The following is a 57450-nucleotide window of genomic DNA, read 5'->3' on the forward strand; positions in this document are numbered from 1 at the left end:
TGCCAATTAACAAGCTGTATCAATTAACGGATAGCAACAGAAGACATACCGACAGATGCTAAGGGGGATCTATCATGAGCACCATCGTGCAAGGAAGCGACTACCGGTTCACGCTGCTGACGGAGCGGCTGATTCGCTTGGAGTACTCGTCGTCGGGCGAGTTCGAGGATCGCAATACGCAGCTGGTTGCCAATCGTGACTTCGGGCCGGTCACGTATTCCGTGCTGAAAGACCATAACGGCCACGCGGTGGAGATCGAGACCGAATTCTTCCATCTGTATTACGACGGCGGCCCGTTCGCCGCAAGCAATCTGCACGTCGACGCCAAATACCAGTACACGCTGCACGATTCCTGCTGGTACTACGGCGAGAAGACCAGCGGGAATCTCGGCGGCACCAATCCGACGCTGGACTTGGTAGACGGTTCGACGCCGATCGACGACGGCATCATGAGCCGCGACGGCTATGCCTATCTGGATGACACGGACTCCTTCGCCATCGAGGACGGCCATTTCGTGGCTCGTGCAGCCGAGGAATCCGACGGCTACTTCTTCGCCTACGGCCGCAACTATCGCGAGGAGCTCAGCGACTTCTATCGACTCAGCGGCACGACCCCGCTCATTCCGCGCTATGCGCTGGGCAACTGGTGGAGCCGCTACTACCGCTACACGCAGCAGGAATATCTCGATTTGATGGACCAGTTCGAGAGCGAGCAGGTGCCTATCAGCGTCTCCATCATTGATATGGACTGGCATCGCACCGACGACGTGCCGGCGCGCTTCGGCAGCACCTGGACCGGGTATTCGTGGAATCGCACGCTCTTCCCCGACCCACAGCGATTCTTGAAAGAGCTCAAGAAGCGCCATAAGCATATTTCGCTGAACACACATCCGGCCGGTGGCATCCGGGCCTTCGAGGACGCCTATCCGGCGGTCGCCAAGCATCTGGGGCTGGACATCGAGAAGGAGGAGCCGGCGATCTTCGACCTGGACGACCCGAAATTCCGCGAGTCCTATTTCGACGACGTGCATCACCCGATGGAGGACGAGGGTGTCGATTTCTGGTGGCTGGACTGGCAGCAGGGAACGAGCCGGAGCAAGGACAAGGTCGAGCCGCTGTGGAATCTCAACCACTACCATTTCCTCGACAGCATGCGGCGCAACGACGGCGAAGGGCTGATTCTCTCCCGCTTCGCCGGTCCCGGCTCGCACCGCTACCCCATCGGGTTCTCAGGCGATACCGTTATCACCTGGGCCTCGCTGAATTTCCAGCCGTACTTCACCGCGACCGCCACGAATATCGGCTACACCTGGTGGAGCCACGACATCGGCGGGCATATCTGGGGCAGCTTCGACCCGGCGCTCTCGCTGCGCTGGCTGCAACTGGGCGTGTTCAGCCCAATCAACCGCCTGCACAGCTCCGAGAATCCCTTCTCGGGCAAGGAGCCATGGAAGTACCGTCGTGATGTGCGCGAATACATGGATGTCTACCTGCGCTTGCGCAATCGGCTGGTGCCCTACCTCGACAGCGCCAATATCGGGACGCATGACGAGAACGTGGCGCTTATCGAACCGCTGTACTATCGCTACCCAGATAACGAGGAAAGCTATCTGGTCAAGAACCAGTACTTCTTCGGCAGCGAGCTTATGGTCGCGCCGATCACCACGCCGCAGGACCCGACGCTCAACGTCGGCTTCGTGGATGCGTGGCTTCCCGAAGGCCAGTGGATGGACATTTTCACCGATCTGGTCTACCAGGGCGACCAGGAAGACATCGAGCGCCCGATGGTGTCGAGCTGCAGCCTGGACGGCCAGTTCAAGACCGGCGAGACGACCATTCGGCTCGGCCGCACCTTGGAGAACATCCCGGTGCTGGCCAAGCTCGGTGCGATCGTGCCGATGGCCACGGATGCGATGCAGCGGGCGGATGTGCTGCCCGAGGAGCTTGACGTGCAGGTGTACGGCAACAAGGACAACGAGTACGTGATGCGCGAGCACTTGAATCGCAGCATCGCTGCCACGACGATAACCGTGCGCGGCGGTGTGGTCAGCGTCGCAGTTGACGATCCGAACGGCATTATTCCTGAAGGCCGGCAGCTGCACTTCACGCTGCATGCGTTCACGCTGGACGGCAACTCGGAGTTCACGCTGACGGCCGGCCAGAGCTTCGCAGGCACGCCGCAGAGTGACGGCCAGCAGAATGCCCGCGCTCGAGAGCAGCTGCTTCAGCAGTTGCAGGGTGCCGAGATTCCGTACGAGGACAAGCGCGCAGTGCTCAAGAAGATCGATGATGCCCTGACCTCGCCAATCAATCTGGCGACTTACGCCCAGACCATCGAGAATGCGAATCTGCGCTCGATGGTTGTGGAGTACACATCGTTGATCGCTATGCAGCGCTGAAACGGTCGAGGCGCGTGAATGTTCGCTTAGTTCGCCTCGCTGCCCTGCGAGGCGACGTAGCGATTCAGACAGCGGTCGAGGATGGGGATGTGGAGCATGATGAGCGTGCCGTATCCGAATACCAGCAGCAGAAACAGTCCTTGGGGCATGTAGAACCAGGAAGCCACGAGCAAAGCGAGGAATACTGCATCAATCGCAATCACCGTTGCAGTCAGCACGATATGCGATATGCCGAGAATGAAAGCGTTTGCAAGAGTTCGGCCAAATGAGTTATCGAAACGGGCTTGCAGCGCCCATACCCATTCGAAGCCGATGATCCACAGAATGCTCAGCGCGAATTTGGGTATCAGCAACGGCGTGATCTGCAGCACCACCCAAGCGTATGCAAGCAATGCCAGCGTTGGGCCGAACACTAGCCAGAGTAGGGTCGAGCGCATAAAGTTCGAGCGGAAGGCCGCGAAATAATTCGCGGTTGCGTGGCCTTCGCCCTCTATGGTGCGTCGAGCGGCGGAATTCCCGGCGACAAGCGCCGCTCCGATGGTGATGATCGGGATGCTGGTGAGCAGCATCAGGATGTTGATCCACACGGCGTCGGCGGCGTCGGACACCCCCTGCATGAATCGTGAATCTGGTGATAGGAACTTCATGACACTCCTCAGGGGCTCGGCGACCATTCTATTCTAGACAATCCTCAGCAATTTCGGACACCGCTGGCGTGGGGGCGAACTAGGTTCTCCTAAACACTCCGCGTGGCATCGATTGCGTCGTGTTATCGTTGTCATTACGTGGTCTTGAGACCGCGAACTAGCAACGATGCGAGGCCATTGCGTCATATCGATGAATGACCATACGACATGACACGGCATCCGGCGGCGAAGAAGCCCCGGCAATAAGCGAAAGGAACGAACACAATGCGAAGCGGTACGAAAAAGTTCATTGCAGCGGCGCTCAGCCTAGGCATGGGCATCACGCTGGCGGCCTGCGGCGGGAGCAGCGCCGATCCCAGCAAAGGACATGTCTACCTAGTGAATGGCAAGCAGGAGATTGGCGACCAGCTGCAGAAACTGGCCGATGATTACACCAAGCAGACCGGCGTCGAGGTGCAGGTGAACACTGCTGCGGCCGGCAGCTACGATTCCACGCTTACCTCTGAACTCTCGAAGAGCGAAGCGCCCACGATGTTCACCATTGGCGGCTATGACCAGTTCGCGAAGTACAAGAAGTACCTCACGAATCTCAAGGACACTGATGTCTACAAGCTGCTCAACAAGGAGGGCCAAGCCAACTCGCATAAGGATGCCGACGGCGCATACACCTTGCCGTACGCCGGCGAGTGGTACGGCATCATCTACAACAAGAAGATCGTGAACGAGTACGCCAAGAAGCCGTACGCGGTCATCAAGAGCGACAAGGACATCAAGGACTACGACACGCTGAAGTCCGTGGCCCAGGACATGCAGAAGCACAAGGACGATCTTGGCATTAAAGCTGCTTTTGCCACACCTGCGCTCGACTCGTCGGCGTCTTACCGCTACACAACTCATATGGGGCGTATTCCGCTGTTTTACGAATATCGCGACGCCAACGTGACCTTCGCTCCCGAGCTCAAAGGCACATATCTCAAAAACTACAAGGATATGTTCGATCTGCAGCTCAAGAACAACCCGACGCCAAGCACGATGCTCACTTCGAAGAGCTATGACGACGTGACTTCGGAATTCGCGCTGGGGGATGTGGCGTTCTATCCCAACGGAGTCTGGGCCTATGGTCAGATCAAAGACAACAATGTGAGCGACAGTGATTTGGGTATGCTGCCGTACTGGCTCGGCATCCCTGGCGAAGACAAGTACGGACCGTTCTCAATCTACGACGCCTCATGGGCGGTGAACCAGAAGGCCTCCAAGCAGGATCAGAAGGCCACGCTTGACTTCATCAAATGGCTGGTGACGAGCGATGAAGGCAAGGAGGCCCTGTCCAAGGAGATGGGCTTCTCCGTGCCGTTCACCACCTTCGACAACAACAAGTACCAGCCCGCCAACCCGTTGACAACGGCTGCTCGCGCCTACGCCAAAGAGGGCAAGCCTTCGGCTCAGAGCTTTACTGTGCCTAGTCAGCAGTGGCAGGATAATCTGGCCAATGCCTTGACGGAATATGCTCAGGGGACTGGCACATGGTCGAAGTTTGAATCGGCCTATGTCGACGGCTGGCAGAAGGAATGGCAGAACAACCAGAAGGTGCTTGGCATGCTGCCGCAGGTCGAGCCATTCTCCAAATAGTGCTGCGCAGGTAAGTGCTGCGCAGACACATCTCTTCGATACCATAAACAGGCATATACGCAATGCCGGGAAGGAATCATGACACTGAACAACGAACGCGACGACTGGTGGAAGCAGGCGGTCGTCTACCAGATCTACCCACGCAGCTTCAAAGACGCTGACGGTGACGGCTTGGGGGATATCCCCGGCGTCACGTCGAAAATCGACTATCTCAAAGACCTCGGAGTCGACGCGCTCTGGCTTTCGCCCTTCTACCCTTCCGACTTGGCGGATGGCGGCTACGACGTCATCGACTACCGCGACGTTGATCCGCGCCTAGGCACCATGGATGACTTCGACGCGATGGCTGCGGCCGCGCACGAGGCCGGCATGAAGATCATGGTCGACATCGTGCCGAATCATACCGCCGACAAGCATGTACTCTTCCAGGAGGCACTGCAGGCTGGGCGTGGCTCCGCTGCGCGCGACCGGTATATCTTCCGCGAAGGCCGGGGCGAGCACGGTGAGCTGCCGCCGAATGATTGGGTGTCGCTCTTCGGCGGGTCGGCCTGGGAGCAGGTCGAGGACGGTCAGTGGTATCTGCACATCTTCGCCAAGGAGCAGCCGGACCTCAACTGGCAGCATCCGGATGTGCACGAGGAGTTCAAGAAGACGTTGCGATTCTGGAGCGACCACGGCACTGATGGCTTCCGTGTCGACGTGGCCCACGGCCTGGCCAAAGATCTGGAAAGCGCTCCGCTGGAGGAGCTCGGCAAGCGCTATCCGGTGCACGCGACGTTCAACCATGACGGCAAGCATCCGCTATGGGATCGCACGGAGGTGCACGAGATCTATCACGAGTGGCGCGAGGTGTTCAACGAGTACGATCCGCCGCGTTTTGCCGTTGGCGAGGCGTGGGTCGTGCCCGAGCACCAGCATCTGTATGCGTCGCCTGATGAGCTGGGGCAGGTGTTCAATTTTGAGTTCGCCAAGGCGAACTGGACGGTTGCTCAATTCCGCGAGGCCATCCTCGACGGGCTGAATTCCGCCGAGCAGACAAAAGGCTCGACCACGACGTGGGTGATGAACAACCACGACGTGCCGCGCGGTGCCTCGCGGTACGGCCTGCCGCAGGTTGACGCGACCGCTTACCACCAGTTCGTGCACGACTGGATCCTGCGCGACGGCAAAAGCTACTTCGAAGACCGTGAGCTGGGTACGCGCCGTGCCCGGGCGGCGATCCTCATGGAAGCTGGCTTGCCTGGGTCGCTCTACGTGTACCAAGGCGAGGAGCTGGGCCTGTTCGAGGTGGCAGACATCCCTTGGGACAAGCTTGAGGATCCTACGCCCTTCTTCACGCGCCGAAACTTCACTGAAAAAGGTCGTGACGGCTGCCGCGTGCCGCTGCCATGGGATTCCGCCGACGCGCCCGAACCAGCCGGATGGGACGCGAACTTCGGCGAGAAGCGCTCCTTTGGGTTCTCGCCAGCGACGCTGGACGACGGCAAGGCCCCGGCCGAACCGCATCTGCCGCAGCCCTTGTGGTTCAAGGACTACGCGGTCGACGTCGAATCCGGCAACCCCGATTCGATGCTCACGCTGTATCGCGAGGCACTCAAAGAACGCGCATCGCTGCTGACCGCAACGGCCGATACCTCATGCCAGATGCTGGACTCCGGCGACGATGTCATCGCCTACTCGCGGCCGAGCGTCGACGGACGGCGCTTCGTGAGCCTGACGAACTTCGGCACTGAGGAAGTCGACATCCCGCGTGGCGACATCGTACTGGCCTCCGCTCCTGTTCCTACGGGCAAACTGCCGCAGGACACGAGCGTGTGGGTGCTGCTCGACGTGTGAGGTTCACAGCCGCCGTAGCTACTACGCTACGGCGGCTGTGGTCTCCCGCAGAATCAGCTTGGCCTGCTGGATTTCGAACTGCGGCTCGGGGGCGCGTCCTGCTATGGCGTCCAGCGTCTGCATCGCGGCCTTTCTGCCGAGCTCGAAGGGATCCTGGCGTAGCGTGGTCAGGCCGATGGGCTGCGCAAAGGGGATGTCGTCGAATCCGATGATCGAGATGTCCTGTGGCACCCGGTGACCATACTGCCGCAATCTGAACAGCGTCGGCAGCGCGATGTCGTCGCTCTGGAAGCATATGGCCGTCGGTGTGATTGGCATTGTGATGATGCGGTTCAGCACCGTGTTCGTCGCGTCGCCGTCTTCCGAGATGGCTATGGTCTCGGGTGTGACTCCGGGGTGCGATTGGCACGCCGACAGAAATCCGCTGAGACGCGAGTCGGCGCTGAATCGTAGTCGCGAGCTACTGTTGGGCATCTTATAAACGTAGGCGATATGTTGGTGGCCCAGTGAAATAAGATGTTCGACGGCCACGCTCATTGCCCGTTGGTCGTCGATGCTTACTGCGGCATCAAAGCCACTGGTCGAGGGGATGTTGATGCCGATGATTGGAACGTTCATCGTCCTTAGCTGACGTGTCTCCTCCGGTTCGATGTTGAAGGAGTTGACGACGACCGCATCCGCATTGCGCCGCACGGGCAAATCGGCGAAGAACTCGTGCCGTTTGTTGGCATCGACCATCTGGAAGATCGAGATGTCGTACCCGTTGGGGTGGAATATGGAGTCAAGCCCGGCGAAAGATGTCGCATTGAACCAAGTAGCGACGTTCAGTGAGGAGAGCAGGGCGATGCGGAAGGACTGCCCCGATTTAAGCGCGGCGGCCGAACGCGAAGCATGGTATTCCAGTTTTCGCGCGGCCTCAAGCACCTTGTCGCGTGTGCTGGGCAGCACCAGATCAGGCTTGGAAAGCGTGCGGGAGACCGTGGAAACCGAGACCCCGGCCTCGGAAGCCACATCTTGGATGCTCGCCTTCACGGGTGCCTCCTCTCTATCCCTGAAAACCCTATGTCCCATGTATGTCCCATTAGCCTGCGGGCGGCATGCCGCCAGTGGCGCCACCTTCATCGACTGCTAGGGCAACGTTACCATGATTCGCGAGCGGGATGGGCGAGCGAGGGCAAGACTTGGGCGTGCGCGGAAGCTGGAGCTGGAGCGCGGGGCGGTCCGGGGCGGCCTTAGGCGGCGCTTGTTGCGGGTCCGGTGGACAGCCGGAACATCATGCGGATTTGAGTGGATTCGTGAATAGGGGGGCGTTCTGACGCCGGTCTTGCTGGCGGTTTCATCGGTGGCCTCGGTGGTCTCGTTGATCTTGCTGGCGCGCTCGGCGCTGGACTCGAAGTCATTATCAGCTTTGGCGATGAGGTCAAGCGCGTGGCGGGCGGCCTGCGCGCCCATATCATGCGGATCCTGCCGAATGGTGGTCAGACCGACCTCTCTCGCATAGGTGCTGTCGTCGAAACCTGTAATCGAGAGAGCGTCGGGAATCGCATACCCGAGGCGCTGCAGCCGGCTGAGCAGAGGCACCGCAATCCGGTCCTGCTCGCAGCAGATTGCCGTGGGCATGTGATTGAGCGCGAACAGCTGCGTGAGCGCATGGTCGACGCGCTGACCGGTGTTGGACACATGCAGCATCGCCGGTTCAATATGCGCTTCGGCGCACTCCGCAAGGAAGCCATTGGATCTGCGATTCGCGCTGTAATGCAGTGCTCCGTCCGCATTCTCGGGTGGGTCGAGGTCGATGTAGGCGATATCTTTGTGCCCTAGTGTGAGCAGATGACGGGTGACCAGACGCATCGCATAGTCGTCGTCGGTCGCAATCGAATAGTCGAATACATCTTCAGGCAGGGCGTTGATGCCGATGATTGGAACGTTCATACTGTGCAGCCGCGCGATCTCCTTGGAGTCGACGTCGAACGAGGCGATTATGACCGCGTCCGCGTTGCGGCGTATCGGGAGGTCTTCGAAGAAAGCGTGCCGGTCCCCGCTAGTGCCGATTGGGTAGATGGCGATATCGTAGCCAGCCGGGTGAAATACCGAATCGAGGCCTTCGTAGATATGTGCGTTGAACCAGGTTGAGGAGGGGTCGTTGAGCAGCAGCGCGATGCGGAAGGTCTGGCCGGTTTGAAAGACCGAGGCCGATCGAGATACTGCGAAGTCAAGCTCATCCGCCGCCCGGGCGATGCGTTCGCGCGTCGCCTCGGCCACAAGTTCGGGGTGCTTGAAGGCCCTGGACACCGTGGATGCGGAGACCTGCGCCCGCTGTGCCACATCGCCGATATTGGCCTGCATCGTATCTCCTTATGCCTCGTTACCTTCTGTGCGAACGGCTGTGCGGGCGCAACTGGCCGCTGTGGTGGTCGCCGGGTGGTAAAAGCCCGTCCATGGGCATTTGGAGGCGATCGGCTGCATCATCCCGTCAGAATAGCGTTCGCATATCTGTATGCCTATATTCGCTGTGAGCTTGGACGAGGTAGTGGTGCTGTGATGATGGCTTGCCGGGTGACCGGTCTAGTTCAAGAACCAGCAACAGTCGGCGACAAGTATTTTTTGTACATTCAATGTATAAATTTTTGTACATCGGATGTACAAGAAATGCAGCGATAGGGTTTGGCGCAGGCGCTTCGCAATGATGTATTCCAAAACTTGATAGCGCAAAACTCAAGTTTTTTGGAGGAATTGGGAATATAAGTTGACTTCATAAAGTTGAGTGATGTAGGCTCAAGTTTGTAAGCAGGCGAGGGAAACCTCGCAACGTGGGTCCGCAAGGTGCCGAATGGCTGAATAGCTGAACAGCATCGAAACCGGCGGACTCGGCGGGCTTGAGCAGGCAACGTCAGCTGGCAAGTGACCACTGATAACGAACGAACAAGGAGACAACCGTTATGGGACGTGCAGTAGGCATCGATCTGGGTACCACCAATTCCTGCATCGCGACGCTGGAAGGCGGCGAACCCACCGTCATCGTGAACGCGGAGGGCGCGCGCACCACGCCATCCGTCGTGGCATTCAGCAAGTCCGGCGAGATCCTCGTCGGCGAAGTGGCTAAGCGCCAGGCCGTTACCAACGTCGATCGCACGATCAGCTCGGTGAAGCGCCACATGGGCACCGATTGGAACGTCGACATCGACGGCAAGAAGTGGACCCCGCAGGAGATCTCCGCGCAGGTGCTCATGAAGCTCAAGCGCGACGCCGAGGCGTACCTGGGCGAGCCGGTGACCGATGCGGTCATCACCTGCCCTGCGTACTTCAACGACGCACAGCGCCAGGCGACCAAGGACGCCGGCAAGATCGCAGGCCTGAACGTGCTGCGCATCATCAACGAGCCGACCGCGGCAGCGCTCGCGTACGGCCTGGAAAAGGGCAAGGAGGATGAGCGCATTCTCGTCTTCGATCTCGGCGGCGGCACCTTCGATGTGTCCCTGCTCGAAATCGGCAAGGACGAGGACGGCTTCTCCACCATCCAGGTGCAGGCCACCAACGGCGATAACCGCTTGGGCGGCGACGACTGGGATCAGAAGGTCATCGACTGGCTCGTGGGCGAGGTCAAGAACAAGTACGGCGTCGACCTGTCCAAGGACAAGATCGCGCTGCAGCGCCTCAAGGAAGCTGCGGAGCAGGCCAAGAAGGAGCTGTCGAGCTCGTCTTCGACCTCCATCTCCATGCAGTACCTGGCCATGACCCCCGACGGCACGCCTGTGCATCTCGATGAGACGCTTACCCGCGCCCACTTCGAGGATATGAGCTCGGACCTGCTCGGCCGCTGCCGCACGCCGTTCAACAACGTGCTGAGCGATGCGAACATCTCCGTGAGCGACATCGACCATGTGGTGCTCGTCGGCGGCTCGACCCGTATGCCGGCCGTCAAGGAGCTGGTCAAGGAGCTCACCGGAGGCAAGGAAGCGAACCAGTCCGTGAACCCGGACGAGGTCGTGGCTGTCGGCGCTGCCGTGCAGTCGGGCGTCATCAAGGGCGACCGCAAGGACGTGCTGCTCATCGACGTGACCCCGCTTTCGCTGGGCATCGAGACCAAGGGCGGCATCATGACCAAGCTCATCGACCGCAACACCGCCATCCCGACCAAGCGCTCCGAGGTCTTCTCGACTGCCGAGGACAACCAGCCCTCCGTGCTCATCCAGGTCTACCAGGGCGAGCGTGAATTCGCGCGCGACAACAAGCCGCTGGGCACCTTCGAGCTGACCGGCATCGCGCCGGCGCCGCGTGGCGTTCCGCAGATCGAGGTCACCTTCGACATCGACGCCAACGGCATCGTGCACGTCGGCGCCAAGGACAAGGGCACCGGCAAGGAGCAGTCGATGACCATCACCGGCGGCTCGGGCCTGGGCAAGGACGAGATCGACAAGATGGTCAAGGAGGCCGAAGCCCATGAGGCCGAGGACAAGCAGCGCAAGGAGGATGCCGAAACCCGCAATCAGGCCGAATCCTTCGCCTACCAGACCGAAAAGCTCGTCAACGACAACAAGGACAAGCTCTCCGACGACGTGTCCAAGGAAGTCACCGACAAGGTCAACGAGCTGAAGGAAGCGCTCAAGGGCGAGGACATCGAGAAGATCAAGTCCGCGCAGGAAGCACTCATGACCTCGGCGCAGAAGATCGGCCAGGCGCTCTACGCGCAGCAGGGCGCGGCTGATGCGGCTGGCACGGGCGCTGCTGGTGCCGCAGACGCAGGTGCCGGTGCTGCCGGTGCTGGCGCAGGTTCTGCCGCTTCGTCTGACGACGACGTGGTGGATGCCGAAGTCGTGGATGATGACGACAAGGACAACAAGTAATCATGTCTGGGTTCAATAAGGACGATTACCTCAACGATCTGCCGGATGCCGATCAGGCCGCGGCTGACGCGGCCGGCGCGGCTGATAGCACAGCTCAGTCGGCCTCGGGCCCCGCAGCGCAGGGTGCCGAGCCGAATGAGCCGTCCAGCGATGCGAAGGCTGCTGGCGACAGCGGTAACAGCGACAGCGAGCAGGCGAGCGATGGCAAGAAGGATTCTGACAACAAGGATTCCGATGCGCAGGATTCGCTGACCCCGCTCGGCCAGGCGAAAAAGGAAGCCGCAGAATACCTCGACGCTTTGCAGCGCGAGCGGGCCGAATTCGTCAACTTCCGCAACCGCTCGAAGAAGGAGCAGGACCGTTTCCGCGAGCACGGCATCATCGACGTGCTCACGGCGCTGCTGCCCGCGCTCGACGATATCGATCGCATCAAGGAGCACAGCGATATCGACGACTCCTTCAGCGCGGTCGCCACGAAGATCGACAAGGCTTTCGAACGCTTCGGCGTCGAGAAATTCGGCAAGGCCGGAGAGCCCTTCGACCCGACCAAGCACGAAGCCATCCTGCACAAGCCCGACGAAACCGCCACCACCGAAACCGTCGACACCGTAGTAGAAGCCGGATACCGCATCGGCGACCGAGTAGTCCGAGCCGCCCGCGTGGTCGTCGCTTCTCCCAAGGCATAGCTCGTTTGCGGAATACCTAGGTTTATCTGGTATCCGGGAATTGGAGGGATATGTATGTCATCCGACACGCTCCAAGGCCGCTCGGCCGGTCATACGGTCGGACGACACACATATCCCTCCAATTCCCTCGTCAGTATTTGTTTTTATCCGCTAACTAAAAAGGTTTTGTAGAAGTCCTCTCCCGGTTTAATCAATCAACGGTCTTCGATGCGAATCCTTAGAGCGCAAAAAGAAAAAATGCTTGAGGAGTTGGACTCTTTGTACATAAGGAGGTGGAGGGGTGTGTGTTGCCAGACCGTATGGCCGGCCGAGCGGCCCCGCTTCGCGGCTTCGCAGCCTTAGCGGCTGCTCACTTCGCCTACGGACAGCCCACAGGGCTGTCCGCTTAACGGCTCAGCATGTCGGGCAACACATATCCCATTCCACCCACGGCAACCCCTCTAGCAGTCAAGAACTAAATAAAGCATTACATATTGAGCCCAGGAAAGGAGGCACATCGTGGCTGAGAACGAATGGCTGAACAAGGACTTCTACAAGGTCCTCGGTGTCTCCAAAGACGCCAGCGCAGCCGATATTACCAAGGCGTACCGCAAGCTGGCGCGCCAGTATCATCCCGATCTGAACAAGTCCAAGGAGGCCGAGGAGAAGTTCAAGGATATTTCTGAGGCGTATGACGTGCTCAACAGCAAGGAGCAGCGCCAGAAGTATGACGCGATTCGGCAGTTCGGCATGGGCGGCGCGCGCTTTGCGGGCGGCTCGGGCCAAGGCGGCTTCAGCAACGCGGGCTTCTCTGATGTCTTCGGCTCGATGTTCGGCGACGGTGCGGGCGATGGCTCGCGCATTCGCTTCTCGACGTCGGGCGGCGGCCAGCCCGGCATGGATGACATCTTCTCCATGTTCGGCGGTGCCATGCCAGGTCAGGGAGCGCGCAGCCACACGGCGTACCGCGAGCCGCAGCCGCCGCAGCGGGGCGAGGATCGCAAGTCGAAGATCACGCTGACCTTCCGGCAGGCGGTCAAGGGCGCGACCGTGTCGCTGAGCGTGGACGGCGGCAAGTTCAAGACGCATATTCCCGCCGGGGTCAAGGACGGGCAGAAGATTCGGCTCGCAGGCAAGGGCAAGCCGGGCGTCAATGGCGGTAAGAACGGCGATATGTTCCTGGAGCTTACCGTCCGGGAGGACCCGAAGTTCTCGCTGCGCGGGCACGATATCGTCATGGCGCTGCCGGTCAGCATCGGGCAGGCCGTGGCCGGCGCGAAGATCGAGGCCAAGGACATCGATGGGGAACCGGTGACGTTCAAGGTGCACGCCGGTTCGTCCAGCGGCAGTGAGGTGCGCATTTCCGGCAAGGGCGTGCCGGGGCGCGGTGGCGACTTGGTGGGCCGCATCGAGATTCGCGTGCCGTCCAAGCCCAGTGCGGCGCTCAAGCGCAAGGCCAAGGAATTCGACGAGGAGTCCGGCGAGTTCCTTGATGAACTGGCGCAGGAGCGCTGATCGCGATGGCACGGATGGATCGCGAGGCGCGGGCGCTCTATGAGATGTGCGCGCTCGCGCTGGTCGAGTCCCGCGCGAATCTCGACGGGGCAGATGAGGTCGGCTTCGACATCGATCTGCCGATTTTCAGCGTCGGCCGCACCGCCGAGCTGGCGAACATCCACCCGCAGACCTTGCGGCAGTACGACCGGCTGGGGCTTATCGAGCCGCAGCGGACCGGCGGCGGGGCGCGGCGCTATTCGCTGCGTGACATCGACCGGCTGGTGCAGGCGCAGCGGCTGAGTCAGGAGGAAAGCGTCAATCTTGCGGGCATCGCGCGGATTCTCGATCTGCAGGAGGAGAATCGCCAGTTGCGCCGCGAGATCAAACGGCTGAGCCGGCCTAATGGTTCGAGCATATTCGCGGCCGACGCGGATGGCGACATCATCGAGGTGCAGCGCTCGAATCAGGCACGGCTGTGGCGGCACGAGATTCAGGTGCATCGCCGCGAGCTGACTTCCGGCCGCTCCGGTGACGATATGCCGCAATACCCGGAGGACGAGAAGTCCGTGGTGCTATGGAGCGAGTACCTCGACTAAGTGGCTCGTGGAGCTTGAGCCTCGGAGCGTCTGCTAGGCCCACAACCGGCATGGACTCCAGCGAACGCGCATAACTCTAGGATCTTATGTCACAAAGCCCGCACTATCGCAAAGGTAGTGCGGGCCTTGTGATGTTTCGAGCCGGTTATACGTCACAACTCCCGCAATGGTCTGGCGATAGTGCGGGAATCGTGACATTCCAGTGTTTCAGCGTTTCAGCGGGGGGGCTCGTGTCGCATTTTGCACGGTATCCAATCTCTACCGTGCAAAATGTAACGTTTACTGGCAGTTTTGCGTAGCCTTTTATACGGTAGGGCTGAATTAGCGTACAAAACGCAACGTTGATGAGCTTTTGGGCCCACGTGCCACTCATCTGCGCCCTTGTCGGCCTGTTTTGCTGTCATGGAGGGGGCCAAAACGACTCGGCGCAATTCGGTGCGACGTAGGCAGGCGCAGACGCAGGCAATGGAAGGCGGGATTCGGCATGACGCTACTCAAGGCGGTCCTTTGGGATATGGATGGCACGCTTATCGACTCGGAGCCGGTCTGGCACGAGTCCGAGGTGCAGCTCGCCCGCGAGCATGGCGGGAAATGGAACGAGGACCTCGCCTGGGGCGATTCCGGCAAGCCGGTGCAGGTGGTGGCGCAGCATCTGGTTGATATGGGCACGCAGCTCACGGTGGATGAGATAGCGAATGGCATGGTCGACTATGTGTTCCAGCATGAAAAAGAGCATATGCCGTGGATTGCGGGCGTCGAGGATGTGCTCAGGCGGTTGGCCGAGGCGGGCATACCCTCGGTGCTGGTTACCGCTTCGCCGCGTAAGATGGCGCAGAATGTGGTCGATCATGCCCCCGAAGGAGCGTTTGTGGGCTTCGTGTGCGGCTCGGACGATCTGCCGAAGAAGCCCGATCCGGCACCGTACTTGGCTGCCAGGCGGCTGGTAGGCGTAGGACCGCAGGATATGGCCAGCTGCATCGCGATCGAGGACTCCATCTCTGGGCTTACCTCGGCCGCTGCTTCTGGGGCCACAACGTTGGCACAGGTCGGGTTTAACGGCACGGACGTCTCGGACGGTCCGCAGTTCGCTTCGATCAACGGGTATGAAGGGCTGGGCGTGGCTGAGCTCGAGCATTACGTGCGGCTGAGGTTGGGTGAACTCGACGCTGAGCGTTAAAGGCTGAGTGTTAGAGGCTGGGCGTTAACGATTGAGCGCGCGCGTAACTGGGCGCGTTCGAGATTGAGCCGGTTATCAGCTGAAAACCTTAGCGGCTAGGCGTTGTCAGCCCGGCGTTGGGCGTTGAACGATTACAGATAGCTATAGGCAATACATGTAATGTGCATTTGGGCGAGTCTGACTTGGGAGAACGCGCGAGCTGGCATGTCCGCGTCGAAGCGACAAGCATGCAACTATACTGTGATGCAGTTATGGCGAAGCGCTGCGGCATCAGCCATACGGCGGGTTTCAGCTCGCTGGCTGCCTCTCAGCCGGTAGGGCGGAGGCGCGCCGTGGCACGCTGCAGCGAGCTGTGGCAGGAAGGAGTCAACGACGATGATGATAGGAATACCGAAGGAGACGCTCACAGGTGAGCGGCTGGTGGCGGCCACGCCCAAAACCGTCACGCAATTGCGTGCGCTGGGCTATGAAGTCGCGGTGGAACGAGGCGCAGGGGTCGAGGCGTCATACAGCGACAAGGCATACAGCGACGCCGGGGCGTCCATCGTCGACGCCGCTGCGGCATGGGGCTGCGATATCGTGACCACGGTGAACGCGCCGAGCGAGCAGCAGGTTGCGCAGCTGCGCAACACAGCGATGCTGATTTCCCGGCTGGCGCCGCATACCAACAATGAGCTGCTGGATGCGCTCGCCAGGCGTGGCGTGACCGCACTCGCGCTGGATGCGGTGCCTCGCATCTCTCGCGCGCAATCGATCGATGTGCTTTCGACCATGTCGAACGTCTCCGGCTATCGCGCGGTAATCGAGGCAGCCGAGGAATTCGGCGGCATGTTCACCGGGCAGGTCACTGCGGCGGGTAAAACCCAGCCAGCCAAGGTTTTCGTGATCGGCGGCGGTGTGGCAGGCCTTGCAGCTATCGGCGCGGCCGTGTCGCTGGGCGCGGAAGTGCGGGCCTTCGACGTGCGACCGGAGGCCGGCGAGCAGATCGAATCGCTCGGCGCGACCTTCGTGCAGGCGAAAGCCGCCCAACAGGAACGCTCGAGCACCGGGTACGCCAAGGCGCTGAGCGATGAGCAGGAGCGGGCGACTCTGGCGCTCTATGCCGAGGAAGCCGCGAAAGCCGATATCATCATCACGACCGCGCTGGTGCGCGGCTCGGCCGTGCGCACGATAACCAAGGAGGCCGTGGCTGGCATGCGCTCCGGCTCGGTTATCGTCGACGTGGCGGCCACCGGCGGCGGCAACTGCGAGCTGACCGTGCCGGGCAGCAAAACCGTCAGCGACAACGGCGTGACCATCATCGGCTACACCGACCTGGCCAGCCGCATGCCGCGGCACACCTCGCAGCTCTTCGGCACCAATGTCGTCAATCTTATGAAGCTGCTCACCCCGGCCAAGGACGGCAAGCCCGCGCTCAATCTGGACGATCCAGTGCAGCGCGGCATGACCGTGACCAACGAGAGCCAGATTCTCTGGCCGCCGCCAGCCGTGGCGGTATCCGCGGCTCCGGCTTCGGCCGCAGCGGGCAGTGCGGCGACAGGAGCTGCAGCCACCGCCCTCAGCCCGGAAGAGCTCAAGGAGGAGGCGCAGCGCAAAGCCGTCGCGCAGGAAGCCGAGCAAGCCGCCAAGCGCAAGCGCAATACGGTGCTTATGGCCATCTCCGGCATCATCCTCGCCGTGGCGCTCGCATTCACCGACGCGGCGTTCCTCGCGACCTTCTCGATCTTCGTGCTGGCCATATTCGTGGGCTACTATGTCGTTTCCAACGTCAGCCACTCGCTGCACACGCCGTTGATGTCGTAGACGAACGCGATTTCCGGCATCATCCTCGTCGGCTCGCTGCTGCAGATCGGCTCCGAGAACCCGGTCGTGACCACGCTGGCCGTGCTTTCCGCCGCCATCGCGTCGATTAACGTCTTCGGCGGGTTCCTCGTCACCTATCGCATGCTCAGCATGTTCAGGAAGGACGCGTGAGTGCCATGAGCATCACAATCGCTTCGCAGGCCGCGTATCTCGTCGCCGCCGTGCTGTTCATTCTTTCGCTGGCCGGACTTTCCAAGCAGGAGACCGCCCGACGCGGCAATATCCTCGGCATGATCGGCATGGCCGTGGCTATTATCGCCACCATCGTGCTCGCGCTTGTCGATTCGGCGCGACCCGTATGGGTGACCGCGCTGCTTATCGCGCTTGTGTTCATCATCGGCGCTGCTGTCGGCACATGGCGCGCCCGCACCGTCGAAATGACGCAGATGCCGGAGCTGATCGCCATGCTGCACAGCTTCGTCGGCGCTGCGGCCGTACTCATCGGCTACAACTCCTTCCTCACCGAGCATGATGTCGCGCATCTGTCCGAGATCTATCTGGGCGTGCTTATCGGCGCGGTGACCTTCACCGGCTCGATCATCGCCTATCTCAAGCTGGCTGGGCGCATCAAATCCAAGCCGCTCGCGCTGCCCGGGCGCAACGCCATCAACGTTGGACTGCTGGTCGTCATGGCCGCCATGCTCGTATGGTTCCTGATGACCGACTCGCTGTGGGCCTTGGCGCTGATGACAGTGCTTGCCCTGCTGCTCGGCCTGCATTTGGTCGCTTCGATCGGCGGCGGCGATATGCCGGTCGTCATTTCGATGCTCAACTCCTACTCCGGCTGGGCGGCTGCGGCTGCCGGCTTCATGCTCGACAACAATCTGCTCATCATCACCGGCTCGCTCGTTGGCTCCTCCGGCGCGATCCTGTCGTACCTGATGTGCAAGGCAATGAACCGCAAGTTCATGGCTGTCATCTTCGGCGGATTCGGCGACGCTCCCAAGGCGGCTGCGGCGAAGGTCGAGGGCGAATACCACGAAGTGCAGGCCGCCGAAGTGGCCGAAGAACTCAAGGAAGCCCATTCGGTCATCATCGCGCCGGGTTACGGCATGGCCGTCGCCAAGGCGCAGACCGCCGTGGCCACACTCGTCGAGCGCCTGCGTGCGCAGGACATCGAAGTGCGCTTTGCTGTCCACCCGGTGGCGGGCCGCTTGCCGGGGCATATGAACGTGCTGCTCGCCGAGGCGAAGGTGCCGTACGACATCGTCCTGGAAATGGACGAGATCAACGGCGACTTCCCCGATACTGACGTAGTACTCGTCATCGGCGCCAACGACACCGTCAACCCCTCGGCCGCCGAAGACCCCAATTCCCCGATTGCAGGCATGCCCGTGCTCGAAGTGTGGAAGGCGAAGCACGTCGTCGTGCTCAAGCGCTCGATGGCGACTGGCTACGCCGGCGTGCAGAACCCGCTGTTCTTCCGCGATAACACCTCGATGCTCTTCGGCGACGCCAAAGCCAGCGTGGAAGCAGTGCTCGGAGCGCTGTGAGGCATTGCCGAGCCGTTGCGAGTCATTGTGTGGGTCGGCTTGCTGATTTGGTTTGCTGAAGGATAGGCAAAGGCTGCAGTAAACCCGTTTGCGCTAAAGCACTAGGTTAGGCACTAAGTTCGGTGAGGCCGCGCTACGGCGAAAGGCTCTCCATCATGTCCATCACGGCATTGCAGGTCTCATCGAAACTGATTCCCTGCGCATAGGCGAATGCGCGTTGGTATCTGCGCCATTGCTCGCGCATGAAGTCGCTGCTGCGAACCACGTCGATTGTGCGTCGATAGTCTCTAATGATTGTTGACGAGCCACGATGTTTCGCAGTTGCGGCCAGAGCCATCCTGAGCTGGGCAAGGTTGATGTTAGCACGACGTAGTTTCCAGAGGATATACACATCGTAATAGTCGCGAGGGCGAGTCGTCTGATCGCCGCGAGAGAGTATGGTCTCGATTTTTTCAGACAAGATCGTTTCGATGTTGTATGCCAGGACGGGGATGCTCCGATGCTCGAGCATCGTGATGTGTTCATAGCGGATTTCCTTCGGAGTTATCGCGTCGCCTGTCGTGATGTCCAGTTTCATCGGAACAGAAAGCGGCGGGAAGTTTCCGGACAGATGCACGCGGAAACCGTTGTAATCATCGCCTTCGCGGATTTCATTAATGCCATTGAATGCAAAAGAGATATCGTCATCGATGGGAATTGAAATGATTTCGCCGAACATCGTTGCAATAGCATCTTCGGTGACGGGCCTTCCGGTGATCGAAACATCCATATCCATCGTGGCTCGGGTGTCCAGCCCGACTATCGAGGCGATGAGAAAGCCGCCCTTGAGAATGCAGTTGCCGCGGTACTGTGATGCTGAGATTCGCGCCAGCAAGTGCTCCAACATATAGTTCTGCAGGATCAGTTGCGCCGAAACGTTGGTTTCCTTGGACATGTTCCTGACGATGGATTTCAGTTGCATCGCGTTTTTCACTGCAATACCTCCAAGTATGACCTGACTTTCTGCTCAACTTTCAGCAGCTTCGCATACGCGGAAAGCTGCGGGATGTCGCGGTTCTTTCGCGACATGTATCGCGTGAATGCCTCGGCGGCTACGCCCGACTCGATGCCGTTTTTCGGCCTCAAGATATCGCATAGCGTTTTCTCGGCGCTGTAGGCAGCGACTTGGTTGCCAGCCGGGGTGGTGACCTTCACCACTCCAGAGCTGTATATTTTTCTCGTTGCCCGATGGGCAAGCACCCCGTCTCTGCGAGTGTTGGTGACATTGTAGTTTTCGGGGAACGTCATGGCATAGGACACGGGCGTTCTGTCAGTAAGATCGTGCAGAAACAAAGCGGTTTCCAAGGAGAAAACACCCTTTTTGAAGCGTGACTGCAAGACGACGAACTCATCTGCCCATGCGTCAGGAAGCACATACACTCCACGGTCTATGCGCTCCAACAAGCCCCTTGCAACAAGTATCTTGAGGTATTGCCGGGCGATGCCAGCGTCCTGAACCATAGCTGACGTTACCATGCCTTTGTTGTTCTGCGCCAAGGCAAGCACCATGCTCGATTCGGACATGTGAATCGCCTCTCGTCCATGTCGGCATTATTTACGTCGATGCTCTTATTGTAGCAATAAGAGTGCATGAAAGTAAATTTCATGCACTCTTCCAAGGGGAGTTGCAATAAGGCGTACGAATGCTAGCGCCAGACGACGTGGTGCGGGGCGGCGCCGATTGCGAAGTTGCACATCGCGCAGCCGAGGCCGACATGGGCGAAAAGACCTTTGGTGGCGCGGGTGCTGACGGTAGTGTCGCGGTGCAGCTCGATGATGAAGGACTGCTGGCTGAGCGAGGTCGGCGCGAGCATCGCCGCACCCATGCCCTGTGTAAACCATTCCGGCGCGTCTGCGATCTCCATGCCTTCGGGCAACGCGCATAACTGCTCCATTGGCTTGGTATGATGCTTCGCGCCGGGGCGTGCGGGGTGGCCGAAGGCCAGCGCCCAGATCATGTGCTCGCCATCGCCTAGGCTCCACCAGCCTTCTCTCGCGTTGTCAAGCACCGCCCATGAGATTCCCAGCCCGAGCTGAACAATGCGCAAGGAGAGCAGTTCGCCGTAGTAGCCGACCTTGGTCTGCAAGGCGATTTCCTCTGCGTTGGTTACTGCCTGGTTGCCGTGAGTTTGACTGCCACTCTCCTGGGAAGTCATATTCGCAGACGCGCTCAGATCAGGGATGCCGCTGCCTGCGCCAATCAGGGCGATGGCGTTATGGACTCCGCGGAATCTGCCGTAATGGGTCGGATAGCCGAATGCATCATCCAGTCCGCTAGCCAGCTGGATATGCAGGCCCGATGCCGCATTGCAGGCCGTGATTTCTGCACGAAGCACTGCCAGCGCTTCATCGGCTACCGGCTCATCAGTGTACATGCGCACGGAGTGGCGCTCGGCTATCGCACCGCGCAAGTCGCTGTCGCCAACCAAATCACGCAGAACCATGATTCCCCTCCCGCGTATGGGCTGTAACCATATCCCTTATGCTTCGATTCTATTCGACCGAGATTGCGCGACGGTTCCTAAAATGAGCCGACGTTACCCCCGGCTGCCGTTGGCGTAGAACCGCGCGAGCGACTCGTCGCGGAATTCGTCGAAGTATCCGCCGTCAATCGAGGCGCGGATGTCGTCGAGCAGCTTCACGAAGAACCGCTCATTATGAATCGTGGCCAGGGTGAAGCCGTTCAGCTCATGCGCGCGCAGCATATGATCGATGTATGCCCGCGAATAATGCGTGCAGGCGTAGCAGTCGCAACCCTCTTCGAACGGTCCGAAGTCGTGCTTGAAGGTGGCGCGCTTGATGTTGTAGCGGCCGTCGCGCGTGTAGATCGCGCCGTTGCGGCCGGTGCGCGCGGGCGCGACGCAGTCGAAGGTGTCGCCGCCGTTCTCTACGCAGGCGAAGATATCGTCCACGGCTGCGATACCGAGCACATGTCGGGGCCGACTTTCCGGTATCTCGTCGCAGATCCAGGCGCAGGTGTCGCCGATCACGCGCTTCTCGATGGCCCCGCCGATGCCGACGCCATCGAAGTCAAGCGAGGCGATCTGCTGCGCAGCGTGACGACGCAAGTCTTCGTAATTCGCGCCTTGCACCACGCCGTAGAGTGCCTGATAGGGCTTGCCGACGCGCGTCTGCGTCAGCCGTTGATGCTCGGCGACGCAGCGTCGCGCCCATCGGAAGGTGCGCTCGACCGAACGCTCCTGATAGCCGCGCGTGTTCATCAGCGTGGTCAGCTCGTCGAAGGCGAACATGATATCCGCGCCGATCTTATGCTGGATGCCCATGGAAATCTCGGCGCTGAAGCGGTGTTCGGAGCCGTTGAGCGGCGATTTGAAGGTCACGCCGTCCTCGTCCACGAAGGCCAGCCGCTCCTTGCCTTTGGCGATTACGTCATCCGACTTCATGCCCTTGACGTCCATCGCGAGCGTCTTCTTGAACCCCGCGCCCAGCGAAAGTACTTGGAATCCGCCGGAATCGGTGAAGGTCGGGCCGTCCCAGTTCATGAACCGGCTCAAGCCGCCAGCTTCGTCAAGCACGTCCTCGCCGGGGCGCTCGAAGAGATGAAAGGCGTTCGATAGCAGGCATTGCGCGCCCAACTCGCGCATCTGCTCGGGCAGCACGGCCTTCATGGCGGCCTGCGTGGCGACGGGGACGAAGGCGGGGGTTGTGATGTCGCCGTGCGGGGTGTGAATGACGCCGGTACGGCCATAGCGGGCCCCGCCGCGCCCTTTGCCTTGTGCCGAATCAGGCAGCCGCGTGGTCGTTTCGAAGCTGAAAGCGCTGCGGTCACCGGGTTGATCGGGGTGCTCGGGCTGGGGCAGCTGGGTAGGCTGGTCCGGTTGATCGGGGTGCTCGGGCCGCGCTGTACGAGGGCGTTCAAGAAGACTGGTCATATCGTTCACTGTAGGCGAAGCCATGCCGCAGCGCCTGTGCGAATGCAGCATTGGCCGTAATTGTAAGCGCAATATCGGGTGCAATCGCACGAGAAACAATGCCAAGCAAGCCCGGTTTTGCCAACATGCCGAGGATTGGTGTATTTCTTCCAACAAACATTCAGGAAACGCCCAGAGCGGCTATCTTTACTTATGGATAGCGATGAACAGCGACGATACGTCCGAAAGGCCGTTGGAGTCGCATCTTATGCAAAGGAGTAGCTATGGCTGAAGAACACGACGGCGACTGGAACATCCAGAACGCCGCGCACGACGCCGAAGAGCACAATCACCCAGAAGGGGGAGCCGAGGGCTTGGGAGAGGCTCAGAGCGAGCAGCCGACAGTTTCTTTGCAGCCGCTCGGCTTGAATCCTGAGGAGACGGTGGATTTTGCAAGGTCTTCGGACGGGCAGAACGGGCAAGGGCAGGAATCCGCGCAGGGCTCCAGCGTGTATGGCGATAATGCGGGCGAGTCCGATACGTCCAACACGCCCGGCGATGGCGCGATCAATGTGGATGGCGACAATGCCGATGCCGGCTCTGATGGTTCTAAGAACTCTGAAGATCCCAATGGCTCCAACGGCGCGGACCAAACTGCCACGAGCGAACCGGTTCCTGCGACCACGAGTTTCGCCGCGCAGGAGACCGCGCCCATTCCCACCGCAGGCCTTGGCGTAGAGCAGCCGACGATGCCCCTCTACCGCCCCGCCCCGGAATACGGCGCATACGGCCCGGTTCCTGGGCAAACGCAGAACGGCGACGGCAGCGCAGCTGCTTCCGACGCCCAGCAGACGGGTCAGCCCGGTGGGCAGCCCAATGGCGGGCAGCCGGGAGCAACGCAGCCGGGAACGCAGCCAGGAGATCAGGGGAATCGCAACCCGTACTTCGGCTCCAATCCCTTCTTCAACCCTGGTGGCCAGCGTCCGAACGACCAGTCCGGCAACGCAAGCCAGGGGACGCCGAGGCCTTATGGTGCAGGCAACCAGCCGCAAAGTCCGCAAGGCCCGCAACGATCGCAGACTCCTGGCTATCCGCCGCAGGGATCTTTTGCCGGCAATCAAACGCCTGCGGGCGCAGCGCCGAATCGGCCTGCGAATGCGATTGTGGTCGCGGTCGTCGCCGCGCTGGTCGCCGCGGCTCTGTGCCTCGGCGTTGGTTATGCTGCGATTACCAACGGCTGGGTGAGCGTACCCAGCGCCAGCTCGATGAGCGAGGTCGGTTCCAGCCAGGCCAGCGCCGGAAGCGCGCCCTTGAAAGCGGGCAAGGCGGCCGATTGGACCGCGGTGGCCGGCTCGGTCTCCGGCTCGGTCGTCTCCATCCAGGTTCAGCTCGCTAATGGGTCAGCCAAGGGGTCGGGCGCGATCTTCGACACCAGCGGGCATATCGTCACCAACAACCATGTGATCTCAGGCGCTCAGCAGATTCAGGTCACTCTGGCGAATGGCCAGATGTACACGGCCAAGGTCGTGGGAACCGACGCCACCACCGATCTGGCGGTCATCAAGCTCGATAACCCGCCGAGCGATCTCAAGCCGGTGCAGTTCGCCGATTCCGACTCTCTTGCCGTCGGGCAGGGCGTCATGGCCATCGGCAATCCGCTCGGCTACGACGATACGGCCACAACCGGCATCGTCTCGGCGCTCAACCGCCCCGTTTCGGTTCTCGATGACAGCGGCAAGGCTCAGATCGTGACGAATGCCGTCCAGATCGATGCGGCCATCAACCCTGGCAACTCGGGTGGCCCGACCTTCGATGCGGCAGGCAATGTGATTGGCGTCAACTCCTCGATCGCCTCCACGGCCACGTCCGGTTCGCAGGCAGGGTCCATCGGCATCGGTTTCGCGATTCCGTCGAATCTCGTCAAGCGCGTCGCGCAGGAGATCATCGACAATGGCTCGGTCAAGCATGTGCAGCTCGGCGTGACCATCGGGGATGCGACCGCCCAAGCCGATGGCGTGACCCGTGGCGGCTCGAAGATCGCCAAGGTGGTCTCTGGCAGTCCGGCCGACAAAGCGGGTTTGAAGGTCGGTGACACCGTCGTCGCGTTCAACGATAACGCGGTGAACAACACTTACTCGCTGCTGGGCTTTGTCCGCGCATCGGCGTTGGGCAGCAAGGTGAAGCTCACGGTCGTGCGCGATTCCAAGGCCATCGACGTCGAAGTGACGCTGGACCAGCAGGAATCCACCTCCGCCAGCACCCAGTCCGGCAGTGGCAGCCAGAATGGCAATGGCAGCAACGGCGGCAGTGGGAACGGCAGCGGTAATGATGGAAGTGGGAATGGCAGCGGCAACGGCAACGGCGACAGCGGCAACGGTGGCGGCTTCAATGATCCGTTCGGCCTGTGGTAAACAGACCAGTTCCCGACCGGTTATGACAGCAGTATGATACGGCTGCATACCGGTGGCGAGTGAGGGGCGGCAGGCTATGCTTGCCGCCCCTCACTCATGCTTATGCTCGCTTGCTGCTGTCCATAGCGGCACACAGCAGCCGGATACCGTCGTCAATCTGGTCCATGCGCGGGCGCACGAAATTGAGGCGGATGTGGCGGGTGTCCGTGCCATCCACGTCGAACACCCCGCCCGGCATGAAGGTGACGCCCAATGGCCGTGCGGCTTCCAGCAGCGCTTGCGAACGCTGGCCTTCGGGCAGGCTGAGCCATACGTAGTAGCCGCCTTCGGGGACGTTCCACTGGGCGGTTGGCGGCGCATAGCGTTGCAGGGCATCGCACATCGCGTCGCGCCGCAGTCGGTACGTGCCGGTGATTTCCTCGATATGCCGGCGGATGCGGCCGCCGCGCAGCAGCTCGATGCAGATGCGCTGCGAGGACGAGCTCGTGTGTTGATCGACCATCCGGCGCAGCGCCGCGAGCCGCGCGACCACATGCGTGTCGGCGATGAGCCAGCCCGTGCGCAGACCGGGCGTCACCGTTTTCGAAAAGGTCGACAGGTAGATCACGTACCCGGCATTCTCCATGCCTTTGAGCGGAGTCGGCGGTGCCGAAGTCCCGTAATGCAGCTCTCCGTAGGGGTCGTCCTCGATGACGAGACACTGGTATTTCATCGCGGTCTCGATGAGCTCGCGGCGGCGCTGGGCCGGCATCGTGGAACCGGTGGGGTTGTGGAAGGTGGGGATGGTGTAGATCAGTTTCGGGTGGAAGCGTGCGCAGAACCCCTCAAGCAGCTCCGTGCGCATGCCCGATTCATCCGTCGGCACGCCGATGATACGTGCGTCAGCCGAGCGGAAGGCCTGCAGCGCCGGAAAGAAGGTCGAGCTTTCGACGAGCACGCAGTCGCCGGGATTAACGAACGCCCTGACACACAGATCGAGGCCCTGCTCCGAGCCGGAAAGCACCATCACATTGCGGGGCGAGCAATGGATCATCCGGTCCTCGCGCATGTGGTCGGCGAGCAATGTGCGCAGCTCGGGGAAGCCTTCGATGGGCGATTCCGGCTGGCCGTCGAAATCGTGCGAGGAGAAGGCATGCAGGCTCACGTCGCGCAGCAAATCGTCCGGGATGTCGTGCGGATTCGGCGAACCGGTGGCGAAGTCGATGACGCCGTCCATGCTCTGCGCTCGGTCCGCTGAGGCGATGTCGTGGTAGGTGAAGCGGTTGGAATAATCGCTGAAGAGCACCGGCCACGGAGGGCTGAGCGTTAGTGGGCTAGGAGTTGATGAAGCGTGTGTTGGCGGAACGTGTGTCTGCGGACTGAATGTTTGCGCGCTGGGTGTCGGCGATCCAAGCATCGGCGAAGCATGCGGCGATGGCGCAGACGGCACGAGGCGCGGGGCTGCTGCGATGGTGTGTTCGTTGGCGCGGCGCTGCACGAAGGTGCCTTTGCCGACATGCGAGGCAATGAGGCCTTCATCCTTGAGCTCGCTGTACGCCTGCAAGACGGTGGTGCGGTTGACGGCAAGCAGCTCGGCCATCTCGCGCTCCGAAGGCAGCCGATATCCGGCGGCCAAGCGCCCTGCGACGATCTGCTCGCGCAACTCATTGACAAGCTGGCGGTAGAGGGGCACATCGCTGCGCCGGTCGAGTGAAACCTGCATGGCGTCGTTCTCCTTTCGGTTCCTTCGCATCGGGGCTGTGACGATTCTACGGGTGAGCGTGCGCCGCGGTGTTTCGGCGAGGCGCAAACGTTTCATCCGAGCGGCTTGGGGGCTCTGCAGCTCGTGGCCATGTCCCGAATGCCGGCTATCTCGCTTATGTGTAGTGCTATTCGGGCTTCGCGGAGGTCTATCGGCGTTATATGCGGCGCTAATCCTAGGGCACTCCAGGTAACGCTGGTCGAAAATGGCGGTTTCTGGCCAGCGATACTCGACTCTTCGCAGAATAGCGCCTCACATAACGTAGATAGACCTCCGCAGCACCCCAATAACGCCTCATATAACGCAAATACACGCATATACGCTCACGAAATGGGAAAACACGCGGGCGCGAACACGAAGTCCGGCTTCCTAGCGCCCAATGTTCCCCGCTTTCACAGCGAAAGTAGCAGTTCGTGCACTCTGGTGTCGTCCGTCAGCTCGGGGTGGAAGGCGGTGGCGAGCAGCGAACCCTGCCGCAGACCGACCACATGCCCGTCCACCTGCGATTCGACCGTGGCGTTCGGGCCGACCTCGGTGACATACGGCCCTCGGATGAACACCAGGGGCAGATCATGAATATCGCCGAACGAGCCGATGGTTTCGAAGCTGCCCAGCTGACGGCCGTAGGCGTTGCGGCGCACCACGGCGTCAAGCGCACCGAAATATGTGGTGCTTTCATGCACGGCATGCCTATGTGCGCTGCCGCTAGACGCTGTGTCATTACATCCAGTGTCGTTGCGCGCGGTATCGCTGTGCGTAGTGTCGGTGTTCACATCGGCGCCAAGCGCAGCGTCTTGCGGCGCCGTGTCTGCCGCGCCTTCGTTCTCGATTTTTCGAGCGAGCAGAATCATCCCCGCGCAGGTGCCGAGCACGGGCCGGCCTTGCGCGATATGCTCCGCGATCGGCGCGAACAGTCCGGTCAGGCGTAGCAGCCGGCCCTGTACCGTACTTTCCCCGCCCGGAAGAATCACCCGAGCGATGGAGTCGTCCCAGTCTTTCGCCGAATGCAGCAGCCGCCATGGAGCGCCAAGGCGGTCCAGCATCTCGGCGTGCTCCGCGAATGCGCCCTGCACCGCGAGAATGCCCGTCACCGAGCGCGACTGGTCGCCCGAACTGCGTTTGCCGATGTATTGCGCCGCGACGACCATCACTCGCCCCTTGCGGCCATAAGCGTGGTGATCTCGTTCTCGTTGATGCCCACCATCGCCTCGCCGAGATTCTCCGAGAGCCGCGCCAGCAGTGCGGCGTCCTGCCAGTTCGCAGTCGCCTGAACTATGGCAGCCGCGCGCTTCGCCGGGTCGCCCGACTTGAAAATGCCCGAACCGACGAACACGCCTTCGGCGCCCAGCTCCATCATCAGCGCCGCATCGGCGGGCGTGGCGACACCGCCGGCCGCGAAGTTGACTACGGGCAGGCGGCTGTGATCATGCACGTACCGCACCAGATCGTAAGGCGCGGCGAGACGCTTGGCTTCCTCGAAGACCTCGTCGTCGCGCAGCGAAGCCAGTGCGCGAATCTGGCGGTTCATAGTGCGCATATGGCGTACGGCCTGCACCACGTCGCCCGTCCCCGGCTCTCCCTTGGTACGAATCATGGCCGCACCCTCGCCGATGCGGCGCAGCGCCTCGCCAAGATCCTTCGCGCCGCACACGAAGGGCACGTCGAAGCCGGTTTTGTCGATGTGATGGACGTCATCGGCGGGCGTGAGCACTTCGGACTCATCGATGTAGTCGATTTCAATGGCTTGCAGAATGCGGGCTTCGGCGGTGTGCCCAATGCGTACCTTGGCCATGACGGGTATCGAGACGGCCTCTTGGATGCCGCGCACCATGCCGGGGTCGCTCATGCGCGAGACACCGCCCGCAGCGCGGATATCCGCAGGAATGCGTTCCAGAGCCATCACTGCGCAGGCGCCGGAATCCTGGGCGATGCGCGCCTGCTCCGGTGTCGTCACGTCCATGATGACGCCTCCCTTGAGCATCTGGGCGAGGTTCCTGTTCAGTGATACGCGGTCGCCATCCATAAGGCCGCTCCTTTCATGTCGATGTCGCGCTCGCGCCTGTGGCTAGCGCTTGGGTCTAGCTTGGGTGCGGGCGGAATCGGGCGCACTTGTCCCGTTCGAGCGACAGTGTACGGTCGCAGCGTGGCACTTCGATAGGGCCAATCGGCCACTTTGCGCACCAGCCAATCGCGGGGTGGACGGTGGTTGCGTCTCAGCCTGCCTACTCGCGGCTTGTCAGCGTACGTTTTATGGCACTTTGCACGAGTCCATAACGGAAAACGTACGCTGAGCGGTCGTTATCGTACGTTTTCCGATATGCGCCTCGTGATCATGGCGTAAAACGTACGCTTAGTTCGGCAACGGGGTTGTCGGAGACCCGTCTGCGGCTTGTCGGCGGCGATTTGCTGGTAAGCTGATTTCCAGCCGTACGAACGGTTGATGATGTGCAATACAACTGAATATGTCTATCTTTACGCCGTGTATCGCGATGCATTCTTTCGAAAGCCTCCCGGTGGGTTAACAAGGCGTGATTGCAGTGCTGTGCTTTGCCGCGCAGCCCGTATGCGAGTGTAAGGAGAAACGATGCGTAACGCCATCGCTCTTATTCAACGAGTCCCACTACTTCCTCTCACCGTGCTCTGCGCGATACCCCTCGCTGTGCTGAGCGACGTACATCCGTGGCAGCCATGGTTCGGCGTCGTGAACCCTTCGCTGGGCCAGGTATTCGTCATTGCTTTGGTAACCTACACCGTTGTGGACGCGCTCGCCGGCATGATTCGGGACTTACGCAGTGGCCGCGTCGGCGTGGATGTGCTCGCCGTGCTCGCCATATTATCGACTCTCGCCGTGCAGGAATACTGGGCCAGCTGGGCCGTCGTGCTCATGGTCTGGTCGGGCGAGGCGATCGAGGAATACGCGCAGGCCAAAGCGGAAAGCAGCCTGAGCGCGTTGGCCAGCGCCGCGCCGCGCAACGCCCATGTGGTCGACTTGCCAGGCATCGGGGTGCGTTCGGATGCAGATAAGGCTGGCGAAGGGCGGGCCGCGTTCCGGGCAGTTGCGGACGCTGGCGTGGCAGATGCGCCCGTCGAGAAGGCCAATGCCGAGCCAGAATCCGAAGCATCATCGCATTTCCACACGCTGCCTGTCGAAGAGGTCCGGCTTGGCGATGTGCTCGTGGTGCTGCCCGGGGAGACGGTGCCGGTTGACGGCGAACTGCTCAGCGCCTCGGCCACGCTGGACTTGAGCACCATCAATGGCGAGCCGGTGCCGCGCGAAATGTACGCAGGGGCGCGCGTGATGTCCGGCGCGGTCAACGGCTCGAACACGCTCACTATGCGTACGACGCAGCTGGCCCAGGACTCGCAGTATCAGCGGATACTCGATCTGGTCACCTCGGCCAAAGAGTCCCGTGCGGCCGTGGTCAGAACCGCCGACCGGCTGGCTGTGCCCTTTACCGTGCTCGCGTTGCTGATCGCAGGCGTGGCGTGGCTCGTTTCCGGCGATGCCACGCGATTCGCGCAGGTTTTGGTCTTGGCGACGCCCTGTCCGCTGCTCATCGCGGCTCCGGTGGCCTATATGGCCGGAACCGGGCGCTTGGCGAAATCCGGCATCCTGATCAAAACGCAGGATGTGCTGGAAAATCTCGGTCAGGTTTCGCATGTGTTCTTTGATAAGACCGGCACGCTGACCGTCAAGACTCCGCAGGTCGCGCGCGTCGATCTGGTGGGTGGGTTCGGTGGCGGTCAAGTCGGCAGCGCCGGCATCGGTGGCGATGGCAGCAATTACAACGATTATGGCGATTTCGACCAAGATCACATCCTCGCGCTCGCGGGCGCGATTGAGACGTATTCGGTGCATATCCTTGCCCAAGGCATCGCTGCGGCGGGGGAGCAGGCCCGGCATCGCCTCGCGGAGCAGACCGGGGGCCAGTATGATTCGCCCCGCGGCTATCCGGTCGTCAACCATGTCAGCGAGGATGCCGGCAACGGGGTCTGCGGCGAGGTCGACGGCGTGCCGGTGCGCGTCGGTCGCTTCGATTATGTGATCGCGACCCAGGATTCCGCGCAGGGTGGCGGCGCAGGCAACGTCAGCAGCCCCGCTGCTGCATTTCCGGTGGCACGATTCGGGCAGCGTGCGCCCGACGAGATGGTCACCTATGTAGCGGTGAACGGGCGACTCGCCGCGCGCATCGTACTCAAGGACGTGCCGCGCGCCAACGCCCGAGAAGCCTTGGACCAGTTGCGCTCACTCGGCGTTGAGCGCCTGACCATGCTCACGGGCGACCACGCGGCTTCGGCCCACATCGTTGCCGACAGCGTAGGCATCGCCGACGTGCACGCCGACCTGCTGCCAGAAGACAAGCTCAGAGCAGTCGCCACACGCGAACAGCCCGTTGCGCGGGCGAATCAAGCCGAAACCAGCGGGCACGGACAAGGTCGCGTAGGAACCAGCGAACGCAGCCGTGATGGAGACAGGAGCCTTGGCTTTGCGCCGTCGATTCGTGCGCGGCTGCGCGGCGAGTCGACCGCCCGACCCATCACCATGATGGTTGGTGACGGGGTGAACGACGCCCCGGTGCTGGCTACCGCCGACATCGGCATGGCCATAACCGATGGCACATCGACCGCCGCATCCCAGTCGGCACAGGCGGTGATCATGAATGACGACATCGCCGCCGTGCCGCGCGCCATCGCCATCGCGCGGCGCACCAAGCAGGTCATGCTGCAGGCCGTCATCGCCGGGCTTGCGCTGGCATTCCTCGGCATGATCGCCGCCGCCTTCAATCTCATACCAGTGGTCGTCGGCGCCTTCCTGCAAGAGGCCATCGACGTCGTTTCGATTCTGTGGGCGCTTACCGCGCTGCTCGAGCGCGACTGAGCGCGAGAATGACGTTGGCTCACCGCTTGACGCCTTTACTATGAAGAACCATTTCGATGCCGTTGCAAGCGTATAGTGGCAGGCATGAGTTGGATTATTGCGCTGCATGTCATCGGTTCCGTGTTCATTATCGGCCCGCTGGCCGTGCTGCCCATGACCGGGCTGCGTGCCATCCGCGAGGGCAGCTCGGCGCAGGTGCGCGGCCTGTCGCGCACGGTGATGGTGCTCGGCTGGCTGACCGTGCTGGTCAGCGCGTTCGGTGTGGTCGGCTTCTACGTGATGAATCCGGCATACCGCGATAAGCTCGGCACGGCTTGGCTCGTGTGGTCGGTTGTGCTGACGCTGATTGCCCTCGCGCTCACGCTCGCCGTCGTCGTGCCGCAGATGAACGCTGCCGCCAAGGCGATTGAGGAGCGCAAAGCTCCTACTGCCACAACGTTCGGCTCGGACGTCTCGCGCCCAGGCGACTTGGACGGCTCGGCTATCGCAGCCAACGTAGGCTCTGACTCGTCCGTGGCCCACAGTCAATACGCCGTCATCTCAGCCGTCTCAGGTATCGTCTCGCTGCTGTTCGTCGCAGTAGCCGTCCTCATGGTGATTCGGTAGCGGTTCCTTATTGGGATTTATTAAGCACATTGTGGGAATTTTGCAGGTTTTCATGTCCCGATGCCCAAGACAGCGAACTTGAAAACGGCGGTATTCCGCCAAAACGCTGTGGGCTAAATGAGGTGTCTACTTCGGCAGGTGCTTAATAGATGAAAAAACTGCTTAAAAGATGGCGATGACTCGAATTAGCCACTCGAATTAGCCAAGGAACATACGGTAATTTGCGCAGAATGCTCGAAGCGACGTCATAATCGTGCGATGAGGCTCCAAAGCACCCCGAGTCACGAGAATTTTCGCACTGTTGCTTCTTAAAGCGTTTATTAAGCAGTTTTTTCGTCTATTAAGCACTCCGCAAAGTATGACCGGAATACGTCGTATAGAGGAATGGCGGAATATCAGCGTTCTTTCGATGTCCCTGATGACCAAAAGAAGCTTCGAGCAGCGGAATCGTCCATGAAGTGCTTAGTAAATGCGCAAACGAGAGGACTCGGCTTCAAGGAGACGTGCCTGAGACGCAATATGTGCAGAAATTGCGTCCCGACGTGTGGCGAAACGGTGGGTGATGCGTGCGAAAAAAAGTCGCTGACAGCGCTGACGGCAAAGAACCCCTGTCGTCGGCGCAGGGTTTGCGATAACCTAGAGCGCGTGACTGAGAATGTGAACGAGAATAACGAATTGCGCATCGCCGTCGTCGGCGCTGGCCCCGCCGGCGTCTACTCCTCCGACATCTTTCTGCGCCAGCTGAGGAAAACCGGCGAGGAGCTCGGACTGGGAACCAAGGCGCGCATCGACCTGTTCGAGAAGCTGCCGGTGCCCTTCGGCCTCGTGCGTTACGGGGTGGCCCCCGATCACCCGAGCATCAAATTCATTGCCGATGCGCTCGAGAAGACCCTCGACAATCCGGACATTCACTTGTATTGCGATGTGGAATTCGGCAAGGACATCACGCTCGATGACCTGCTGGCTCGTTATGACGCGGTACTGTTCGCAACCGGAGCCGTCGCGGACAAGCCGCTGCTGATTCCGGGTGCTGATTTGCAGGGCGTGTTCGGAGCCGCGCGCTTCGTCGAGTGGTATGACGGCTATCCCACAGGCGCGCGCGAATGGCCGCTCGACGCCGAGCAGGTCGCGGTCATCGGCGGCGGCAATGTGGCGATGGACGTGGCCCGCGAGCTTATGCGCAACGCTGAGGATCTCAAGTCCCGCACCGATATCCCCGACAATGTGTACGAGGGCATCAAAGCCAACAAGGCCAAGGAGCTGCACCTGTTTGTGCGTCGCGGCGTGGCGCAGGCGAAATTCTCGGTACAGGAGCTGCGCGAGATGGAGAAGCTGCCCGGTGTGCAGCTCGTCATCAACGAGGACGATTTCGACTTGGATGATGAAACCGTCGAACGGGCGAGTGCGAACAAGCTGACCCGCCAGATGGTCGAGGAGCTGTTCGCGATTCGCGAGATGGCCGAGGATATGGAGGATGACGGCGGCGCTGATTTCGAAGGGAATCCGGCGAAGCGTAAGTACTATCTCCATTTCAATGCCGATCCGGTGGAGATCGTCGGCGCTGACGGCAAGGTCGCGGCCATTCGCGTTGAGCGCACCGAAACCGGGGCCGATGGCACGATGCATCGCACCGGCGAGTTCGAAGACATCCCCGTACAGGCCGTCTATCATGCGATTGGCTACAAGCCGGCCAGCGTGCCGGACGTCGCCTACGACGAGGCCCGCACAGTGCTGGCGAACGATGGCGGCCGGATTCTTGCTGCTGCTTTTGGCGAGGCGGAATCGCCGGAAGTGCTGCCGCGCTTGTACGCGACCGGCTGGGCGAAGCGCGGCCCGATTGGCCTTATCGGCTCGACCAAGTCCGATGCGCTGCTCATCGTGACCAATATGCTTGACGATTTCTCGAAGGGCGGCGCTGCTGGACGGGTCGCGCCTGACCGCGACCCGGCATCCATCGACCGGCTGCTCGCCTCACGTGGGGTTGCGCCGATTGATTTCGCCGGCTGGAAACGCATCGATGCCTTCGAACGCTCCGAAGGTGCCAAGGAAGGACGCGAACACAAGAAGGTCGTGGAGCCCGAGGAGTTGCGGCGCTTGGCACGTGGTGAGTAGCGCGCTGTGCACTCTAAAACTGTGTGTTTCAAAACCCCGCACTCCAAACTCTGCGCTCCAAACTTTGCACTCTAAAAAAGTGGTAGCATAAAGGCGGGTATGAGGTTCACCCTGGGCACACGGCCCGAACCGCCTTCGGGCTGATGACTTCTGCAGGGATGCAGAGTCATGTCATGTCCTCTCCTCCCTGGAATGATTCCCAAGGAGGGAGTGAGCAATGGCTGATACGTTCACCGTCACCATTGAAATTCCGCGCGGTTGCCGCAATAAATACGAAGTGGACCACGAAACCGGCAGGCTGCATCTTGACCGGACGCTGTTCACATCGATGGGCTATCCGGCGGATTACGGCTTCATCGACGGCACGCTCGGGCAGGATGGCGACCCGCTTGACGCCCTCGTGCTGTTGCCCGAATCGGTGTTCCCTGGCTGCGCCGTGGAATGCCGGCCCGTGGGCATGATGGTGATGACCGACGAGCATGGCCCGGACGCCAAAATCCTGTGCGTGCCTGCGGATGTGCGCTATGACGCGATTCGGGATATCGGCGACATCGGTGACTTCACCAAGGCCGAAATCGTCCACTTCTTCGCGCAGTACAAGGTGCTCGAACCGAATAAGCGTGTCGATGGCGACATCCATTGGGAACCGCTGGCCAAGGCGCTTGACGAGGTCGCGGCGTCGTTCGAACGCGCGAAGACGGCTGAGTCCGTGGCTGCGACTGCCTGAACCAACTGTGCTTGGAACCGGCTGTTTGAAACCCGCTGGCTGCACATGAAACTGCAATCAGCGGCCCCGCAATTATCCATATTCAATACCCACAACATTCGTTGCACACGCAACAAACCACTACAAAGGAGTATCCTATGAGCAACATCACCAATATTCACGCACGCGAGATCCTCGATTCGCGCGGCAATCCGACGCTCGAAGTCGAGCTGACCACGGCCGACGGGCAGTTTGGGCTTGGCTCCGTGCCTTCGGGCGCGTCCACCGGCGAGGCCGAGGCATGGGAGCTGCGCGACGGCGACAAGCAGCGCTATGACGGCAAGGGCGTGCTTTCCGTCGTCGATAATGTCAACACGATTATCGCGGACGCGGTGCGCGGGCTGGATGCCGCCGATCAGCGCGGCCTCGACCGTGCGCTCATCGAGCTGGACGGCACGGACAACAAGAGCAAGCTGGGAGCGAACGCGATTCTGGGCGTCTCGCTCGCCGCGCTGCACGCTTCGGCGCAGTCGGCTGGGCTGCCGCTGTACCGCTATTTGGGCGGCACGAACGGCTTCACACTGCCCGTCACCTGCATGAACGTGCTCAACGGCGGCGCACACGCGGATTCGAACGTCGACATTCAGGAGTTCATGCTCGCGCCCATCGGTTTCGACACGTATCACGAGGCGCTGCGCGCGAATGTGGAGACCTATCACACGCTGAAGTCGATCCTGAAGAGTCGCGGTTTGGGCACCGGACTGGGTGACGAGGGCGGTTTCGCACCGAATCTCAAGTCCAACGCCGAGGCGATGGATCTGCTGGTCGAGGCCATCGACAAGGCCGGCTACCGCCCGGGCGAGCAGATCGCGCTGTGCTTCGACGCGGCGGCGAGCGAGTTCTACGACAAGGAGAAGGGCGTTTATCGCTTCGATGGCGATGAGCGCACCGGCTCCGAGATGGCTGACTACTACGAGAGTCTGCTCGCCAAGTACCCGATCATCTCGATGGAGGATCCCTTCGAGGAGAACGCTTGGGGCGACTTCGCCGCGCTGACCGCGAAGATTGGTGACAAGATGCAGATCGTCGGCGACGACATTTTCGTGACCAATCCGAAGCGGCTGCAGCGCGCCATCGAAGAGAAGACCGCGAACTCGCTGCTGGTCAAGCTCAACCAGATCGGCACCGTGAGCGAGACGCTCGACGCGATGAATCTGGCCTATCGCAACGGTTTCACCACTATGGTGTCGCACCGCTCGGGCGAGACGCCGGACGCGACGATCGCCGATCTGACCGTCGGCATGAACGCCATGCAGCTCAAGTCGGGCGCTCCGGCGCGCGGCGAGCGCATCGCCAAGTACAACCAGCTCCTGCGCATCGAGGAGCGGCTGGGCGATGACGCGCAATACGCGGGCGCGAAGGCCTTCCCGCGCATAGCTGCTAAGTGAGGCTGACGGGGGCGATGCGGTCGATGGCATCGGTCGCTCGCTGATATTCGCGGCAGGCGTTTGAGCCTTGGGGCTGCTGCCCATCCCTCGGTTCAGGCGCCTGCCGTCTTTCGTTCGCGCCCCACTCAAACGTTCCGCCCGACCGTCACAACCCCCGCATTATCCGATACCCAGTGCGGGCGTTGTGACGTTTCCCTGCGGTCATACGTCACGATTCCCGCACTATATCGACCCTCATGCGGGGCTTGTGATGTTTCAGCGCCGTCAGACGTCACAACCCCCGCATAGGGCTCGTTATCATGCGGGAGTTGTGACGATAGCCGTTGCCTTTTATACGGTAAATCGACCCTAACGTGCAAAAAGCAACGTTTCCCAAGTCGGTTTCGTGACCTTATGCACGTCAGGGTCGAGTTAGCGTACAGAATGCGACGCAGCAGCCTGCAGCGAACATTCAGCAAAAGTCCAGAGGGATTCTTTATTCTGCTGAGTATGACTGGGAATGTGAAGGTGCACGGGCATTTCAACGGATTGAAAACCACGCTGCTGTTTGCGCTGATGTGGGCCGTTATCATGCTGATTTGGTGGCTCACCGGCGGCAGCCAAGGCACGCTCGGCATATACATTGTCATCGGCCTGGCGACGACCTTCGGCTCGTACTGGTTCTCCGACAAGCTGGCCATCGCCTCAATGCATGCGCGCGAGGTCTCTGAGCAGGAGGCGCCGGTGCTCTACCGCGTGGTGCGTGAGCTGTCCGCCAAGGCGGGCAAGCCGATGCCGCGTATCACCATCGCCCCGACCATGAGTCCGAATGCTTTCGCCACCGGCCGCAACGAGCGCCATGCGGCGGTGTGCTGCACGCAGGGCATCCTGCAGATGCTCAATGAGCGCGAGCTACGCGGCGTGCTCGGCCACGAGCTCATGCACGTCTACAATCATGACATTCTCACGTCCGCCGTCGCGTCGGCGATGGCGACGGTCATCACCTATCTGGGATATTCGCTTATGTATTTCGGCGGCGGGAACAGCCGGGACAATCGCAATGGCTCAGGCGGTGGCGGCCTTGGTGCGATTGGCATGCTCGTGAGCATGATTCTGGCTCCAATCGGCGCTTCACTGATTCAGATGGCCATATCCCGCACCCGCGAATTCGATGCCGACGAAGACGGCAGCCGTCTGACTGGTGACCCCGAAGCTCTTGCCTCCGCGCTGAACAAGATCTCCACCGGAGCGCAGACCGAGCCGATGCCACAGACCGCCGGCACGCAAAGCGTTTCCGCCATGATGATTGCCAACCCCTTCTCCTCGCAGGGTTTCAGCCGCCTCTTCTCCACGCACCCGCCAACCGACGAGCGCATTTCGCGCCTGATGCAGATGGCGCAGGAGATGCGCGAAAGTGGCGTTGAAGCCGGTGGCCCGGGTGGCCCGCAGGTGGGGTACTGAGGCGCGGTTCGTGCTTTTGACCGTAGTCACGCTCAAAAAAATGTGAGCGGTGTTCCCCTGCTTCCAGCTCATCGCGCTAACTCTGTCTTGAACATGACACTTGGGTCGGCTTAATGTCATAAACAAGACAGAGCGACCGTTACTCTGTCTTGAACATGCCTTTTATGCGCCGATAATGTCACATTCAAGACATAGCCCCAGTTATCCGGGCACTAATATGTCAGCTACCGCTGCCAAGTTCATTGGTGCGTATCGATTATCGGTTACTCATCCAAATCATCGCGCTGATTGCGATGCCGCAACGTTCTGTTCATGCGCTCGGTGAGCAGCCAGCCGTGCAACATGACGCCCAGCCAGATCAGGATATAGATGCCGACGAATGACGCGGCGAACCCGGGGAAACGCTGCGGCGAAAGCATGACATACCAGCGATTCGTGAGCAGCCAGCCGACCACGAGGGCGAAGGTGAGCGGGCAGTGGATGAGCAGAATCGCCCAATACGGGATTTGCAGTTTGAACAGCAGCGTCAGCTCGCCGATCAGCGCGGACATGACGAACAGGGAAACCACGCTCAGCGGTGTGATGGGGATTGGCGGTTGATCGAGGATCTCCGCAACCAGGAAAACGAAGGAGCCGACGCCGACGCCAATCATGGCATTGATGATGAGCTCGCGCAACGTTGACGCCATGCGTGATGGCTTGCGTGATGGCGATGACATGTGCTGTTCCGCCACGGCCGGCGTCAGACCGGAAAGCTGCGACAGGAGTTGCTCGCGAGATTGAACAGAGTCGGTCCCCGCTGCGGTACTTTCCGCTGCGCTGTTTACCAGAGTGGCACTTTCCGTCGCGTTGCTTTCGAAAGTGCCGGTCTCCGCCGCATCAATTGCGGCTGTGCCGATTCCTGCCATGTCATCCAGCCTTGCTGGTGTCCCTGATGTCTCGTCCATGCTCAACTCGTTCATGTCGTCGCCATTCGCATTCTCTGCCGCAGCCGTATTCGTGTTCGCGTCAATATTCGCATCCATGCTCATGCCTCCAAAGCCTCGCGCAGCGCGGGCACGTACCTGCGGCTTACGGTTTCGCGGATATCGCCGGACAGCCGCGCGGTCATATTGCCCGAATAGCTCGCCTCCAGCGATTCCAGATGGCGCAGGTTGATGACGGCCTGGCGCGATATCTGCACGAAATTGCGCGCGGGGAGCTTCGCCATGAGTTTGACGAGCCGATTTCGGGTGGTCAGCGTCTGCGATGTGGTGCGCACTAGCAAGTCCTCGCCGTGAACAGCGATGGTGACGATTGCTGATTTGCGCACGATTTCCAGGCGATTCGCGGTTTCGATGGGAATCGTGGCCGAGGCGGTCTGCCCGATGGCCTCCACGGAGCGCATGAGCGCGGAAACCGCGGGCGTGGGGCTGGCCGCCTCGACGATGACGTTCACCTCGCCATCAGCGAGCTCGGGATTCGCCCTGAAGATAATGCTCACCGCGCCCTCGCCTCTGATTCGTTGCGGACAATTGTCTTGCCCCCAATCGTACGAGCAGAACGGCCAATACGATAATCACGGTGATGCCGGCGAGCAGCGCGAGGTCCTGGGCGGGCGTGGTGAGCGAACTGCCGATCTCGTATCCGATACCCATATCCTTGCGGAAATTCTGTGCGACGGATGCCGGGACTGCGCTGAATGCGTCCGATATGGTGTCGTCTAGCAGCAACCTGCGGAAGAGCGAGGCGGAGTACGCGCCCGGCCAGAGCTTCATGACATGCTGTGCGCCGGCGGGCACTGCGCCGAGCGGTACGTAGACGCCGCTGAGGAAGCCGGCCGCCGTGCCGATGACGGTGCCCAGACTCGAATTCGCGCGCTGTGTCGAGACCGACACGGTGAGGGCGAAGGCCAGCGCCGCGCCGAAAATCGCGGCAAGCGCTATCAATCCGAGCAGCTTCGCGTCGGTGGCCGCGTTGCGCCAGGGAAGCGTCACATGGTCGACCACGGTGAAATACGCTCCGGTGACGGCCAGCACGATGAGCTGCATGACGAAGCCGATAATCGCGGAGCTGGCGAGATAGGAGGCCTGTATCCGCCACGGCGAGTGGCAGGCGAGGCGGAAGTCGTCGGTCAGGCCGTTTTCGCGGTCGTAGACCATCTGGCTCATGCCGGTCAGGGGTGTGGTGATGGCGGTGATCGACAGGATGCCGCCTATCAGCCACGGGTCGAGCAGGTCGCTGACGGTGACGGGGGTTGCAGCGCTTGCTGCGGTTGAGCTGTGTGCGGCGGCCGCGCTGGCGGCTGCGTTGCCGGCGTTCATGGCGCCGGTCCAGTTGCCTTCCAAAGTCTGCTTGAGGAAGACGATATACAGCACGAAGGCGATAAGCGCACCGAGCAGCGAGAACAGCATATTGGTACGGTTGCGGGTGAACAGCAGCAGGTTGCGTTTGGTGAGGGCGATCATGAGCGGGACTCCTTGGAAGTGGTGGCGGATGTGGGGTTTGGGGTGGTGATTTGGTCGGCATCGATGGTGCCGTTTTCGTTGTGGCCGGTGAGCGTGAGGAATACGTCGTTCATCGTGCCGCGCAGGCAGCGGAAATCGAGTATGTATGGCCGCATCGCAGTCAGCAGGCCGATGCATTCGTCAGCGCTGGAAACGCTCAGATGCAGGTGATTGCCGTCGATTGTGGCCACAGCGGTTGTGGCTTGCGTGGCGTTGCCTGCTGTCATGTCTGGCTGGCTTGCCGCGGTCGAAGTCGCAGATGCAGACGCTCCGTCAGCATCATCGAATCGCTGCGCACGAGCCACATAATCCTGCGCAATCTGCTCGATTTCCTGCCGACGCTCCGGGCTGAAGGTGATGTCCAACGTGTACTGCGTGTAGCGCTGGATCAGCTCCTGCGCCGAACCCTGCGCGTGGATGACACCGTGATCGATAAGGTAGACCTGCTGCGCGTAATTTGCCTCCTCAAGATAATGCGTGGTAAGCAGAATCGAGAGGTTCTCGCGCTTGCGCAGCCCGTCGAGCATCGTCCAGAGCGTGCGCCGCGTCGCAATATCCAAGCCGGTCGTGGGTTCATCGAGTATCAGCAGCTCGGGCCGATTGATGAGCGCACGGGCGATGTCAATGCTGCGCCGCTGCCCGCCCGAAAGCGAGCCATACTGCTGGCCCGCGAAGGATTCGGCACCGACCAGCGCAATGACTTCGTCCACCCGGCCGCGCGGCGTTCCGGGATACAACCGTGCGCGTATCGAAAGATTCTCGCGCACCGTCAGCGTCGGATCGAGCACGCTGCCTTGGAACACGACGCCGAGGCGCGGCGCGTGGGCGTGCGACTGGGACTGAGCGCCATATTCGATCACGCCGCCATCGGGCTTGGCCAGTCCGGTCAGCATGCTGATCGTCGTGGACTTGCCGGCCCCGTTCGGCCCGATCACCGCTGTTAGTGCGCCCGGCTCGATGTCCAGCGACACATCGCGGACGGCCTCGTGCTTCCCATACCATTTGGACAGATTGCGTGCCCTCATCACCGTGCTCATCGCTTCCTCCCTCATACTGTTGCGTTGTTGCGCGAACATTTGCGTATCGCGTATCCGCGTGACGTTTTCCTTGACGTTTTCATTGTGCGATGCGCCGCTCACCGCCGAAAGCTGAGAGCGCCAAGCGGTTCCATCTGCACGGTGAGTTGCGGCTGAGCGGCGGTGAGCGTTCTTTGCAACGGGCGCGATGCACCCAGGTTGAGACGCACAAGTCGGCCAATAGCGATTTCGAATGGCGGAATTCCGCGGCTACGAAATGCTATCGGCCGATTTGTGCATGAGGCGCGACGTCCCGGAAAGACGACAGGGCATGTGTTACACTGGTCGCTTGTGCGCACGCACATGCGGATGTAGTTCATCGGTAGAATGGAAGCTTCCCAAGCTTCAGAGGCGGGTTCGACTCCCGTCATCCGCTCTCTTTCTGATCCTTGCAAATCAACGGTTTTTCCTTATGGTAGTAGGCGTAATCACATGTTCGGTTTTAACCGAATTTAATGGAATTTAACCGAATTTAATGAAAGATGTGGGCAAAATGTGGGCAGAGACCACGCTCTTCCGATGCTGCAGGAATGCTCACTGAACGCAGAAAAGTGCTCCTCGCCTCCTACGCGGAGGCGAGGAGCACATTGTGCATTATCCAACTGGGTTTGCGGTTTATTTGCTGATGGTACCGATTAGACTAGTGCGGCAGTGTCGGCTGTCACCAGTTCGGAAGGTATTGTTGCCAAGGGTGCCCTTCAGGCAGGCCGACTCGTTCCAGCATGGCGTTGTCGTGCTGCCAATGAGGCAAGAGAACAGGTGCGGAAGAGGCGGGCTCCTTAAGAAGATCCCATCTATCCTCGTAACCTGCGAAGGTCGGGATATCAATACGAGCACCACTGATGTCGGTGTGACGCTTTCCAGATTTTGCTTCAGGGTCAGTCAGCCAGCTTTGGTGCCCAATCCAGGTCCCTGCTATGACGTGATTCCTGGGCACCACAAATCCACGAATATCGTGCGTTGCTTTGTCTACTTTGACCAGGACAAACCATTCGCTATTCTGCTGGGCCAAACCTATTCTACGGATGTTAAGCGGCCAGTTGCCCGCGGTCGTAGTCTTTACCTGGATGCTGATCTGCCGGGAATCCTCGGCATTAATAGCAAGGATGTCCGTGCGGGCGACACCGTCTCTGGTAAGCGCCGGATCCCAGCCCCGCATCGCGAGTTCGGCGCAAACCCAGAATTCCCCGATGCTTTTCGTCTGCTTAGTATCTTTCACCGTTTCCCCCCAAACTCTTTGTCAAAGCCATATAATGCTGCCGAGAGGAATTATAGAACTATCAGTATAAAGAATCGCCCCTCACTTCCCATGGGAAGTGAGGGGCGATTGGATTTTGGTTTACGTGCATGCTTATTTGCTGGTGATTTGTTTGATGCTGGCTCCGTCGCTGACTTCGGGGATGCCGGAGATGCTGGTGAGCAGACTGATGACGCCGGCCAGCGCGGCGGCTCCGGCTACCATGATCCAGTCGACGCTGCCGATGGTGACGGCGCTCACGGGGATGATTGCGATGGCGGCTTGGGCGGCGGTCTTGATGGCGCGCACTGCTGCGGCTTTTGCCCATTGGGCGAGGGTCTGGCTGGTAGTGGTTTCTTGGGCGAGTGCGGCTAGGCTCTCGCTGTTGTATTCGGATTGGGATTCGGGTTCGTTCATGATGCTTCCTTTCAGAGTGTGATAGTTTGTCCGGGATGGATCAGGTTCGGGTTGCTGATGCGGTTTTTGGCGGCTAGGGCCTGCCATGTGGTGTGGTGGGCTGCGGCGATGCCGGAGAGAGTGTCGCCGGGTTTGACGGTGTAGGTCGCCGCTGGCGCTGGCGCTGGCGTGGTTTTGGCGGGTGCGCCGAGTTTGCTGTTGATGATCGCCTGCACTGCTTTCGCGTAGGTGCCCAGCAGCCGCTCGCGCTCGTTGCCGTTGCCCAGTCGCCCGGCGATGGCTTCGTTTGCGAGCGTTTCATGGGATTGTTTGGCGCTGGTGACGCGGGCCCGTTCGTTGACGATGGCCATGACCGCCGTGTATTTCGCGCCGAGCTTGGCTTTGCGGGCATCGCCGTTGCCGTAGTCGCCGTGCTGCACGGCGCTGGCTAGCTGCTCCAAGGATCCGGAAGCCGCAGAGGGGTTGGATGCGGGCATGGGCGCGGCAGCAGCTGAATCCCATTTGACCTGTCCGTAGTCGGCTAGGGACGTGCGGTTGCGGTCGACCTGGCCGCCGCCGATGGTCACGCCATTGCGATACTGGTAGATCCTGATGCCGGGAGCGATCTTGCCGCCGCTCCATGCGTAGGTCTGCCACGCCACGTAGCCGCGTGACATCGCGTGGGCGCATGGCCCGTAGCCCGCATACAGTCCCGTGCACTGCTTGCCGAGCACGCCGGCGATGCCATCCAGATAAGCGTCGAGCAGCCCATATTCGCCCGGCTGCAGATCATAGTCCACGGCGAAATACACCACGCTCCTGGGAAGGCCGAGCGTCCTGAGCGCACTGAGCGCCGCCTGTCCGTCCGCGACGCCCGCGCTGCGCCCGCCCTTGACGGTCCGTCCAGTGGTCTCGTACACGAGTGCGAGAGATAGGCCCGCCGCCCGGATCCGCTGGATCTCGCCCGTGGTCAGTCCTTTGCCGCTGCCGGTCAGGTAGCGGATCACTCCAGCGATGCCGGCTGCCTTGACTTGGACGAGGTCGGGTCGGGCGAACGAGTAGTCGATGAGTTCAGTAGCCATGATTGATTCTCCTTGATAGTTGGTTCGGGGTATGAAAAAGCCGCCCCGGATTGGAGCGGCTTAAGAGATGATGATTGCGGACTAGGGCCTGTGGTGTTCGCTCAGATAGTTCTCGGCCTCCTGCATGACCCAGCAGGTAGCGTGTAGCGCTTCGAGCTTGGATAGCTCGTAGCGGATCTGTGCGGACTGGTTGCCGTCGCGGCCCATGAGCGCGATCAGGGTGTTCTTGATCGTGTTCTTGCTGCCCTCGAGCTGCAGATTCTTGAGCTCATCGATGTCGTCGGCGAGCTTGTTGGTTTGCATCCAGTGTCGGTTCATGGCGCTGTCGTACGGTAGTTTGCCGGGGTCGACGTGCGCGTACATCCATGTGCCCAGCGATGTGAGCATGCCCGGCCACAGTTTGGAGACGAGCGCGGCCAGGGCGATCAGCGCGGGTGCGGAGAGTAGGCTGCCGATGAGCGATTGGATCATGGAATGTCCTTGTCTGTCGTAGGAGCGGGGAGAATGATGCGCGCGGGCAGCGGCGCACGGCATAGGAATGCCGCCGGGGCGGCCGGGAGGCGGTGCACGAAACGGCCGGCCATGCGATGGACTCGGATCGGAATGGGGCACGATGCGGGGCTGGAATGATGCGTCCCGGCTTGAGAGCCTGTATCCTGCTGTGGCTAGAGGTCGCCGAGCGTCCAGCGGGCGTGACGTTGGATGAGTATGTTGGCCCAGTAGCATGCGGACATCGCCAGGATGACGGCGAGCAGGCCGATGGCGAGCTGCGCGGGCAGTGCCATCGCGGGTGCGTGGATGCGGGCGAGGGAGAACAGGGCGAATTTTGTGGTTTTGAGCGAAATGTCGTTGAGCGCGTAGAACACGAGGCTGCATCTGCCGATGGTCGATATCCAGGAGAGACTGGGGAGCAGCAGGCTCAGGGCGATGGCCATGGCGATGCCGAGGACTGTCGCGGCCGAGCGGCACAGGTAGAACAGGGGCGTGCTGCCGTGCGCCTGCTGGTAGGCGCTGACCATCAGGAACGATGCGGCGAACAGGGCGAATAGGGCGATTGCCGCCGCGAGCCGTCCAGCCAGCGGCAGCCGGTCGAGGCGTTTGATGTCGATGCTTCGGGCGAGCAGGTATCCGAAGCCCACCCATGCCGTCGCCTTGAAGAGGTTGCCCAGCTGGAATGGCAGCATCGGGAAGACGGCGCTGGACCCCACGGCGTAGCCCAGTCCCACGAATGCGGCGAACAGGGCGAACAGGGCGATCCGGTTGCCTTTCGCGATCCTGGCCAGGCACCATAGGAACAGCAGGGCGCTGAACAGCGACCACAGGAACCACAGGCCGCTGCCGCCCTGCGCGAGCAGGATGCCGGTCACGTCCCGGAGCGGGTCGACGGCCGTGGACTTGCCCGCCTGGGCGTACAGGCTGGGCCTGAGCAGCTTGACGAGAGGCACGACCAGTGCGAACGACGAGAACACGTAGTAGGGGACCAGCAGCGTCTTCGCCCGTTTGGCCAGCAATGCCCTGAACCTGATCGCGGGCGAGAAGAACAGTCCGCTTAGCAGGAAGAACAGGGGCATGTGGAACGTGTATACCGCCGCGATCAGCGGGCCCAGCGCCGGGAACCAGCCCGGCCCCAGATGACCGAAGAACACGAGGAACATCGCCACGCAGCGCGCGGCATCGACCCAGACGACCCGGCCCTGGCCGGCATGCGGATTCGATGCTCCCCCCCCCACTCCATGAGATCCTCCGATTCCCCCCTGGCGCGCCTATCCTGACAGGAACAAGAGTACACCACGCCCGCTGCGCCCGGGCGTCACTGGGGCGTGATTTTCCTCCAGACTTTGTTGATGTTCATCCATATTCCCGTGGTGCCGGCGGATTCGTTCATCACGGTGATCTTCGAGTTGAGCGAGCGGCTGGGCGAGGGCGTCGCCGTGTATACGCTCGAGCAGTCGGACCCCTTGACGTTCTCGCCCAGGGCGAGCGAGCTGCTCTTGGTGGCAGGGATGTCGGCCGACTGGTCGGTGAACGACAGGAAGTTGTCCAGGGTAACGGAGTTGTCGACGTGGTTGTCGCGGTTCTGGCCCAGGAACGCGTTGTCTTGGAATACGAGATAGCGGAACGTCCTTTGGTGCCCGGTGATGATGTTGCCGGTGATGCGCTTGAGCTTGTTCGTGTTGCTCGCGTTCGTGCCCACGACGCCGAACACGCTGTAGTCTCCTGACGAGGGTTGTATCTGCAGGTTGTTGCCCGAGCAGTCGAGCATGGGCGTGTCCGCGAGGTTCACGGCCGCCATCGTGGGAGCTATGCCCATCATAGACAGCGGCTTGGTGATATTGATGGTGTTGCCCGTCATGATCAGGCGGCATCCCATCGCCGTCGGATCGGACGGGTCCAGACTCGTGATCAAAACGTTATTGAACACGTTGTCGCGCACGTTGATAGTGCAGTCATTGGCGTGGATGTAGAATCTGCCGATGGATGTCTGCGTGTAAGTAAACGTGTTTGCGATGAACGACGCCTCGACAACGTCGGTGAACGGCTGGCCGCCGTAGTACTGGATGAAGCTGGATGCGTAGCCCGGCCCCTGCTCGAACGTGTTCGCCTCGAACATGATGTTCTTCGAATGCCAGTCGATGGCGATGAGCGGGGCATGGCACATCCCGACGTAGTTGCCCACGATGTTCGCGCTCTCGACGCCCTCGAGGTCCACGATGCAGTCGTTGCCGTGCCGGAGCGTGTTGCCGATGGCCTCGAGGCCCACGACGTTGTCCATGAACAGACAGCTCGCCCCGTCGCAGTCGATGTGGTTGTTCTCGATCCGGATGTCGCGGTTGGGCTTGTATGCCTGAAAAACGGTCGAATTTGGAGTGGCGTCACCGCCCCACACCGTGACCCCGCATTCCCCGCCCGCGGCTGCGTTGACCAAGCGGTTGCCGCTAATGTCCACGCCTGAGACGTTCGAGAGCGTGACTGCGCCCAGCATCGCGGGCCCCTTGGTCGATCCCCAGTAGTCCGTTCGGCATCCGCGCACCGTGATGTTCGTGCTCACGAACGTGCCCGCCTCGGTCTCGGCGAACGGCTGGGACGGCCATGTGCCGATCCTGACGAGATAGCCTCTGATGGACACGCAGTCGATGATGGCGATGTTGTCAACTCTCCCATCTTGGTATATGGCAAACATGCGGCTGTCGGCACAGCGGAACGCCAGGTTCTCGATCCGGGTGTCACTGCCGGGTCGAATCAATCCCGATTCAACGTCGCCCTGGATGTTGATGATGGCCTGGTGCGACTCGCCGACCAGCCGCATGCCCGAGAACGCTATGTTTTTGCTGATCCGGTATACGCCGTTGGATACGTACAGCGAGCCGCGCCCGTGCGAGGACACCCATGCAATCGCCGCGTTGAACGCATCCGAATCGTCGGTCGCGCCGTCGCCGGTCGCGCCGAACCGCTTCACGTCCACGTACGGCCACCATCTGGCCATGGCCGTGCGCGTCTTGGAGTCCTCCGCGTCGATATATGCGCCAACTGCGGTGTCGTTGTCAACCGCATTCACGCCAGGCAGACCGCGCGGCCCCTGCGGCCCGTCGTCTCCCTGCGGGCCGGGCACGGCCATCAGGCGGCGCTTTCCCACGATCTGGTCCACGGTAATCAGCTCAGCCATTGTCTTCCTCCTAGCTTTCTCAGCTCAGCGTCCAGTAGCCCTCGCCCAGCCGCTCAACGTGGTTGTCGGGCGCGGTGGCCTTCATGCGCCATAGTCCGCCCGTATACGATAACGTCCCGTCATTGAACACGTTTTTGTTGATGTCGATGACCGCCCACCCGTCCTTGGAGAACCACAGGGCGCGCTGCCACAGGATCGCACCATCTTCTGTGGCCAGAACGAACTGGCCTGTCCATTGCGACATGTCCAGCGGCATGTATTCGCCGCCCGTTTCGCTCTGCACCAGCGTCTGTATCCCGTAGCGCATGCTCGTGCCGGCATGTACCAGCAGATCGGCCCTTACCGTTTCCATATCCTCGTACACACCGTTCATGACTCGTCTCCGTTCCCGGCATCGGTCGTCTCATCGTCCCCGCCAGCCACGAGCACCACTGATGCGCGCGGATAGGCGATGGTGGTCTTCCACCAGCCGTGCTCCGGCATCGGTATGACGTTGGAATCGCCGTCGTGCGCGTACCCGTAGCGGCAGCGCCGCGTGCGCAGCGTGTACGATGCCCCAGGCGTCATCCCGCGGATGCGCGCGATGTTCGCATAGGATGCTCCCATCACATTCGCTGTGTTCGTGCCCCACGTCTCAACGGTCGCCTGCACGGCGTCCTCTCGCCTGGGATACCCGGCCACTGGGCTCCCCGATACGTCGAGCAGGTCGAAGGCCACGCCGGCACGCGCGTTGACGCCGTACGCAGTGTCGCCGTAGGCGTTCACGCCCAGGTATATCCATGCTGAGAGCGACACTTGCGCGACGCCTGTCTTGGGCGCGACGAACGCAAGCGATGCGTCATACTTCGTGTCGTAGGGAACGAACATGAAATCGTGTATATTCCCCGACTGCGAGGATCCGTCATCGTACGATGAGTTGTTCTCCCCATAGCCCTGCTGCCCGGTGAGATACGAAGTGAGCAGCGCCAGCGATGCGGTCAGCGCATCAAGCTTCGCGCTCAGCTGGCTTATCTCCGTGCCGGTAGGGCTGTTCGCCTCGTTTTTCTCGCGGTTGCGGCGCTGTTCGGCGCGTCGCGCGTTCATGTTCTCGTCGCCACGTCCTGGCGCGTATTTGCGTGGTATCGCTTCTTCGTCCATGGATTATCCTCTTGATCTCGCCTGCACGGTGAGCAAATCCTTTGATGAGTCTCCGCTCACGTCAGTGATTTTCAGGTGCAGGAGCTTTTCTCCCATGAAATCGTCATCGACGCGCAGATCTGCTATGTCGCCGGGCATCACGTGGTATTCCTCGCCGACTTCGATGCTCATGGTCTCGTCGGGGTGGGAGCCGTAGGCGATGTCTGATACGGCCGCCGATCTGAGGATATTCAGATCTGTGACGGTGGTGCGGGTTTTGTCTGCAACTTGCAGAAGTACGGGCGAGGGATCCGAGCTTTTCCTGCAGATGATGGTCTTGTCGCCTGATTTTCCTCCAGCCACATATACCTGATTGGCCATGTTCTCCCCTTTGCCGGTGACTTTGACGAGTCTGACCCTCTGGCCGGGGACGGATGAATCCCATGCGCCTGGCGTGCCGCCCTCAAGCCATTGATGATCGATGATCTCGGACATCACGCGCAAATCGAACGTGAGATATCCGGACTCTGTGATTCGTGGGTCGAAACGGATTTCAGGCCCATCGGCGAGCGCGGTGATGTCGGCGAGTCGGTCGGATACGGGGGTTAGGTCGAAGCCGTTGAGTTGGAGTTGGTGGTTGCCGTTTTCTTGAAGTTCAGGCAGGGTGATGGGCAGGGCTCCCCATTTCATGGCTTCGTTGACGAGTTTTCGTGAGATGTCGCTGTAGGTCCCGTTGAGCAGCATGGTCCAGGCGCCTGCACCGTGGTCTTCGTCGATGAGCAGGGTGCCGTCGGTCCAAGTGGGGTCGAGATCGTGGCTGAGGGCGAGGCGTATGGTCATGAGGCTCCATCCACCGCCGCAGGTCAGGCTGAGTTTTCGTTGGATTGCGTCATAGTCGTAGTCGATGAGCGGGCCTGCATGTTTCACTTCTTCGTCGCCGGATGTGGGGTCGGTGCGGTGCACTGCGATGATTGCCCCCCACATTTTCAGGGCGTCGTAGAGTCCTTTGGGGATTTTGAGCGTGTTTTGCGAGTATTGTATGCCTATTTGGAGGCTGCCGGATTCGTTGATGGTGTCCGACCATTGCGCTGTTGTGTACGGGAGCTGGAACATCGGTTCTCCGAGGGGTCCGAATACGGAGCATATCAGTGGGTTCAACGTCATTTGGTCATCTCCATGCCGGATAGACGGTCATTGATACTTTGCTTGCGTTTGCTGAAACGTAGATGATGCTCTTTCCTGGCGGGATTTTGAATGCGCGGCCGGATACTGCGCCTGAACTGGGGATCATATCGCGCAGGTCGAGGTCGAGGCTGGTGTTGCTCCCTGTCCAGAGTATGGTTCTGTCTTTCAATGTGAGGGACAGGGATGTGACGTTGTCGGCGTGCAGACGAGGCCATGATGGGGAGCGGCCTGCGTTTTCGACGTGCAGCATTCCTCCTGCGGCGATGAATGTGACTGGATCACCGTATTTCAGTGGGTCGGGGCAGTAGATGATGAGCGTAAACGTGAAGATTTGCTCGCCCATAAGCATGAATGGTTCGGGGTCCTGGGCGATCCACCCGCTCATGTGTCTTCGCCCGTGCGCATCCTGGATGATGATTGTGAGCGTCCGAGTCATCAGATCGCAGATTCTGTCCTGCAGGTTTGCGGTTTCGATGCTGGATAGGCCGACCGCTTCCCCGGTGATGCTGATGGTGCGTCCTCCGGAGGTGAGACGCGAGGGCCACCATGTGCCGTCCTGTTGAGGGATGTCGATTCCGTTTTCGCGAGGCGGCACTGCTCCGAGCCCTTTGAGCCCGTCCGTGACGATTCGCAACGGCCCGTCATGATAGGGTTCCGAGCCGTCAGTCAGTGATATTGTTTTCGCGTCGCTCTTTATGCTGATGCTGGTCATGGCATTCCCCCTATCGGATCGGTATTGCCACTGTGCTGCGCCGATTCATCGCGTCTATTGCGGCCATGACGATGCCTGGATCATTGCTGTTGATTTCATAGCGGTAGTTGTTCGTCGTGCTGGAGTGCGATTCCTGCGCCCGGTTCAATGGCGTCACACTAGCGCCCGTCGGCAGGGACAGCACTTCCGGTCCGCGTTCGCCGACCATGACCAGGCCGGGCGAGGTGATGGTGCCGCCCTTGGCGAGCATGGGGATGCGGAAGCTCTTGCCTCCCACGCCGGGCACCCAGTCGGGTATGTCGAAGCCCTTGCCGCCGAGCGTGCTGTTCCAGAATGATTTGATCGCTCCGAATGCGGAGCGGAACGGCGCGGTGATTAGATCGGATACCACGCTGAATGCCGCGCCTATCGCGCTGGGGATGGAGTGGAAGAAGCCGAGCAGGCCATGCCATTTGCCCACGATCCAGTCGCCCGCGCTGCCGAACCACTGGCGGATGTTCGCGATGCTGGAGCCGAGGAAGCCGGTGAAATCAGCCCACAGCTTGCGTCCCAGGCTCGTCTTCGTGAAGAACAGCACCAAAGCCGCGACGAGGGCGGCGACGGCCATGACGACCAGCATGACCGGGTTCAGGCTCATTGCCATGTTCAACCCGGTCTGCGCGCCTGTGGCCGCTGTGGTCGCTGCCGTCTCGGAGCCCATCATCAGCGTGCGGATCGCGCTCAGGCCGTTCGCCACGCCGGTCGCGACGTTGAACGCCGCATATATGCCGGCGAGCGTGCCTATCACTCCGGCCAGCGCATAGACGAGCGTACGGTGCTGCGTCATCCACCCGGTGGCTCCTGCGGCCCACGTGGACACTTGGGTGAGGATGGGCATGAGGAACTGGCCGAGCTGGATCTGCGCACCCTGCCATGCGAGGTTCATGTCCCGTTGGGCTTTGGCGTTCTTCGTGGCCGCGTCCACCCCCTGCCCGCTCAGGGTTAGGCCCAGATCCGAGCTTTTTTTCATGAGCTGCTCCACGCCGGCTGATCCTTGGTTGAGCATGGGGATCATGCTGGCGCCCTGCTTGCCGAACAGTTTCATCGCTTCGGCGCTCTTGCTGGGCCCGTCGGGCATTTTCGAGAACGTGTCGGCGACTTTCGGGAGCAGCTCGCTCATGGGGAGGATCTGCCCGTGCGCGTCGGTGAACCCGATGCCGAGCAGCTTGGTCATGGCTGCGGCCTTCCTGCCGTTGTCGTTCGCCGTGTTCAGGTTTTTCGCGAACGTCTGCAGGCTTTTCTGCGACGTAGCCGCGCCGATGCCGACCTGCTGGAACGCGCCGCGCAATGCGCTGGCCTGCTCCACTGTCCCGCCGGTGATGCGCTGGTAGCCTTTGATGCCGCTTGCGGCGGACTGGAAGCTGCTCATGCTGCTCTTGGCGAATCCGGCCACGGCGGTCGCGGCCCCGGCGGCGGCTGCGGTCGCCGCGCCTTTGAGCATGCCCCATTTGGACTGCTCGCCCTGCACTTTGCCGGTGAGCGATCCGATGGACTTCTCGGCTTTGGACGCGTCGGCCAGTATGTTGATGATGAAATCCTTGGAAGCCATGAGCTCACCTTCCTGCCTGTCGTTTCATGTCGCGGATCTGCTCGGCTTCCTGCGCTACGACGCGGTCGCAGGACACGGCCAGCGTCAGCCACACGTTCAATGGCAGGCTCCACACGTTGCTGTGGGTGATGCCCGGCCAGTGCTGCGCCTGGCAGATCACGAGGATCCGCGACCACACCTGGTCGCGGATCCATGGCTCGTCGTCGATCAGCCGCTGGAAGCCAACGTCGCGTGACGCCCTTTCGGAGCGCCGGAGATTGGTTCTTTTGGGACTGGCCCAGCCGTAGTGTCGTCAGCGGGCAGATCCTGCTCGTCCGCCTGCAGCCGTTCCTGATACCATTCCAGGCTGTGGTCGCACAGCTTCTTCCAGTTCACCGCGATGCCATGCTTGTGCAGCGCGAACCAGAAGATCAGCGGCAATGCGAGCGCGTCCTGCTGTTCGATGCTGTCGATGTCGGCCATTTTCATGCCGGAGGCGATCTGGAATTCGGCGACGAGGCTGATGGGGCTGTCGCCCAGCGGGTTGCGGCTGGCGGGGTAGGTGTTGCCGTCGTCCCATATGATTCTCATTTCGAGGCTTCTTTCATTGCGTCGTCGATGATCGTGTTCATGCGTCTGACCATGTCGTTACGGCCTTTGATGACCGGAGCGAAGAAGTATGGCTGCCCTGCCTGGCTGGCCCAGCCTCCGCCGTTGAATACGGGGTGGCGGAATCGCTGCTTCTGCCAGGTCTTCGGCATCCACTCCTTGCCGGGCGGCATGCGCGAGGACGTGGTCTGGATGTTCAGGCCGCTTCGTGTCTTGCCTGCCACGATCCGTGTGCGCAGCCCAGCGCCGATGCCGGCTCGCATCGCGCCCGACGATCCTGCGCCGGCGCGGGCGAGGGTCGCGTAGCGGGTGCGTGTGACGACGCGCGTCGTGCCGGACTTGTAGTGGATGGTGTGGAATTCCTTGCCGGATGCGACGACCTTGCCCGGCAGGGAGCCGTCGAGGATGCCTTTCTGCTCGGCGATGATCGCGTCGCCCACATGCCGCAGGTCGCGTCGAGCGTCGCGTGCGATCGATTTGGGCATCGATTGCAGGCTTTCGCGCAGGCTTTTGACGGATTCGTTGGGGATCTCCGCCCATAGCCCCTCCTGTTCGGCCATCAGAACGCCGAATCCCCGCTCACCAGCGCGATGGTGAGCGGATCATGCGAGCCGTCGTCCAAAGCGGTCAGCTCGGTGTCGACGCTGATCACGTCTCCGCCGTTTGACTGGGGCAGTCCAGAGGTGATGGCCACGGCTGGCAGGATGATCTGCAATGCCGGTTTGATGCCGGGCGCGATATCCTGTTCGCCGCGGAACGTGAGCAGCAATGGCAGCGGGGTGCCATCCAGGAACGCGTCGCGCAGGATCGTGTCGGTGAATTCGACGGTGAGCTTGACACTGACTTCGGCGATGCCCAATGCCTGCGGACGCTGGCGCAATCCCTGGCCGCCGAGCGTGAACCCGTTGCCGTCCAATCCGTTCTTCACGGTGACGGTCACTGCGGTTACGTTGGTGGCCGCTGGCTTGTCCAGGCTCGCCAATGCGGTTGCGGTCGGTGGCGTGAGCGTGCCCTGATAGCCGAGGCTGCCGGAGATGAAGGTGAAGATGCTCTGGTCGTCGGGGTAGCTGGCTGCAGCTGGCTGCTGCGTGGTGTCGATGTCGCGTCCGGACCAGCTGATCTTCGCGGTGACCGCCGCTGCGGCTTTCGCGTCGATCTCCAGCGTGTCCACTTGGCAGCCGGTGAACGAGTGCGGCTTCTGCGCGCCGCCGAGCAAGGGGAGCAGCTCCTGGATGGTGTACGAGGGGAGGAAGTCGTTCAGCGACAGCGTGTGGATCTGCTGCCATGCCTGCACGGGTGTGATGTTGTCGGCCGCTTTGAGCTGGCTGATCGCGCTATTGCCGAACGCGGCGTGCAGCAGGAACCCGAATCCGCTGGTGGGAATGTCAAGCTCCTGATCCCCGGAGACCTCCTGCTGCACACGGATATGCTGGTCGAGGCGTTTCACCCGGGTGAACGGCTGCAGGACGCTGGAATCCACGTACTTGGGCTTCGTATCCATCTTGCCTTCGGACTCGAAGAAGCGCGTGGGAGCCACGGGCGTGCCGTACGTGGTCTCCAAGCCGATGCCGAACTGGCTGTCGATCTGCGTGCTCATTGTTTCGCCTCCCCATCCTGTGCATCATCCGACCGCTGCCATACCTCGCTTTGAGGCAGGAAATACTGCGCGTCCGAATCCTCGATGTCGACCGTTTCGCCGCGCCCCACGCTTCTGCCGAGCCAAGGCACGTACAATGCGCCCAACGGGCTGATATTCCTCAGTTTCATCACATGCTCCTAATCCTGTGCATCGCCTTGAACGACGCATCGATCTCGATGAGACGGCCTTGCCCCGCATCATCCTGCGTAGTGGCCCCGTCGGTGTGCAGATCAGACGGGATGATCCACAGCACCGTGCCGCCCAGCGTGGGATCCACATCAGTGACATAGTCGGAGATCCGCTGCAGATAATCGAACGCCGCCGCGCTGGCCGTGATCTCCGCCTGCTCATCCTGCCCGTGACGGAACGCGCCGACCGACAAGTGCAGCGTGATGATCTCCTCCTGATTGCGCCGCGGCCCCACCGTGACATCAGTCACGCTCGTATCAATGGTCGTCGCCGACACCCAATCGTCATGCACCAACGGCCACTGGAACCCGAAATTCACATCCACAGGCAATCCCGAAAGCGCCGTCCTGCAAGCCTCGGCCAACGCCATCTTCGCCTCATGCGCCGCAGTATGCGCGCTGATGCCCGTGCTCATGCGATGCCCGGCTCAGGCAGATAGGCGGCAAGCCAGCCCTCGACCTTGCGCGGCAGCTCAGCGCCCATAGGCACGCCGGACAACTCCCCGACATCGCCCTGACGGAAACTGCCACGCACCGTATGCGACTGCTGCCACCACAGCTTTGCCGTCTCCCGTGCGGCCAGCACGAACAACGACGACACCGACCCATCCGCCAGCACCCACTTCGACGGATCCACATCACGGCCGGTAAACACATCAATGCGCTCGCAGGCGGCTTTCGCGTACAGTTCGAGTTCGGTGTCCTCGTATTCAGCTGGGCCGACCGACAGCGCGTTGCGCAGATCGTTTTTAGTGATCGGCCAGTTCGATGGCGTTGCATCTGCCATGATGCCTCCCATGGGGGTTGGAGGGGAAAGAGCGGGGCGCTGACCGTATGGCTGTCAGCGCCCGAGTGGGGCCGCTTCTCAGGCAGCCTTGCCGACGAATGCGGCGAGCGCGTTCGCGTCGGTCAGGATGACGCCGGCGCGCAGGATGCCGCGCCATGCGATGGAGTCCTTGTCGAAGGCGAACTGGTCGCTGCGTTCGAGTGCGAGCGAGTTGACCACGCGCATGATGACGCGGTTGAACGAGCCGAACAGGATCGTGGCCTTGCTTGTGCCAGGGTCGGGCAGGAACGGGTCTTCGATGACAGGGTAGCCGTCGAGGACTGCCGGTTCTCCGGCTTGCAGGGAGGGCTGCCAGAGGTAGCGGCCGGTGGTGTCCTTGATCTTGCGAAGGGCTTTGACCGCTCCTGGGGAGACGAGGAAGGCGGCGCCGACCCGGTATGGCGCGATCACCGAGGATTCTAGGTCGATGATTTCGTCGAAGGTCGGCGTGACTGCGGCGCCAGTGACTGTGAGCGTGATCGCATTGTCCTTGCCGTCGCCGGGCAGGAGCGCGTCGAGCGCGTCCGAGTCGATGCCCAGACCGACGTTCTGGCCGATGGCTTGGCCGACGAACCCTTCGATGTCGATCGCGGAATCCTCGATGAGCTCGCGCGGGGTCATAACGATCTGACCGTATTTCGATGTCTTGGAGCTCACCTGGTCGAATGACATGTCGGTGCCGCCGATGGTCGCGCCCGGCTTGATGTTCTTCGCGGCTTCGCCGTAGCTTTTGACCCTCGGCCAGAGGATCTCTTCGCCGGTGCTGGTGGACAGGGGCTGCGCTCCGGCCTGCAGGAGGCCGCTCATCTGCCGCAGTGGCGTGATCAGGGATTGCGCGAATGTCGTCGGCACCAGTTCTGAGCCTGCGCCCGTCTGACTGGGGTCGGTGGTCAGGGCGCGTTTGAACGCTCGTGTGAGATCCGTCTTCAGGTCGATGGTCTGCTGCGTGGAGTTGCGTTCCACGAGCAGCGAGCGCAGCTGTTCGCTGATTCCGTTGTCCTGTGTGCGGCTGGTGGTTTGGGGCATTTTGGATTGCATGCTGATTTCGTCTCGCAGCAGGCTGATGGTGGAGTCCATCGCGTTGAGCCGTGTCTTGCATTCGTCGGAGGTGGTTTCCTCTTCGGGGGTGAAGCTGCGGCTGGCGGCGATTTCTGAGAGGGGTTTGACTTTCTCTTCGACGAACTTGGTGCGCTCGTTGAGCAGTCGCTCCAGCGCCTCGTTGATTGATTCCATGATCATCCTTTCATTGAGATCATTGACTGGAGCGACGCCCATTGGTGGAACGAACGCTCATTATCGCCCGCGCCGGGTGGCGTGGGAAGTTTGGTGCCAGTAGTTTTCTTGGTGCGGTATTCTTCGAATGCGCGGCCGAGTTCGACTGAGCTTGTCCAGTAGGCAGGGTCTGAGACAGGGGCAACGTCCACTAGTTGCAGGCTGGTGACGCGTGCCACGTAGTCGTCTTGCTCGTCCATCTCCCAGCTCATGCCGTCGGGCAGGATGTAGAACGCGAAGCTGCTGTAGCTCAGGTCTCCGCGTGCTGCGAGGGCGGCGGCGTCTCTTCCGGCTTGGGTGTCGGGAAGGGCGATGCGGTAGCGCAGGGCGTCCTGGTCGGCGGTGAGGGTGAGGGTGCCGGCGTTGGTGGTGGCGAGCAGGAGGTTGCTGTCGTGGTTCAGGCGGGCCATGACCCGCCCGTTCTTCTCTAGGTCGAATGCGCCGTCGTCCAGCCGCATGAGTGCGGTGGGGTCGATGATCTCGTGGTAGCCGCCG

Annotated in this window: 51 protein-coding genes, 1 tRNA gene, 1 pseudogene and 1 riboswitch (1 of these 54 running past the window's edge); of the genes and pseudogenes, 18 read left to right on the forward strand and 35 right to left on the reverse strand. The window is 61.1% G+C overall.

Annotation, left to right across the window (positions count from 1 at the left end; all coding sequences use genetic code 11):
• Positions 1-74 precede the first annotated feature (74 nt).
• The gene (locus LKK40_RS04850; RefSeq protein ID WP_304309658.1) at positions 75-2399 is read left to right on the forward strand and encodes a glycoside hydrolase family 31 protein; all 2325 of its coding nucleotides are present in this window, start codon (positions 75-77) and stop codon (positions 2397-2399) included.
• 26 nt (positions 2400-2425) lie between these two features.
• Here the strand turns inward: LKK40_RS04850 and LKK40_RS04855 are convergent, their stop codons facing one another.
• Positions 2426-3046, reverse strand: coding sequence for a YesL family protein (locus tag LKK40_RS04855; RefSeq protein ID WP_304309660.1), 621 nt, complete (start codon positions 3044-3046; stop codon positions 2426-2428).
• A 264-nt stretch (positions 3047-3310) separates the two neighbouring features.
• Here LKK40_RS04855 and LKK40_RS04860 point away from each other — a divergent pair, with 264 nt between their 5' ends.
• Positions 3311-4675: an ABC transporter substrate-binding protein gene (locus LKK40_RS04860; RefSeq protein ID WP_304309662.1), complete on the forward strand. Its 1365-nt coding sequence runs from the start codon at positions 3311-3313 to the stop codon at positions 4673-4675.
• Between the two features lie 78 nt (positions 4676-4753).
• Positions 4754-6511: a glycoside hydrolase family 13 protein gene (locus tag LKK40_RS04865; protein ID WP_304309664.1), complete on the forward strand. Its 1758-nt coding sequence runs from the start codon at positions 4754-4756 to the stop codon at positions 6509-6511.
• 21 nt (positions 6512-6532) lie between these two features.
• On the opposite strand, the gene LKK40_RS04870 is transcribed toward LKK40_RS04865, so the two are convergent.
• Both LKK40_RS04870 and LKK40_RS04875 read right to left on the reverse strand, forming a co-directional pair.
• Entirely contained in the window at positions 6533-7582 is a 1050-nt protein-coding gene (locus tag LKK40_RS04870) for a LacI family DNA-binding transcriptional regulator (RefSeq protein WP_304309665.1), read from the reverse strand.
• Between the two features lie 57 nt (positions 7583-7639).
• Positions 7640-8857 (reverse strand): LacI family DNA-binding transcriptional regulator, encoded by a 1218-nt coding sequence (locus LKK40_RS04875; RefSeq protein WP_304309666.1) that lies wholly within the window; start codon positions 8855-8857, stop codon positions 7640-7642.
• Between the two features lie 593 nt (positions 8858-9450).
• Between LKK40_RS04875 and dnaK the strand changes: the two genes are divergently transcribed.
• The 7 genes and pseudogenes from dnaK to pntB all read left to right on the forward strand — a co-directional run bounded on the left by dnaK (position 9451) and on the right by pntB (position 18646).
• A complete protein-coding gene (gene dnaK, locus LKK40_RS04880; protein ID WP_304309667.1) occupies positions 9451-11355 on the forward strand; it encodes a molecular chaperone DnaK in 1905 nt (634 codons plus the stop codon).
• 2 nt (positions 11356-11357) lie between these two features.
• A complete protein-coding gene (gene grpE / locus LKK40_RS04885; RefSeq protein ID WP_304309669.1) occupies positions 11358-12041 on the forward strand; it encodes a nucleotide exchange factor GrpE in 684 nt (227 codons plus the stop codon).
• 498 nt (positions 12042-12539) lie between these two features.
• Positions 12540-13535, forward strand: coding sequence for a DnaJ C-terminal domain-containing protein (locus tag LKK40_RS04890; RefSeq protein WP_304309671.1), 996 nt, complete (start codon positions 12540-12542; stop codon positions 13533-13535).
• A gap of 5 nt (positions 13536-13540) precedes the next feature.
• Positions 13541-14113 carry a heat shock protein transcriptional repressor HspR gene (locus LKK40_RS04895; protein WP_304309673.1) on the forward strand — a complete coding sequence of 191 codons (573 nt, stop codon included), beginning with the start codon at positions 13541-13543 and terminating at the stop codon, positions 14111-14113.
• A gap of 484 nt (positions 14114-14597) precedes the next feature.
• Positions 14598-15290 (forward strand): HAD family hydrolase, encoded by a 693-nt coding sequence (locus tag LKK40_RS04900; protein WP_304309675.1) that lies wholly within the window; start codon positions 14598-14600, stop codon positions 15288-15290.
• 378 nt (positions 15291-15668) lie between these two features.
• Positions 15669-17264, forward strand: a pseudogene (locus LKK40_RS04905) (Re/Si-specific NAD(P)(+) transhydrogenase subunit alpha).
• A gap of 5 nt (positions 17265-17269) precedes the next feature.
• Complete coding sequence (pntB, locus tag LKK40_RS04910; protein ID WP_304309676.1) at positions 17270-18646, forward strand: Re/Si-specific NAD(P)(+) transhydrogenase subunit beta; 1377 nt, start codon at positions 17270-17272, stop codon at positions 18644-18646.
• A 133-nt stretch (positions 18647-18779) separates the two neighbouring features.
• Here pntB and LKK40_RS04915 read toward each other — a convergent pair whose 3' ends face one another.
• The 5 genes from LKK40_RS04915 to LKK40_RS04935 form a co-directional block, all read right to left on the reverse strand.
• Positions 18780-19619, reverse strand: coding sequence for a nucleotidyl transferase AbiEii/AbiGii toxin family protein (locus LKK40_RS04915; protein WP_304309679.1), 840 nt, complete (start codon positions 19617-19619; stop codon positions 18780-18782).
• Entirely contained in the window at positions 19616-20209 is a 594-nt protein-coding gene (locus tag LKK40_RS04920) for a type IV toxin-antitoxin system AbiEi family antitoxin domain-containing protein (RefSeq protein WP_304309681.1), read from the reverse strand. Before LKK40_RS04920 ends, LKK40_RS04915 begins: the two co-directional genes overlap by 4 nt.
• Before the next feature lie 122 nt (positions 20210-20331).
• The gene (locus LKK40_RS04925; protein ID WP_304309682.1) at positions 20332-21129 is read right to left on the reverse strand and encodes a nitroreductase family protein; all 798 of its coding nucleotides are present in this window, start codon (positions 21127-21129) and stop codon (positions 20332-20334) included.
• A gap of 93 nt (positions 21130-21222) precedes the next feature.
• Complete coding sequence (tgt, locus tag LKK40_RS04930) at positions 21223-22578, reverse strand: tRNA guanosine(34) transglycosylase Tgt (RefSeq protein WP_434735129.1); 1356 nt, start codon at positions 22576-22578, stop codon at positions 21223-21225.
• Positions 22562-22738 carry a hypothetical protein gene (locus LKK40_RS04935; RefSeq protein ID WP_304309821.1) on the reverse strand — a complete coding sequence of 59 codons (177 nt, stop codon included), beginning with the start codon at positions 22736-22738 and terminating at the stop codon, positions 22562-22564. Before LKK40_RS04935 ends, tgt begins: the two co-directional genes overlap by 17 nt.
• A gap of 103 nt (positions 22739-22841) precedes the next feature.
• On the opposite strand from LKK40_RS04935, the gene LKK40_RS04940 reads away from it, so the two are divergent.
• Positions 22842-24968, forward strand: a complete 2127-nt coding sequence (locus LKK40_RS04940) for a trypsin-like peptidase domain-containing protein (protein ID WP_304309686.1) — start codon at positions 22842-22844, stop codon at positions 24966-24968.
• Positions 24969-25068: 100 nt separating this feature from the next.
• Here the strand turns inward: LKK40_RS04940 and LKK40_RS04945 are convergent, their stop codons facing one another.
• From LKK40_RS04945 to pdxS, 3 genes are all read right to left on the reverse strand, one after another.
• The gene (locus LKK40_RS04945) at positions 25069-26670 is read right to left on the reverse strand and encodes a PLP-dependent aminotransferase family protein (RefSeq protein ID WP_304309688.1); all 1602 of its coding nucleotides are present in this window, start codon (positions 26668-26670) and stop codon (positions 25069-25071) included.
• A gap of 431 nt (positions 26671-27101) precedes the next feature.
• Positions 27102-27857: a pyridoxal 5'-phosphate synthase glutaminase subunit PdxT gene (locus LKK40_RS04950; protein WP_304309690.1), complete on the reverse strand. Its 756-nt coding sequence runs from the start codon at positions 27855-27857 to the stop codon at positions 27102-27104.
• A complete protein-coding gene (gene pdxS, locus LKK40_RS04955; protein WP_024463013.1) occupies positions 27857-28732 on the reverse strand; it encodes a pyridoxal 5'-phosphate synthase lyase subunit PdxS in 876 nt (291 codons plus the stop codon). The genes LKK40_RS04950 and pdxS overlap by 1 nt, the downstream gene beginning before the upstream one ends.
• Positions 28733-29293: 561 nt before the next feature.
• On the opposite strand from pdxS, the gene LKK40_RS04960 reads away from it, so the two are divergent.
• From LKK40_RS04960 to htpX, 6 genes are all read left to right on the forward strand, one after another.
• The gene (locus tag LKK40_RS04960; RefSeq protein ID WP_304309694.1) at positions 29294-31588 is read left to right on the forward strand and encodes an HAD-IC family P-type ATPase; all 2295 of its coding nucleotides are present in this window, start codon (positions 29294-29296) and stop codon (positions 31586-31588) included.
• An 84-nt stretch (positions 31589-31672) separates the two neighbouring features.
• On the forward strand, positions 31673-32194 hold the full coding sequence (locus LKK40_RS04965) for a DUF2269 family protein (protein WP_304309695.1): 522 nt from the start codon (positions 31673-31675) through the stop codon (positions 32192-32194).
• Positions 32195-32839: 645 nt separating this feature from the next.
• Entirely contained in the window at positions 32840-34306 is a 1467-nt protein-coding gene (locus LKK40_RS04970; RefSeq protein WP_304309696.1) for an FAD-dependent oxidoreductase, read from the forward strand.
• A gap of 86 nt (positions 34307-34392) precedes the next feature.
• Positions 34393-34466: riboswitch (Fluoride riboswitch) on the forward strand.
• 57 nt (positions 34467-34523) lie between these two features.
• On the forward strand, positions 34524-35033 hold the full coding sequence (locus LKK40_RS04975) for an inorganic diphosphatase (protein ID WP_304309698.1): 510 nt from the start codon (positions 34524-34526) through the stop codon (positions 35031-35033).
• Between the two features lie 137 nt (positions 35034-35170).
• Positions 35171-36460 (forward strand): phosphopyruvate hydratase, encoded by a 1290-nt coding sequence (gene eno / locus LKK40_RS04980; protein WP_304309700.1) that lies wholly within the window; start codon positions 35171-35173, stop codon positions 36458-36460.
• A 489-nt stretch (positions 36461-36949) separates the two neighbouring features.
• Positions 36950-37900 (forward strand): zinc metalloprotease HtpX, encoded by a 951-nt coding sequence (gene htpX, locus LKK40_RS04985; RefSeq protein WP_304309701.1) that lies wholly within the window; start codon positions 36950-36952, stop codon positions 37898-37900.
• A gap of 263 nt (positions 37901-38163) precedes the next feature.
• On the opposite strand, the gene LKK40_RS04990 is transcribed toward htpX, so the two are convergent.
• The 4 genes from LKK40_RS04990 to LKK40_RS05005 are packed head-to-tail and all read right to left on the reverse strand — an operon-like array spanning position 38164 to position 41423.
• On the reverse strand, positions 38164-38925 hold the full coding sequence (locus LKK40_RS04990; protein WP_304309703.1) for a DUF3021 domain-containing protein: 762 nt from the start codon (positions 38923-38925) through the stop codon (positions 38164-38166).
• A 2-nt stretch (positions 38926-38927) separates the two neighbouring features.
• Positions 38928-39383 carry a LytTR family DNA-binding domain-containing protein gene (locus LKK40_RS04995; protein WP_304309704.1) on the reverse strand — a complete coding sequence of 152 codons (456 nt, stop codon included), beginning with the start codon at positions 39381-39383 and terminating at the stop codon, positions 38928-38930.
• On the reverse strand, positions 39346-40347 hold the full coding sequence (locus tag LKK40_RS05000; RefSeq protein WP_304309706.1) for an ABC transporter permease: 1002 nt from the start codon (positions 40345-40347) through the stop codon (positions 39346-39348). Before LKK40_RS05000 ends, LKK40_RS04995 begins: the two co-directional genes overlap by 38 nt.
• Positions 40344-41423 (reverse strand): ABC transporter ATP-binding protein, encoded by a 1080-nt coding sequence (locus LKK40_RS05005; RefSeq protein WP_304309708.1) that lies wholly within the window; start codon positions 41421-41423, stop codon positions 40344-40346. Before LKK40_RS05005 ends, LKK40_RS05000 begins: the two co-directional genes overlap by 4 nt.
• A gap of 344 nt (positions 41424-41767) precedes the next feature.
• Here LKK40_RS05005 and LKK40_RS05010 point away from each other — a divergent pair.
• A tRNA-Gly gene (locus LKK40_RS05010) sits at positions 41768-41838 on the forward strand.
• 285 nt (positions 41839-42123) lie between these two features.
• Here the strand turns inward: LKK40_RS05010 and LKK40_RS05015 are convergent.
• The 20 genes from LKK40_RS05015 to LKK40_RS05110 form a co-directional block, all read right to left on the reverse strand.
• Positions 42124-42681, reverse strand: coding sequence for a hypothetical protein (locus LKK40_RS05015; RefSeq protein WP_304309710.1), 558 nt, complete (start codon positions 42679-42681; stop codon positions 42124-42126).
• 132 nt (positions 42682-42813) lie between these two features.
• The gene (locus LKK40_RS05020) at positions 42814-43116 is read right to left on the reverse strand and encodes a holin (RefSeq protein ID WP_304309712.1); all 303 of its coding nucleotides are present in this window, start codon (positions 43114-43116) and stop codon (positions 42814-42816) included.
• Between the two features lie 11 nt (positions 43117-43127).
• The gene (locus LKK40_RS05025; protein WP_304309713.1) at positions 43128-44177 is read right to left on the reverse strand and encodes a glycoside hydrolase domain-containing protein; all 1050 of its coding nucleotides are present in this window, start codon (positions 44175-44177) and stop codon (positions 43128-43130) included.
• Between the two features lie 81 nt (positions 44178-44258).
• Entirely contained in the window at positions 44259-44648 is a 390-nt protein-coding gene (locus tag LKK40_RS05030; protein WP_304309715.1) for a hypothetical protein, read from the reverse strand.
• A gap of 194 nt (positions 44649-44842) precedes the next feature.
• On the reverse strand, positions 44843-45907 hold the full coding sequence (locus LKK40_RS05035; RefSeq protein ID WP_304309716.1) for an acyltransferase family protein: 1065 nt from the start codon (positions 45905-45907) through the stop codon (positions 44843-44845).
• Between the two features lie 80 nt (positions 45908-45987).
• Positions 45988-47841: a glycosyl hydrolase family 28-related protein gene (locus tag LKK40_RS05040; RefSeq protein WP_304309718.1), complete on the reverse strand. Its 1854-nt coding sequence runs from the start codon at positions 47839-47841 to the stop codon at positions 45988-45990.
• Between the two features lie 19 nt (positions 47842-47860).
• The gene (locus tag LKK40_RS05045) at positions 47861-48214 is read right to left on the reverse strand and encodes a hypothetical protein (RefSeq protein WP_304309720.1); all 354 of its coding nucleotides are present in this window, start codon (positions 48212-48214) and stop codon (positions 47861-47863) included.
• Positions 48211-48978 carry a hypothetical protein gene (locus LKK40_RS05050; protein ID WP_304309722.1) on the reverse strand — a complete coding sequence of 256 codons (768 nt, stop codon included), beginning with the start codon at positions 48976-48978 and terminating at the stop codon, positions 48211-48213. The genes LKK40_RS05045 and LKK40_RS05050 overlap by 4 nt, the downstream gene beginning before the upstream one ends.
• Before the next feature lie 3 nt (positions 48979-48981).
• On the reverse strand, positions 48982-50121 hold the full coding sequence (locus tag LKK40_RS05055) for a hypothetical protein (protein WP_304309723.1): 1140 nt from the start codon (positions 50119-50121) through the stop codon (positions 48982-48984).
• Positions 50122-50125: 4 nt separating this feature from the next.
• Positions 50126-50854, reverse strand: coding sequence for a hypothetical protein (locus tag LKK40_RS05060; protein WP_304309724.1), 729 nt, complete (start codon positions 50852-50854; stop codon positions 50126-50128).
• Between the two features lie 10 nt (positions 50855-50864).
• The gene (locus LKK40_RS05065; RefSeq protein ID WP_304309726.1) at positions 50865-52442 is read right to left on the reverse strand and encodes a hypothetical protein; all 1578 of its coding nucleotides are present in this window, start codon (positions 52440-52442) and stop codon (positions 50865-50867) included.
• A 4-nt stretch (positions 52443-52446) separates the two neighbouring features.
• Positions 52447-52620: a hypothetical protein gene (locus LKK40_RS05070; protein ID WP_273328486.1), complete on the reverse strand. Its 174-nt coding sequence runs from the start codon at positions 52618-52620 to the stop codon at positions 52447-52449.
• Positions 52621-52649: 29 nt separating this feature from the next.
• The gene (locus LKK40_RS05075; RefSeq protein WP_304309729.1) at positions 52650-53012 is read right to left on the reverse strand and encodes a hypothetical protein; all 363 of its coding nucleotides are present in this window, start codon (positions 53010-53012) and stop codon (positions 52650-52652) included.
• Positions 53009-53590 (reverse strand): hypothetical protein, encoded by a 582-nt coding sequence (locus LKK40_RS05080; protein WP_304309731.1) that lies wholly within the window; start codon positions 53588-53590, stop codon positions 53009-53011. The genes LKK40_RS05075 and LKK40_RS05080 overlap by 4 nt, the downstream gene beginning before the upstream one ends.
• Positions 53590-54627 (reverse strand): phage tail tube protein, encoded by a 1038-nt coding sequence (locus tag LKK40_RS05085; protein ID WP_304309732.1) that lies wholly within the window; start codon positions 54625-54627, stop codon positions 53590-53592. The genes LKK40_RS05080 and LKK40_RS05085 overlap by 1 nt, the downstream gene beginning before the upstream one ends.
• A complete protein-coding gene (locus tag LKK40_RS05090; protein WP_273328478.1) occupies positions 54624-54797 on the reverse strand; it encodes a hypothetical protein in 174 nt (57 codons plus the stop codon). Before LKK40_RS05090 ends, LKK40_RS05085 begins: the two co-directional genes overlap by 4 nt.
• Positions 54797-55273 carry a hypothetical protein gene (locus tag LKK40_RS05095; protein ID WP_273194051.1) on the reverse strand — a complete coding sequence of 159 codons (477 nt, stop codon included), beginning with the start codon at positions 55271-55273 and terminating at the stop codon, positions 54797-54799. Before LKK40_RS05095 ends, LKK40_RS05090 begins: the two co-directional genes overlap by 1 nt.
• Entirely contained in the window at positions 55270-55644 is a 375-nt protein-coding gene (locus LKK40_RS05100; protein ID WP_273328476.1) for a head-tail connector protein, read from the reverse strand. Before LKK40_RS05100 ends, LKK40_RS05095 begins: the two co-directional genes overlap by 4 nt.
• Before the next feature lie 78 nt (positions 55645-55722).
• A complete protein-coding gene (locus LKK40_RS05105) occupies positions 55723-56916 on the reverse strand; it encodes a phage major capsid protein (protein WP_273328474.1) in 1194 nt (397 codons plus the stop codon).
• Between the two features lie 2 nt (positions 56917-56918).
• Positions 56919-57450: the 3' portion of an HK97 family phage prohead protease gene (locus LKK40_RS05110; protein WP_304309736.1), read on the reverse strand. The gene runs 140 nt beyond the window's last position; the window shows 532 of its 672 coding nt (coding positions 141-672); its start codon lies beyond the right edge, outside the window; its stop codon occupies positions 56919-56921.

The sequence above is a fragment of the Bifidobacterium tibiigranuli genome, assembly GCF_022655035.1.
GTDB lineage: Bacteria > Actinomycetota > Actinomycetes > Actinomycetales > Bifidobacteriaceae > Bifidobacterium > Bifidobacterium tibiigranuli_A.

Bases quoted from the DNA above. Each gene is read 5' to 3' on its own strand.
- LKK40_RS04850 (WP_304309658.1), top strand. From the start codon at position 75: ATGAGCACCATCGTGCAAGGAAGCGACTACCGGTTCACGCTGCTGACG.
- LKK40_RS04855 (WP_304309660.1), bottom strand. From the start codon at position 3,046: ATGAAGTTCCTATCACCAGATTCACGATTCATGCAGGGGGTGTCCGAC.
- LKK40_RS04860 (WP_304309662.1), top strand. From the start codon at position 3,311: ATGCGAAGCGGTACGAAAAAGTTCATTGCAGCGGCGCTCAGCCTAGGC.
- LKK40_RS04865 (WP_304309664.1), top strand. From the start codon at position 4,754: ATGACACTGAACAACGAACGCGACGACTGGTGGAAGCAGGCGGTCGTC.
- LKK40_RS04870 (WP_304309665.1), bottom strand. From the start codon at position 7,582: ATGGGACATAGGGTTTTCAGGGATAGAGAGGAGGCACCCGTGAAGGCG.
- LKK40_RS04875 (WP_304309666.1), bottom strand. From the start codon at position 8,857: ATGCAGGCCAATATCGGCGATGTGGCACAGCGGGCGCAGGTCTCCGCA.
- dnaK (WP_304309667.1), top strand. From the start codon at position 9,451: ATGGGACGTGCAGTAGGCATCGATCTGGGTACCACCAATTCCTGCATC.
- grpE (WP_304309669.1), top strand. From the start codon at position 11,358: ATGTCTGGGTTCAATAAGGACGATTACCTCAACGATCTGCCGGATGCC.
- LKK40_RS04895 (WP_304309673.1), top strand. From the start codon at position 13,541: ATGGCACGGATGGATCGCGAGGCGCGGGCGCTCTATGAGATGTGCGCG.
- LKK40_RS04900 (WP_304309675.1), top strand. From the start codon at position 14,598: ATGACGCTACTCAAGGCGGTCCTTTGGGATATGGATGGCACGCTTATC.
- pntB (WP_304309676.1), top strand. From the start codon at position 17,270: ATGAGCATCACAATCGCTTCGCAGGCCGCGTATCTCGTCGCCGCCGTG.
- LKK40_RS04920 (WP_304309681.1), bottom strand. From the start codon at position 20,209: ATGTCCGAATCGAGCATGGTGCTTGCCTTGGCGCAGAACAACAAAGGC.
- LKK40_RS04925 (WP_304309682.1), bottom strand. From the start codon at position 21,129: ATGGTTCTGCGTGATTTGGTTGGCGACAGCGACTTGCGCGGTGCGATA.
- tgt (WP_434735129.1), bottom strand. From the start codon at position 22,578: ATGACCAGTCTTCTTGAACGCCCTCGTACAGCGCGGCCCGAGCACCCC.
- LKK40_RS04935 (WP_304309821.1), bottom strand. From the start codon at position 22,738: ATGTTTGTTGGAAGAAATACACCAATCCTCGGCATGTTGGCAAAACCG.
- LKK40_RS04940 (WP_304309686.1), top strand. From the start codon at position 22,842: ATGGCTGAAGAACACGACGGCGACTGGAACATCCAGAACGCCGCGCAC.
- LKK40_RS04945 (WP_304309688.1), bottom strand. From the start codon at position 26,670: ATGCAGGTTTCACTCGACCGGCGCAGCGATGTGCCCCTCTACCGCCAG.
- LKK40_RS04950 (WP_304309690.1), bottom strand. From the start codon at position 27,857: ATGGTCGTCGCGGCGCAATACATCGGCAAACGCAGTTCGGGCGACCAG.
- pdxS (WP_024463013.1), bottom strand. From the start codon at position 28,732: ATGGATGGCGACCGCGTATCACTGAACAGGAACCTCGCCCAGATGCTC.
- LKK40_RS04960 (WP_304309694.1), top strand. From the start codon at position 29,294: ATGCGTAACGCCATCGCTCTTATTCAACGAGTCCCACTACTTCCTCTC.
- LKK40_RS04965 (WP_304309695.1), top strand. From the start codon at position 31,673: ATGAGTTGGATTATTGCGCTGCATGTCATCGGTTCCGTGTTCATTATC.
- LKK40_RS04975 (WP_304309698.1), top strand. From the start codon at position 34,524: ATGGCTGATACGTTCACCGTCACCATTGAAATTCCGCGCGGTTGCCGC.
- eno (WP_304309700.1), top strand. From the start codon at position 35,171: ATGAGCAACATCACCAATATTCACGCACGCGAGATCCTCGATTCGCGC.
- htpX (WP_304309701.1), top strand. From the start codon at position 36,950: ATGACTGGGAATGTGAAGGTGCACGGGCATTTCAACGGATTGAAAACC.
- LKK40_RS04990 (WP_304309703.1), bottom strand. From the start codon at position 38,925: ATGGATGCGAATATTGACGCGAACACGAATACGGCTGCGGCAGAGAAT.
- LKK40_RS05000 (WP_304309706.1), bottom strand. From the start codon at position 40,347: ATGATCGCCCTCACCAAACGCAACCTGCTGCTGTTCACCCGCAACCGT.
- LKK40_RS05005 (WP_304309708.1), bottom strand. From the start codon at position 41,423: ATGAGCACGGTGATGAGGGCACGCAATCTGTCCAAATGGTATGGGAAG.
- LKK40_RS05020 (WP_304309712.1), bottom strand. From the start codon at position 43,116: ATGAACGAACCCGAATCCCAATCCGAATACAACAGCGAGAGCCTAGCC.
- LKK40_RS05025 (WP_304309713.1), bottom strand. From the start codon at position 44,177: ATGGCTACTGAACTCATCGACTACTCGTTCGCCCGACCCGACCTCGTC.
- LKK40_RS05030 (WP_304309715.1), bottom strand. From the start codon at position 44,648: ATGATCCAATCGCTCATCGGCAGCCTACTCTCCGCACCCGCGCTGATC.
- LKK40_RS05040 (WP_304309718.1), bottom strand. From the start codon at position 47,841: ATGGCTGAGCTGATTACCGTGGACCAGATCGTGGGAAAGCGCCGCCTG.
- LKK40_RS05045 (WP_304309720.1), bottom strand. From the start codon at position 48,214: ATGAACGGTGTGTACGAGGATATGGAAACGGTAAGGGCCGATCTGCTG.
- LKK40_RS05050 (WP_304309722.1), bottom strand. From the start codon at position 48,978: ATGGACGAAGAAGCGATACCACGCAAATACGCGCCAGGACGTGGCGAC.
- LKK40_RS05055 (WP_304309723.1), bottom strand. From the start codon at position 50,121: ATGACGTTGAACCCACTGATATGCTCCGTATTCGGACCCCTCGGAGAA.
- LKK40_RS05060 (WP_304309724.1), bottom strand. From the start codon at position 50,854: ATGACCAGCATCAGCATAAAGAGCGACGCGAAAACAATATCACTGACT.
- LKK40_RS05065 (WP_304309726.1), bottom strand. From the start codon at position 52,442: ATGGCTTCCAAGGATTTCATCATCAACATACTGGCCGACGCGTCCAAA.
- LKK40_RS05075 (WP_304309729.1), bottom strand. From the start codon at position 53,012: ATGAGAATCATATGGGACGACGGCAACACCTACCCCGCCAGCCGCAAC.
- LKK40_RS05080 (WP_304309731.1), bottom strand. From the start codon at position 53,590: ATGGCCGAACAGGAGGGGCTATGGGCGGAGATCCCCAACGAATCCGTC.
- LKK40_RS05085 (WP_304309732.1), bottom strand. From the start codon at position 54,627: ATGAGCACGCAGATCGACAGCCAGTTCGGCATCGGCTTGGAGACCACG.
- LKK40_RS05090 (WP_273328478.1), bottom strand. From the start codon at position 54,797: ATGAAACTGAGGAATATCAGCCCGTTGGGCGCATTGTACGTGCCTTGG.
- LKK40_RS05095 (WP_273194051.1), bottom strand. From the start codon at position 55,273: ATGAGCACGGGCATCAGCGCGCATACTGCGGCGCATGAGGCGAAGATG.
- LKK40_RS05100 (WP_273328476.1), bottom strand. From the start codon at position 55,644: ATGGCAGATGCAACGCCATCGAACTGGCCGATCACTAAAAACGATCTG.
- LKK40_RS05105 (WP_273328474.1), bottom strand. From the start codon at position 56,916: ATGGAATCAATCAACGAGGCGCTGGAGCGACTGCTCAACGAGCGCACC.